Source organism: Otoolea muris (genome assembly GCF_943193115.1).
GTDB lineage: Bacteria > Bacillota > Clostridia > Lachnospirales > Lachnospiraceae > Otoolea > Otoolea muris.
In genome coordinates this window covers 115,344-173,014 of record NZ_CALPCY010000003.1, presented here as the reverse complement: position 1 = coordinate 173,014, position 57,671 = coordinate 115,344, and the positions used below count along the sequence as shown (strand labels likewise).

The 57,671-nt window shown below is 51.1% G+C and carries 51 protein-coding genes, 2 tRNA genes and 2 pseudogenes (2 of these 55 cut by a window edge); 47 read left to right on the top strand and 8 right to left on the bottom strand.

The annotated features are described in order from the left end of the window. A protein-coding gene (locus NFS31_RS03780; RefSeq protein WP_251491774.1) for a HipA domain-containing protein crosses the window boundary here: on the top strand, positions 1-228 show its 3' end. It extends 1,011 nt beyond the left edge of the window; only the last 228 of its 1,239 coding nucleotides appear in the window; its start codon lies beyond the left edge, outside the window; it ends in the stop codon at positions 226-228. 156 nt (positions 229-384) lie between these two features. Here the strand turns inward: NFS31_RS03780 and NFS31_RS03775 are convergent, their stop codons facing one another. Then, positions 385-1,356, bottom strand: coding sequence for a hypothetical protein (locus NFS31_RS03775; RefSeq protein ID WP_251491771.1), 972 nt, complete (start codon positions 1,354-1,356; stop codon positions 385-387). An 84-nt stretch (positions 1,357-1,440) separates the two neighbouring features. Then, entirely contained in the window at positions 1,441-2,421 is a 981-nt protein-coding gene (locus NFS31_RS03770) for a hypothetical protein (RefSeq protein ID WP_251491769.1), read from the bottom strand. A 485-nt stretch (positions 2,422-2,906) separates the two neighbouring features. Here NFS31_RS03770 and NFS31_RS03765 point away from each other — a divergent pair, with 485 nt between their 5' ends. From NFS31_RS03765 to NFS31_RS03740, 6 genes are all read left to right on the top strand, one after another. After that, positions 2,907-4,517, top strand: a complete 1,611-nt coding sequence (locus NFS31_RS03765; protein ID WP_251491767.1) for a C40 family peptidase — start codon at positions 2,907-2,909, stop codon at positions 4,515-4,517. 541 nt (positions 4,518-5,058) lie between these two features. Then, positions 5,059-5,613, top strand: coding sequence for a transcription termination/antitermination NusG family protein (locus NFS31_RS03760; RefSeq protein WP_251491765.1), 555 nt, complete (start codon positions 5,059-5,061; stop codon positions 5,611-5,613). A gap of 193 nt (positions 5,614-5,806) precedes the next feature. Further along, positions 5,807-6,340, top strand: coding sequence for a transcription termination/antitermination NusG family protein (locus NFS31_RS03755; RefSeq protein WP_251491763.1), 534 nt, complete (start codon positions 5,807-5,809; stop codon positions 6,338-6,340). 68 nt (positions 6,341-6,408) lie between these two features. Further along, positions 6,409-7,590 (top strand): aminotransferase class I/II-fold pyridoxal phosphate-dependent enzyme, encoded by a 1,182-nt coding sequence (locus tag NFS31_RS03750; RefSeq protein ID WP_251491761.1) that lies wholly within the window; start codon positions 6,409-6,411, stop codon positions 7,588-7,590. Then, positions 7,587-8,300: a sugar transferase gene (locus NFS31_RS03745; protein WP_331482465.1), complete on the top strand. Its 714-nt coding sequence runs from the start codon at positions 7,587-7,589 to the stop codon at positions 8,298-8,300. Before NFS31_RS03750 ends, NFS31_RS03745 begins: the two co-directional genes overlap by 4 nt. Continuing rightward, positions 8,290-9,042: an acetyltransferase gene (locus NFS31_RS03740; RefSeq protein ID WP_251491759.1), complete on the top strand. Its 753-nt coding sequence runs from the start codon at positions 8,290-8,292 to the stop codon at positions 9,040-9,042. Before NFS31_RS03745 ends, NFS31_RS03740 begins: the two co-directional genes overlap by 11 nt. Before the next feature lie 56 nt (positions 9,043-9,098). Here NFS31_RS03740 and NFS31_RS27360 read toward each other — a convergent pair. After that, a pseudogene (locus tag NFS31_RS27360) lies at positions 9,099-9,182 on the bottom strand (DUF6783 domain-containing protein); the annotation flags it as partial. 169 nt (positions 9,183-9,351) lie between these two features. Between NFS31_RS27360 and NFS31_RS03730 the strand changes: the two are divergent. The 17 genes from NFS31_RS03730 to NFS31_RS27000 all read left to right on the top strand — a co-directional run bounded on the left by NFS31_RS03730 (position 9,352) and on the right by NFS31_RS27000 (position 28,094). Further along, positions 9,352-10,467: a glycosyltransferase family 4 protein gene (locus NFS31_RS03730; protein WP_251491757.1), complete on the top strand. Its 1,116-nt coding sequence runs from the start codon at positions 9,352-9,354 to the stop codon at positions 10,465-10,467. After that, positions 10,451-11,767, top strand: a complete 1,317-nt coding sequence (locus tag NFS31_RS03725; RefSeq protein WP_251491755.1) for a nucleotide sugar dehydrogenase — start codon at positions 10,451-10,453, stop codon at positions 11,765-11,767. Before NFS31_RS03730 ends, NFS31_RS03725 begins: the two co-directional genes overlap by 17 nt. 52 nt (positions 11,768-11,819) lie before the next feature. Then, positions 11,820-12,794, top strand: coding sequence for an SDR family oxidoreductase (locus NFS31_RS03720; RefSeq protein WP_251491753.1), 975 nt, complete (start codon positions 11,820-11,822; stop codon positions 12,792-12,794). Next, entirely contained in the window at positions 12,795-13,925 is a 1,131-nt protein-coding gene (locus tag NFS31_RS03715; RefSeq protein WP_251491751.1) for a glycosyltransferase family 1 protein, read from the top strand. Between the two features lie 16 nt (positions 13,926-13,941). Next, positions 13,942-15,084 carry a glycosyltransferase gene (locus NFS31_RS03710; protein ID WP_251491749.1) on the top strand — a complete coding sequence of 381 codons (1,143 nt, stop codon included), beginning with the start codon at positions 13,942-13,944 and terminating at the stop codon, positions 15,082-15,084. Between the two features lie 2 nt (positions 15,085-15,086). Next, a complete protein-coding gene (locus NFS31_RS03705; protein WP_251491747.1) occupies positions 15,087-16,508 on the top strand; it encodes a hypothetical protein in 1,422 nt (473 codons plus the stop codon). 4 nt (positions 16,509-16,512) lie between these two features. Next, on the top strand, positions 16,513-17,796 hold the full coding sequence (locus NFS31_RS03700; RefSeq protein ID WP_251491740.1) for a glycosyltransferase family protein: 1,284 nt from the start codon (positions 16,513-16,515) through the stop codon (positions 17,794-17,796). Then, the gene (locus NFS31_RS03695) at positions 17,774-19,243 is read left to right on the top strand and encodes a lipopolysaccharide biosynthesis protein (RefSeq protein ID WP_251491738.1); all 1,470 of its coding nucleotides are present in this window, start codon (positions 17,774-17,776) and stop codon (positions 19,241-19,243) included. Before NFS31_RS03700 ends, NFS31_RS03695 begins: the two co-directional genes overlap by 23 nt. Positions 19,244-19,487: 244 nt before the next feature. Then, positions 19,488-20,189: a WbqC family protein gene (locus tag NFS31_RS03690; protein ID WP_251491736.1), complete on the top strand. Its 702-nt coding sequence runs from the start codon at positions 19,488-19,490 to the stop codon at positions 20,187-20,189. A 106-nt stretch (positions 20,190-20,295) separates the two neighbouring features. Then, on the top strand, positions 20,296-21,270 hold the full coding sequence (locus NFS31_RS03685; RefSeq protein WP_251491734.1) for a hypothetical protein: 975 nt from the start codon (positions 20,296-20,298) through the stop codon (positions 21,268-21,270). After that, positions 21,258-22,256 carry a GNAT family N-acetyltransferase gene (locus tag NFS31_RS03680; protein ID WP_251491733.1) on the top strand — a complete coding sequence of 333 codons (999 nt, stop codon included), beginning with the start codon at positions 21,258-21,260 and terminating at the stop codon, positions 22,254-22,256. Before NFS31_RS03685 ends, NFS31_RS03680 begins: the two co-directional genes overlap by 13 nt. Before the next feature lie 464 nt (positions 22,257-22,720). Beyond that, entirely contained in the window at positions 22,721-23,830 is a 1,110-nt protein-coding gene (locus NFS31_RS03675) for a DegT/DnrJ/EryC1/StrS family aminotransferase (protein WP_251491731.1), read from the top strand. Between the two features lie 292 nt (positions 23,831-24,122). Further along, positions 24,123-24,488: a hypothetical protein gene (locus tag NFS31_RS03670; RefSeq protein WP_251491729.1), complete on the top strand. Its 366-nt coding sequence runs from the start codon at positions 24,123-24,125 to the stop codon at positions 24,486-24,488. A 24-nt stretch (positions 24,489-24,512) separates the two neighbouring features. Then, complete coding sequence (locus NFS31_RS03665; RefSeq protein WP_251491727.1) at positions 24,513-25,295, top strand: hypothetical protein; 783 nt, start codon at positions 24,513-24,515, stop codon at positions 25,293-25,295. Next, a complete protein-coding gene (locus NFS31_RS03660) occupies positions 25,249-26,466 on the top strand; it encodes a DUF6020 family protein (protein ID WP_251491725.1) in 1,218 nt (405 codons plus the stop codon). Before NFS31_RS03665 ends, NFS31_RS03660 begins: the two co-directional genes overlap by 47 nt. A 21-nt stretch (positions 26,467-26,487) precedes the next feature. After that, positions 26,488-26,994, top strand: coding sequence for an ATP-binding protein (locus NFS31_RS27005; protein ID WP_331482463.1), 507 nt, complete (start codon positions 26,488-26,490; stop codon positions 26,992-26,994). Positions 26,995-27,131: 137 nt separating this feature from the next. Next, positions 27,132-28,094, top strand: coding sequence for a hypothetical protein (locus tag NFS31_RS27000; protein ID WP_331482461.1), 963 nt, complete (start codon positions 27,132-27,134; stop codon positions 28,092-28,094). Between the two features lie 210 nt (positions 28,095-28,304). Here NFS31_RS27000 and NFS31_RS03650 read toward each other — a convergent pair. Then, a tRNA-Ala gene (locus NFS31_RS03650) sits at positions 28,305-28,377 on the bottom strand. 157 nt (positions 28,378-28,534) lie between these two features. Here NFS31_RS03650 and NFS31_RS03645 point away from each other — a divergent pair. Both NFS31_RS03645 and NFS31_RS03640 read left to right on the top strand, forming a co-directional pair. Further along, positions 28,535-28,607 (top strand) — tRNA-Ala (locus NFS31_RS03645). Positions 28,608-28,693: 86 nt separating this feature from the next. After that, positions 28,694-29,242 (top strand): GNAT family N-acetyltransferase, encoded by a 549-nt coding sequence (locus NFS31_RS03640; protein ID WP_251491723.1) that lies wholly within the window; start codon positions 28,694-28,696, stop codon positions 29,240-29,242. A 176-nt stretch (positions 29,243-29,418) separates the two neighbouring features. On the opposite strand, the gene NFS31_RS03635 is transcribed toward NFS31_RS03640, so the two are convergent. Beyond that, positions 29,419-32,304 carry a transglycosylase domain-containing protein gene (locus NFS31_RS03635; protein WP_251491721.1) on the bottom strand — a complete coding sequence of 962 codons (2,886 nt, stop codon included), beginning with the start codon at positions 32,302-32,304 and terminating at the stop codon, positions 29,419-29,421. A 715-nt stretch (positions 32,305-33,019) separates the two neighbouring features. Here NFS31_RS03635 and NFS31_RS03630 point away from each other — a divergent pair. From NFS31_RS03630 to NFS31_RS03615, 4 genes are all read left to right on the top strand, one after another. Beyond that, positions 33,020-33,679: a YigZ family protein gene (locus NFS31_RS03630; RefSeq protein WP_251491719.1), complete on the top strand. Its 660-nt coding sequence runs from the start codon at positions 33,020-33,022 to the stop codon at positions 33,677-33,679. A gap of 440 nt (positions 33,680-34,119) precedes the next feature. Further along, positions 34,120-35,967 (top strand): translational GTPase TypA, encoded by a 1,848-nt coding sequence (gene typA / locus NFS31_RS03625; protein WP_251491717.1) that lies wholly within the window; start codon positions 34,120-34,122, stop codon positions 35,965-35,967. Between the two features lie 424 nt (positions 35,968-36,391). Continuing rightward, entirely contained in the window at positions 36,392-37,021 is a 630-nt protein-coding gene (locus tag NFS31_RS03620) for a single-stranded DNA-binding protein (protein WP_251491715.1), read from the top strand. 217 nt (positions 37,022-37,238) lie between these two features. Then, a complete protein-coding gene (locus NFS31_RS03615) occupies positions 37,239-37,721 on the top strand; it encodes a cob(I)yrinic acid a,c-diamide adenosyltransferase (protein WP_251491713.1) in 483 nt (160 codons plus the stop codon). Between the two features lie 124 nt (positions 37,722-37,845). Here NFS31_RS03615 and NFS31_RS03610 read toward each other — a convergent pair whose 3' ends face one another. Beyond that, complete coding sequence (locus NFS31_RS03610) at positions 37,846-38,610, bottom strand: type III pantothenate kinase (RefSeq protein WP_251491711.1); 765 nt, start codon at positions 38,608-38,610, stop codon at positions 37,846-37,848. A 264-nt stretch (positions 38,611-38,874) separates the two neighbouring features. Here NFS31_RS03610 and rhuM point away from each other — a divergent pair. Together rhuM and NFS31_RS03600 are read left to right on the top strand one after the other, a co-directional pair. Then, positions 38,875-39,051 (top strand): annotated as a pseudogene (rhuM, locus tag NFS31_RS27355) (RhuM family protein); the annotation flags it as partial. An 83-nt stretch (positions 39,052-39,134) separates the two neighbouring features. Next, entirely contained in the window at positions 39,135-40,010 is an 876-nt protein-coding gene (locus NFS31_RS03600; RefSeq protein ID WP_251491709.1) for an alpha/beta hydrolase, read from the top strand. A 3-nt stretch (positions 40,011-40,013) separates the two neighbouring features. Here NFS31_RS03600 and NFS31_RS28195 read toward each other — a convergent pair whose 3' ends face one another. Next, positions 40,014-40,175 carry a DUF6783 domain-containing protein gene (locus NFS31_RS28195; RefSeq protein ID WP_416389423.1) on the bottom strand — a complete coding sequence of 54 codons (162 nt, stop codon included), beginning with the start codon at positions 40,173-40,175 and terminating at the stop codon, positions 40,014-40,016. On the opposite strand from NFS31_RS28195, the gene NFS31_RS28190 reads away from it, so the two are divergent. The 8 genes from NFS31_RS28190 to NFS31_RS03560 all read left to right on the top strand — a co-directional run bounded on the left by NFS31_RS28190 (position 40,119) and on the right by NFS31_RS03560 (position 49,378). Then, a complete protein-coding gene (locus NFS31_RS28190; RefSeq protein WP_416389424.1) occupies positions 40,119-40,517 on the top strand; it encodes a DUF6783 domain-containing protein in 399 nt (132 codons plus the stop codon). The genes NFS31_RS28195 and NFS31_RS28190 overlap by 57 nt on opposite strands. A 928-nt stretch (positions 40,518-41,445) precedes the next feature. Next, positions 41,446-43,038: a peptide chain release factor 3 gene (locus NFS31_RS03590; RefSeq protein WP_251491705.1), complete on the top strand. Its 1,593-nt coding sequence runs from the start codon at positions 41,446-41,448 to the stop codon at positions 43,036-43,038. Positions 43,039-43,158: 120 nt separating this feature from the next. Next, positions 43,159-44,562, top strand: coding sequence for a Sapep family Mn(2+)-dependent dipeptidase (locus NFS31_RS03585; RefSeq protein WP_251491869.1), 1,404 nt, complete (start codon positions 43,159-43,161; stop codon positions 44,560-44,562). A 186-nt stretch (positions 44,563-44,748) separates the two neighbouring features. Then, positions 44,749-45,786: an FAD-binding protein gene (locus tag NFS31_RS03580; protein WP_251491703.1), complete on the top strand. Its 1,038-nt coding sequence runs from the start codon at positions 44,749-44,751 to the stop codon at positions 45,784-45,786. Between the two features lie 218 nt (positions 45,787-46,004). Next, positions 46,005-46,253, top strand: a complete 249-nt coding sequence (locus NFS31_RS03575; protein WP_251491701.1) for a YlmC/YmxH family sporulation protein — start codon at positions 46,005-46,007, stop codon at positions 46,251-46,253. Positions 46,254-46,509: 256 nt separating this feature from the next. Beyond that, positions 46,510-47,475, top strand: coding sequence for an arginase family protein (locus NFS31_RS03570; protein ID WP_251491699.1), 966 nt, complete (start codon positions 46,510-46,512; stop codon positions 47,473-47,475). 20 nt (positions 47,476-47,495) lie between these two features. Beyond that, positions 47,496-48,737, top strand: coding sequence for a sodium/glutamate symporter (gene gltS / locus NFS31_RS03565; protein WP_251491697.1), 1,242 nt, complete (start codon positions 47,496-47,498; stop codon positions 48,735-48,737). Between the two features lie 38 nt (positions 48,738-48,775). Then, complete coding sequence (locus tag NFS31_RS03560; RefSeq protein WP_251491695.1) at positions 48,776-49,378, top strand: HutD/Ves family protein; 603 nt, start codon at positions 48,776-48,778, stop codon at positions 49,376-49,378. Between the two features lie 143 nt (positions 49,379-49,521). On the opposite strand, the gene NFS31_RS03555 is transcribed toward NFS31_RS03560, so the two are convergent. Next, complete coding sequence (locus NFS31_RS03555) at positions 49,522-50,286, bottom strand: IclR family transcriptional regulator (protein WP_251491693.1); 765 nt, start codon at positions 50,284-50,286, stop codon at positions 49,522-49,524. A gap of 458 nt (positions 50,287-50,744) precedes the next feature. Here NFS31_RS03555 and NFS31_RS03550 point away from each other — a divergent pair, with 458 nt between their 5' ends. The 7 genes from NFS31_RS03550 to NFS31_RS03520 all read left to right on the top strand — a co-directional run. Continuing rightward, on the top strand, positions 50,745-51,458 hold the full coding sequence (locus NFS31_RS03550; RefSeq protein ID WP_251491690.1) for an acyl-[acyl-carrier-protein] thioesterase: 714 nt from the start codon (positions 50,745-50,747) through the stop codon (positions 51,456-51,458). Between the two features lie 29 nt (positions 51,459-51,487). Beyond that, a complete protein-coding gene (locus NFS31_RS03545; protein WP_251491687.1) occupies positions 51,488-52,324 on the top strand; it encodes a CvfB family protein in 837 nt (278 codons plus the stop codon). Between the two features lie 19 nt (positions 52,325-52,343). Beyond that, positions 52,344-52,721, top strand: a complete 378-nt coding sequence (locus NFS31_RS03540) for a RidA family protein (protein WP_251491685.1) — start codon at positions 52,344-52,346, stop codon at positions 52,719-52,721. 373 nt (positions 52,722-53,094) lie between these two features. Continuing rightward, positions 53,095-54,207 (top strand): ABC transporter ATP-binding protein, encoded by a 1,113-nt coding sequence (locus NFS31_RS03535; RefSeq protein WP_251491683.1) that lies wholly within the window; start codon positions 53,095-53,097, stop codon positions 54,205-54,207. A 315-nt stretch (positions 54,208-54,522) separates the two neighbouring features. Continuing rightward, a complete protein-coding gene (locus NFS31_RS03530) occupies positions 54,523-54,954 on the top strand; it encodes an RrF2 family transcriptional regulator (protein ID WP_251491681.1) in 432 nt (143 codons plus the stop codon). 37 nt (positions 54,955-54,991) lie between these two features. Then, positions 54,992-56,914 (top strand): acyl-CoA dehydrogenase family protein, encoded by a 1,923-nt coding sequence (locus NFS31_RS03525; protein WP_251491679.1) that lies wholly within the window; start codon positions 54,992-54,994, stop codon positions 56,912-56,914. Between the two features lie 15 nt (positions 56,915-56,929). After that, on the top strand, positions 56,930-57,671 hold the 5' portion of the coding sequence (locus tag NFS31_RS03520; RefSeq protein WP_251491677.1) for an FprA family A-type flavoprotein. The gene runs 476 nt beyond the window's last position; only the first 742 of its 1,218 coding nucleotides appear in the window; its start codon is at positions 56,930-56,932; its stop codon lies beyond the right edge, outside the window.

Genomic DNA, 57,671 nt, shown 5'->3' with positions numbered 1-57,671 from the left:
TTTTCGGCGCTTAACGGGATCGACGAAGAATTGAGGGAGATTGTAAGGGGCTCTCTGTTCATTGACGAGGCAAGGCGCGAAGCTTTGTGCCAGGGGCTTATGGACAGGCTGGGAATGCTGGAGGAGGCGGCTCTGCTTTCAACAAAACAGGCGTATGTTGAACGGACGGAATTTGACGTGGCGCAGGATGTAGCGTACAGCGGCGGTGGAGACGGGCAGAAAATATAAAGGACAGGAACCGTTTGGGCCGTGTGGGAGGCTTGGCATCCTGACATTCAGACACAGGATTTCCGGATGGGGGAAATCCTGTGTTTTTAAAAGTTTGTAGAAAACAGAACGAATTATAATCTGCAGTATAATAACAGATGTATAGCGCGCCATCCGTCAGAGGCCGAAATTAATATACATCTTTTCACAATGATCCATGATAATGCCGTCCAGAAACTCCATAATCTGATCGGTGCGGTTATTATTAAAATCCCATCCCCAGTTTCCGTAATCAAAGGTATCGCTGTGCTTTTGTGTGCTGGCTCTGTATTGGTTAAAGTTTTCGTACAGGACTTCATGGAACACATTTTCTCCCAGATTATTCTCATGGCTTTTTCTCATATTGTATACATCAAACAAAAACTCCGTGTCCCACAGCATCAGCGTATATTCATTGATTTCAAAAGCCGCGCAGTCAATTCCCATGGATCCCATTGCCCGCACAAGATTATAGTAACGATAAGGTTCGCTGGCCAGCCACATTTTATACATGAGTTCAATCTGATGCTTATCGGAGGCCAAATCAGGAAACGGGTCGTTTTCCCACTTTTGCCGTTTTGCCTTCACTGTCTGTATTATGTTTTCCACTTCCGCATCGTCAGCCTGCTTGTCCCAGAAGCGGTTGATATCCATACTCTGGGATAATTGCTCCATGCGGGTGCTGATTTGTTCAAGCATCGCTTCATTTTGTGTGTAATCGTCTATTTCATTGGACAGCTTCTCCAGGCTCTGTTCCATACTGGCCAGTTCTGTCTGATAAATGGTATGAATTTCCAGATCCTTTTTTCCATTGCTGAAAAAATCACCGATGTGCGCTATCATATCAGGAAAGGTTATATTTGCCTCATAGCTGGACAGGATCAGGATCAGGGCGGCGGCAAGCCCGCACAGGCAGGCAGTCCATTTCCGTTTTTTAGGATCCGGGAGGGTGAGGTAGGCCGTCACGCCTGCCACATAACACAAAATAAAGATGATTTTCCAAAATGGGCTGGCTATATCTTTCGAGATAAGCGTTAAGAGCATTGTGGTCAATATAGACAGAATGAATTCGAGGTTTTCGTTTTTTGTTTGCTTTTCTTCCGTATTCATAAAATTGCTTCCCCTTTTAAATAATTGCCTGTTGAATTATACACCGCTAAAAACCATGATATAAGGCATAGCAGGCAGGAATGTTTATCTGTAAGCGGCGGCATGGGCGATCGCTTTGGTCACAGACGGCTTAAAATTGATACTGAATTTATTAAAATAAGACATAATCTGTGTGTCCAGACGGGCCATGATGGAGTTTGTATCCACATCGCTTAATTTAAAGCGCCAGTTCTTATAATCAAGATCATCCTCATACCGTTCATTCCGGACTTTATAATCATTATAGTATTGCTCAAATAATTCATAAGTTGGGTTTTCGGCCAGTTTTGTTTCCATATTTTTTTTCATGTTATAATAGGCAAACAGTCGTTCCGCATCCCACATTATAAGTTTGTACTCATCAATTTCATATGCCGCACAGTCAATTCCCATAGGTTCCATTGCCTTGATGATATTGTAATAATGATAAGGAAGTATACTCAGATACAATTTATAAGCGATCTCTGTTTGATATTCATTCAGCGGCTGGGTGAGGAACGGGCTGCCTTCCTTTCTGATTTCCTTCAGAATGGCGTCTACTTCCTGCTGATCTTCCTTGTCCTCCCAAAATCGGTATGTATCGATATCAAAAATGAGTTTTTGGATATTATCGTCTAATTCATCCAGCTTTTGTTTATACGGCTCATTTTTAAAATCAGCAGTCAGCTTGTCAATACTCTGATTGATGGAACGCATCTGCTGATAATGGGATGCGTAGGTTAGCGCATCACCGTCTTTCTGGATGAAGAAATTTCGTACATGCATAATGTAATCCCTGGCTGTGATATCATTCGTCAGCGTGGATGACATGAGGAGCAGGAAGGACGCGGCCATGCACATACCTGCTGCAAGCTTCTTTTTATGGCGTCTTTCTTCGGAGGGAGCGCTGAGAACAGCCATAAGCCCTGCGACAAAGCAGATAATGAAAGCAAGCCGGATGTACAGATTTGGAATCGCATCAGATAGAATCGTTGACAGCAAAGCGGCCAGAGTGGATAAAACAATTTTTGCATTTTCATTTTTCATAAACAGATCCTCCAATAATGAATAAGATTGAATTATGGAAAACCAATACATATAGTTTACTATATAATTGGGAATTTAACAAGCGTATATGTCTGAAATTATATTCATATATCATGAACTGTTCCGGAAGATGTGTGAACAGTTACTTCTTAACAAATGCCATTGGTTCAATCCGGCGGAGGGTGTACACGGTAATATTATTGTAAGAGTTCAGACGCCGGATTTCCTGCAGTCTGAACGGTTACACATTATTTCAAGTTAAGAATATCGTAAAAATTAAACATTTGACATCTCAAAAAGATCGTTCTATTCTTTATAGAAGAAGGCGGGAAGATGGCTGCGTCAGAGTATGCATTTGCAGAGCAGGCAGACTGCCTTTCATCATTTCATTTACTAATTCCGGGAACATTCATTTTAGAGTATTTTAGGAACACGTTTTTGGGGAGCAGATAAAAATTTTGAGAAAATACGGGGAGATTTGATTTATGAATATACATAGATGGCTCTGGCAGGCCGGAGCGGTAAGTTTTTTGGCAGTTTCAATGGCATTCTGCCTGAGCGGGTGCGGGAGCGCCGGAAAGCAGAGCGGGGAGCAGACAGAGGAGTCCATTTCCGCGCAGCCTTTGGAAGAGGGTTCGGACATCATGGAAGGAGACTCTTCCCAGGAAGACTGGATTCTGGGAGGCGCCGGTATTCTGCCCGGGGAAGGCTCTGAGTATGAAACGGCGCCGGAGGAGACAGAACCAGAGCCAGACCCTGCGCCGGAGTATTACCGGCCGGGGGTGGAGCATGAATCCGTGGCAGCGTTGCAGGCGCGGCTCATGGAGCTGGGATTTATGGAAAATGACGAGCCTACCACTTATTACGGAAGCGTGACGGAAGCGGCCATCAAAACCTTTCAGCGGCAGAACGCACTGCCTGAGGACGGGATCACAGGGCCCTCCACGCGGGATGCGCTCATGGATCCCGGCGCAAAATATTATGCGGTGGGAAACGGCGATCAGGGAGAAGACATACGGCGGATTCAGAGCCGTTTGTACGAGCTTGGCTATCTGGCCACGGAAGATCTGGTGACTGGCAGTTTTGGCGACAAGACCCAGGAAGCGGTCATCAAGCTCCAGGAGGTCAATGATCTGGAACCGGATGGAAAGGTGGGGCGTCAGACCATAAATCTTCTCTACAGCGATGAGATAAAGCCCAATATGCTGGCTTTCGGCGACAAGAGCGAAGTGGTCCAGGCGGCGCAGGCGCGTTTAAGGGAGCTCGGTTACCTGACCACAGAACCGGACGGGACATACGGCACGGATACGTCCATTGCGCTGAAACAGTTTCAGTCCAAAAACGATCTGGTGGTGGACGGATATCTGGGGCCGTCTACAAGAGCTGTGTTAAACAGCGCCGATGCGGCCCCTAACGGCATGTCGCTCGGCGATCAGGGCGACAGCGTGCAGCGGGTTCAGCAGCTTTTGAGCAAATACGGCTACCTCTCTTCGTCCCACGTAACCGGGTACTTCGGAGAGGTGACAGAGAAAGCGGTTAAGAATTTCCAGACAAATAACAGCCTGGCAAGCGATGGCTCCGTAGGCATGAAGACCATGGCAAAGCTGACAGGCAGCGATGTGCGCCGCTATTCGGGCGGCTCGTCGTCCGGAGGCGGTTCGGGAAATTCAGGCGGAAAAAGCGGCGGGAGTTCTTCGGGCGGCGGATCGTCAGGCGGCAGCTCCGGAGGCGGCAGCGGGGCAGGCGCTTTGATTTCCATTGCCAGCTCCAAGATCGGATGTCCGTATGTCTACGGCTCCAAGGGGCCGAATTCCTTTGACTGTTCCGGATTTGTATACTGGTGCTTAAATCAGGCCGGAGTCAGACAGAGCTACTTAACCTCGTCAGGATGGCGCAGCGTGGGAAAATATACGAAGATCACCAGCTTTGGCAATCTGCAGGCAGGGGATATCATTGTGGTCAGCGGCCATGTGGGGATTGTGGCAGGGGGAGGCACGGTGATCGATGCGTCCTCCAGCAATGGAAAGGTGGTACACCGCTCTCTGGGATCCTGGTGGAGGAATAATTTTATCTGTGGATGGAGGATTTTCGGGTGAGGCGGATCGGGCCATGTCCGTTATGCGTCTAAGCGGTTTATTCCCGCGGGAAACGAGCCAGGTGGGCATGCTTGCATGCACATTTGGCGACTGCCGCGAGGCTCAACACCCCTGCTGCTCTGTCGCGGGGGTGTTGACTGGGAAAGCGCAGGAAATTTACATATGTTTTTCCTGCGCTTTCTTTGTTTTCTGTATCATTATCTGTTGAGATATCCGGTAGTAGTTCACATCGAATGTCATGAACTTTAGCGGGGAGGATTAAATTTTCCCTGGCTGTTTGACTGGAAATTGCCGCCGTGTTTCGTAGAATACATTAATCTAAGAAATTTTTCTCCATTATACTACGCTTCTTTCGTTATTTCAATGGGATTTTCTATCAGAAATGTTTAAAAATTTCAATAAATATCTTTGTGTATTTCTTAATTTAATTTTCCAAACAAAACAATCAGATTTTATAAAAAATTTTCACATACCGTGTTTCGTAGAATAATGTATTCTACGAAATCCATAGATGGCTGAAATGCCGGAAAGGATATATCAGATGGAACAATGGTATGTTTTAAAGACCGTTCCGGGAAGGGAACAGGAGGGCGCTGATCTTATGAAGCGGGCCGTAACGCCCGGGCTGTTTAAAGAGTGCCGCGTTCTCAGGAAGGTAAAGGTATTCCGCTCCGGCGGGGCGCTTCACTTTCCGGAGGATGTGTTGTTTCCGGGTTATTTATTTGTCAGGACAGCCTGTCCCGAAGCGCTGGAGCGGGAGCTTAAAAGGTCCGGGGATTTTCCGCAGTTTCCATCCGTCACTCCTGTGGAAGCGGCTGATCTGGCGTTTTTGAAAGATGTATGCGGGGATAATCTGGAACGGCCTATGGGCGTGACCAGACTGACCCTGGACATGGACAACCGGATCATCAGGGCAGACGGGATCCTGGGCGGATATTTGGATCGGATCATCAGGCTGAACCTACACAGGCGGTTTGCACTTGTGGAGACACCTTTGTTTAACCGGATTCAGTCCGTGCTGTTTGGGGTGACGCTGGAGCGGGATCCGCTGATGTCCGGAGGGAGCGGCCATAAACCGGGAACCGGACGATCGTGAAAAAATAAATCGAACAGGCAGTCTGTGGTCTATGCCATGGACGGTTGAACGATGGATCATAAAGCAGGACGGGTGATTTCCGAAAGGGGACGTCAGGCCGCCAGGAGGAATCCGGGGCGACAGCGGCAGGACGCGCCGGAGGGGCGAAGCATGCCCTGGAACGGACGCAGATGAAATCAGGAGGGGCGATGCCATGTGGTATGTGATACAGACAGAAACCGGCAGGGAGCAGGAACTGGTGGATGCCATAGACCGGGTTCTGTGCGGGTCAGGCTATAAGCGGTGCTTTGTGATCCGCCAGGAATGTGTCTGGCGGATTAGGGGCGGCTATAAGACGTATATAAAGCCCCTGTTTCCGTCGTATGTGTTTGCAGAAACCGACGCGCCGGAAGCATTTTTCCTGTCGCTCAAGCAGGTGAACCGACTTTCCCGCCTTCTGGGGAACGACGGCGTATTCGGAACGGTGACAGAAGAAGAGCAGGCTCTTCTCTGCCGTATGATGGGGGAAGGAAGAGGAGACGGCCAAGAATGTCTCGTCCGCCGCTCGCCCGTCCGGGTCAGCGCGGATGGGGAAATCACAGAGGCAGGCGGTTTTCTGAAGGATTATCTGGATCAGATCGTGAAAAAAAGGCTGCGAAAGCGCAGCGTGACCATAGAAATCCCCTTTTTAGGAGAACTTCGGCGGATCCAGGCCGGGATCCGGGTAGTGGGGAAGGATCCGGATTAGAATGAACATCCTGAAGAAATTGGGAAAAATTCAAAAGAAACAGCACATAAGAAGGAGGCAGCGCACACATGGAAAATGATAGGGCAACCGATATGAAAGACAAAAAAATCTATTTATCCAGCCCCACCATGAATGGGCATGAGATGAGATATATAAAGGAGGCGTTCGACGCCAATTGGGTCGCGCCACTGGGGAAAAATGTGGATGAATTTGAATCGGAAATGGCCGCCTACACCGGTTCCGGCCATGCCGCGGCCTTAAGCGCCGGGACGGCCGCCCTGCATCTGGCGGTCAAGCTGGCGGGGGTGGGGCCGGGAGATGTGGTATTTTCTTCTTCCCTGACCTTTGCGGCCACATGCAATCCGGTTACATACGAGCAGGGGAAGCTCGTCTTTATTGACTCTGAGGCGGATACCTGGAACATGTCCCCGGATGCCCTGGAGGAGGGCTTTAAAAAGTACCCGCAGGCCAAGGCGGTCATTCTGGCGCATCTCTACGGCACGCCGGCAAAGCTGGACGAAATCCTTGCCGTCTGCGGGAGACATGGGGCAGTCCTCATCGAGGACGCGGCCGAGGCGCTGGGGAGTTCCTATAAGGGGAAAAAATGCGGCAGCTTCGGCGCATACGGCATCTTGTCTTTCAACGGAAATAAGATCATCACCACCTCCGGCGGCGGAATGCTTCTGTCTGCTCAGAAGGAGGCGGTCGAAAAAGCGCGCTTCTGGGCCACCCAGGCCAGGGAGCCGGCGAGGCATTACGAGCATAAAGAGATCGGCTACAACTACCGCATGAGCAATATCGTGGCCGGGATCGGCCGGGGACAGATGCGCACGCTGGATGCGTATAAGGAGAAGAAGCAGGAGATCTATCGGCAGTATAAAGAGGCATTGGCCAATATCCCGGGGATTTCCATGAACCCGCTGAATCCGGACGGGGAGGCGAACAACTGGCTGTCCTGCCTGACGCTGAACCAGGATTTAGTCAGGGCCGGCGTGACGCCCCTGACGCTTCTGGAGGCGCTGGAAAGAGAAAATATTGAAAGCCGCCCCATATGGAAGCCCATGAACCTGCAGCCGGTGTATGGGGGCCATGATTTCATCCGGACAGAAAGCCGGAACGGAGTTTCCGTCGGGGAGGACATCTACAGGCGGGGGCTCTGCCTGCCGAGCGACATAAAAAATACGGACGGAGATATGGAGCGGATTATTGAGACAATACGGAAAACAGTGCGGGAGGCGTCCGGGAGATGAGCGGGCCTCAGAGCAGGAGCGCCGTCCGGAAACGGAACCGTATACAGAGCGCAGGGAGCGTCCGGCCCGGTCAGGGCGCATACAGCCGCCTGTCCGGGGGGCTGTACAGAGATTATTTCAAACGTTTGCTTGACGTTATCCTGTCAGCCGCGGGAATCCTGGCGCTTTGGCCGGTTATGGCGGCGACGGCGCTCCTGGTGAGAATCCAGCTTGGGACTCCGGTTGTATTCCGGCAGCAGCGGCCCGGAAAGGGGGGCAGGCTCTTTTGGATGTACAAGTTCCGCACCATGACGGATGACAGGGACGAAAGCGGCGCGCTGCTGCCGGATGAAAAGCGGCTGACGTCGTTTGGAAAGAACCTGCGCGCAAGCAGCCTGGACGAGCTGCCGGAGTTATTTAATATCCTGAAGGGGGATATGAGCGTGGTGGGGCCCAGGCCGCTTTTGGCGGACTATCTTCCGTTGTACAGCAAAAGCCAGATGCGGCGTCACGATGTAAGGCCCGGACTGACAGGGCTTGCGCAGGTAAAGGGCAGGAATGCCATAAGCTGGGAGGAAAGATTCCGCTGGGATGTTCTGTATACAGAAAAGCTTTCCTTTTGGATGGATGTGTTTATTTGTGTGGAAACCATAAAAACCGTGCTGAAAAGGGATGGGATTCAGGCAGAGGGAAGTGCGACTATGGAGGCGTTCCGGGGAAATGAAAAATGAAAAAGGGATTGTGATTATCGGGGCCGGAGGTTTTGGCCGGGAAGTAAAATGGCTGATAGAGCGGATCAATGAAGCTCAGGGCATGCAGCCGCCTGTCAGAGGAAAAAACCAAGACGCTCAGAATAACCAAGATAACCCAGACAGTCGTAATAAGCAGGATAGTCCGGATAATCAGGGCAACTGGAATCTTCTCGGCTTTGTTGATGACGGACTGGAAGCGGGAAGCCGGATCGCGGGCTGTCCGGTGCTGGGCGGGATCGAATGGCTGTGCCGGCGCGCGGAACAGGAAACGCTATACGCGGCCTGCGCGATCGGTTCCGGAAGAGTGCGCAAACGCATGATAGAGCGCCTCTTGCAGCATGGAAACTTAAGATTCCCAAACCTTGTGGATCCATCTGTATTTTATTCCGGATCGATCCGGATGGGAAAAGGGAACATCCTCTGCGCAGGAACGATTTTAACGGTCGATATCAAGCTCGGGGATTTCTGCATCGTAAACCTGGACTGTACGATCGGGCACGACGCGCGACTGGAGTCATTTGTCACGCTGTATCCCAGTGTGAACCTGTCAGGCTGTGTCCTTGTCGGAGAAGGGAGCGAGATTGGGACGGGAAGCCATGTGATACAGGGGATCACAATCGGAAAAGAGGCGGTGCTCGGGGCCGGGACAGTCGGGATCCGCGATCTACCGGAGCGGTGCGTGGCAGTAGGGAATCCGGCGAAGGTGATCAAATACAGTTGAAACGTACCGGAGCGTGTTTGAAACATCCCTTCCGCTATCTGAAATCCCCGATTTGCGCTATATTCAGGTGAAATTGGCTTAACACAGCCCGCTGCGCCGCGCTCATTTGACCAAAATCTCCCGCAAAGAGGGACGCACATCCGGGCGGGGAGGTACGGGTCGGAGACGGGAGCTGGCTGGGGATTGGAAGCTGTGTAAAACAGGGGATCGAGGTTGGAAGAGACATCATAGCGGGAGCCGGCGCGGCGGTGGTAAAGAATATAGAGGAAAAGAGAATTTATACAGGGATTCCGGCAGAGAAAACACAGGATGAGAATATTAATACTGACAAATAACGATGTGGGCTTATACCGTTTCAGGAAAGAATTTCTGCAAAAACTCCTGGATGAAAAACACACAGTTTTGATTGCCCTGCCGGAAGGCGGGATGGCGGTCAGGCTGATGAGGATGGGATGCTTCTTTGTGAAAACTGAAATAGACAGACGCGGGACAAATCCGGTAAAGGATCTCGCTTTATTAAAAAATTATATTCATTTAATCCGCACAACGGATCCGGACATGGTTCTGACGTATACGATCAAACCCAATATCTATGGAGGAATTGCATGCAGGATATTGAGAAAAAAGTATATGGCGAATATTACCGGATTAGGCAGCGCTTTGGAAAGAGGCGGGGTCATTTCAGCGATATCTGTTTTTCTGTACAGGCTGGCGTTAAAGGAGGCGTCCTGCCTGTTTTTTCAAAATAGTGCAAACCGGAAAAAAATGCATGACCTTCATATCGGGGGAAAAAGGGAAATCCAGATTCCCGGTTCAGGAGTCAATACAGAGGAGCATCTGTTTGAAACATATCCGGATAAAACAGTGCCTGTGGAGTTTCTGTTTATGGGCAGGATTATGAAAGAAAAAGGAATTGAAGAGCTGGTGGCGGCCGCAGAACGCGTTAAAAAGAAGCGCCCGGATGTGAGGTTTAAGATAGCCGGAGAATGTGAGGAAAATTATCAGAGTCTTCTGGAAAACGCACAGAAAAACGGGATTCTGACCTATCTGGGTTTTCAGGATGATGCGCATGCCCTGATAAAGGAATGCTCTGCCCTGGTGCTTCCATCGTATCATGAGGGGATGGCCAATGTCCTTCTGGAAGCATCGTCTAGCGGAAGACCGGTACTGGCGAGCCGGATTCCGGGCTGTATGGAGATTTTTGAGGAGGGAGTAACGGGACTGGGTTTTGAAGCCGGAAGCGTGGAAAGCCTCACAGAGGCTTTTTTTGCGTTTATCGGGCTTTCCTATGAGGAAAAGAAAGAAATGGGGATCCGGGCCAGAAGAAAGATGGAAAAGGAATTTGACAGGACAATCGTCATACAGGCGTATTTAAAGGAAATAAGGCGGATCAGAGAGGAGAAAAACGATGAGCCTATATCATAGACTGGTTTCCGGTGAGGAAACGCTGTCTTTAGTCGGACTTGGATATGTGGGAATGCCGATTGCAGTGGCATTTGCCAGAAAGGTTCCGGTGATCGGGTTTGATGTAAATGAAGAAAAAATAGAGCTTTACAGGCGGGGAGTGGATCCCACCCATGAGGTGGGGGATGAGGCTGTCGCGGGGAGCCGGGTCATGTTTACAAGCGATGAGACAAGGCTTCGGGAGGCAAAATTCCATATTGTGGCGGTGCCGACGCCGGTAAAGGAGGATCACACGCCGGATTTGAGCCCGGTGGAGAGCGCCAGCCGCATCCTTGGCAGGAACCTGACAAGAGGAAGCATTGTGGTCTATGAGTCCACCGTGTATCCGGGCGTTACGGAGGAAATCTGCGCCCCGATTCTGGAGCAGGAATCGGGCCTTAAGCGCGGCGTGGATTTTAAAATCGGCTATTCGCCGGAGCGGATTAACCCGGGCGATCAGGTTCACCGTCTGGAAAGCATTACAAAGATCGTGTCAGGCATGGATGCGGAGACGCTTGAAGAGGTTGCCTGCGTCTATGCGCTGGTCGTGGAGGCAGGCGTGCACCGGGCGGAGAGCATCCGGGTGGCGGAGGCGGCCAAGGTGATTGAAAACAGCCAGCGCGATATCAATATTGCCTTCATGAACGAGCTTTCCATTATTTTCAGCCGGATGGGCATTGATACGCAGGCAGTCTTAAGGGCGGCCGGGACAAAATGGAATTTTCTCAAATTTGAGCCGGGGCTGGTGGGAGGCCACTGTATCGGGGTGGATCCGTATTATCTGACGTACAAGGCCGAGCAGCTTGGCTACCACTCCCAGATTATCCTCTCCGGCCGCCGGATCAATGACGATATGGGGAAATATGTGGCGGAAAGCCTGATCAAACATTTAATCAGGGCGGATATCGCCGTAAAAAATGCCAGGGTTGCCATTCTGGGCTTTACCTTTAAGGAAAACTGCCCGGATACGCGCAACACGAAGGTGATTGACATTGTGAGAGAGCTGAAAACGTATGGGATTGAGCCGGCCATTTCCGATCCGCAGGCGGACAGAACAGAGGCTGAACGCCTGTATGGAATCCATTTTACCAGACAGGAGGAGATCCGCGGCATGGACGCCGTGCTCCTGGCGGTCCCGCACCGGGAATATAAAGCGCTTTCCCTGAAAACGCTGGACGGTTTTTATAGGGAGGAAGCGGCGGGGAAAGTCCTGTTTGATATAAAGGGAATGCTTAATAAACAGGAGCTGGAGGAAGCCGGGTATCTGTACTGGAGATTATAGGGCGAATGTATGCCGGATTACTGCAGCGGCAGGAAGGAGACGCGGTGGGATTATGGGATATAAGAATTTGAAATTTGAAAACAACGCCCTTTTTCTGGTCACCGGCGGGGCGGGGTTTATCGGTTCCAATCTGTGCGGGGCGGTATTGGACATGGGATACCGGGTGCGCTGCCTGGACAACCTCTCAACAGGAAAAAGGGAGCATGTGAGCATGTTTCAGGGACACCGGAATTATACCTTTCTGGAAGGCGATATTACGGATCCGGAGACGTGTGTGAAAGCCTGCGAGGGCGTCGATTATGTACTGCACCAGGCGGCGTGGGGGAGCGTGCCGCGCAGCATTGAGATGCCGCAGTATTATGAAAAGGTGAATATAGGCGGCACGCTGAACATGATGGAGGCGGCCAGAAAGCAGGGGGTGAAAAAGTTTGTGTACGCCTCCAGTTCTTCGGTCTACGGCGATCACCCGCAGCTCCCCAAAAGGGAAGGGCAGGAGGGGAAGGTGTTGTCGCCCTATGCCCTGACAAAGCGGGTGGACGAGGAATACGGGCGGCTGTACAAAACGCTTTACGAGCTGGATACATATGGCCTCCGGTATTTTAACGTATTTGGAAGGCGGCAGGATCCGGACGGGGCTTATGCGGCTGTGATACCGAAATTTATCCGCCAGCTACTGAATGACGAACGGCCGGTGATCAACGGGGACGGGAGGCAGAGCCGTGATTTTACGTATATTGAAAATGTGATTGAGGCTAATTTAAAAGCCTGCCTGGCGCCGCCGGAAGCGGCCGGAGAGGCTTTTAATGTGGCGTATGGAGGAAGGGAATACCTGATTGATATCTACCGCCAACTGGCAGAGGCGCTTGGAAAAGACGTGGAGCCGGTGTTCGGGCCGGAGCGGGCGGGGGATATCCGGCACAGCAATGCGGATATATCAAAGGCTAAGCGTATGCTCGGATATGAACCGGAATGGAGCTTTGAGAGAGGAATCGAGGCGGCGATTCAGTGGTATAAGGAGAATATATAGATGGAAACTCCTGTGAGAGTGCTCCAGGTATTCAATCAATTGAACCGGGCGGGAGCCGAGACGATGATTATGAATCTGTACAGAAATATGGATCAAAGCCGGATACAGTTTGACTTTATTGTATTTGAGAAGGCAGAAGGGATGTTTGACCAGGAGATAAGGGAGCTGGGGGGACATATTTATTATATTCCAAAGCTTTCTCTTAAATCGATGTGGTTATATATAAAAAGGTGGAATGATTTTTTTGATGAAAACAGAGAATATAAAATCATCCACAGCCATATAAGGAGTACGGCTTCCATTTATTTGTACATAGCAAAAAAACATGGGCTGATTACAATTGCGCACAGTCATAGTACGGTGGAAAGCAGAGATAAAAAAATACAATATATGATCAAGCGGATACTGGAGCTTCCTCTTGGAAAAATTGCGGACTATCACTTCGCATGTTCGGATGCGGCGGCAAAGTGGCTGTTTGGCCTGGGGATTCTTCAGTCTTCTTCCTATTATCTGTTAAAAAATGCGGTTGATACGGACACGTTTCGGTATAATCCTGAAAAAGAGAAACAGATGAAAAGAAAGTGGAGGATGAGCGGTAACTTTGTGATCGGGCACGTGGGACGTTTCAGCACGCCTAAGAATCATAAGAAGCTGATTGATATATTTGAAAAAGTGGTACATATAGATGATAGCAGCCGCCTTCTTTTAGTGGGAGACGGAGAACTGAGAATGGAGATTGAGAAACAGGTCAGGGCAAAGGGGCTGGAGGGCAGGGTGGTGTTTGCAGGCATGCAGAAAAATGTAGCGGACTTTCTGCAGATGATGGATGTATTTGTGATGCCCTCTTTGTATGAAGGATTGCCGGTTTCGGCGATTGAGGCTCAGGCGGCGGGTATTCCCTGTATTTTGTCAGATGCGGTTACAGAGGAAGTTATTATAAATAATTCGGCGAAACGTCTGCCAATTGGGGCCGGTACACAGATATGGGCAGAAGAAATACTGAAATATAAGTCATGGAAGAAAACAGATACTCAAAAGCTTATTGTAGAACGCGGATATGATATCAAAGAAACATCAAAATGGCTGACAGATTTTTATTTAGACCTGTCAAACCAGCGCCAGACATCATAGTGGAGTAGATAAAAAGATGGGAAACGACAGTCAGAATGGTTTAGCCCTGTGTTTTTTGACAGGCGGTATGGGTACAGGAGGCGCGGAAAGGGTAATTGCCACACTGGCCAATATATTTGCCGGACAGGGCCATCGTGTGAAGATTCTGTGCATGGGAAGAGACAAAAAGCAGGCGGGATATGAACTTGACAGGAAAATTGAGGTTGTTTATACCGGAGTAGGAAGAGGATGCTTTTTGGCACGGAAGGTCAGGCAGCTTCGGCGCATCCTTGTGCTTCTGAAATCATATCGCCCGGATATTCTGATAAGTTTTCAAAACTATATTAATATTCAGGCCGTTTTTCTGGGAAAAGCGGCAGGGATTCCGGTCATCGCTTCGGAGCGTTCCTTTCCGGGAAAGAACATGGAGGGGACAGTTGGGTTGAACCGGCTGTGCAAATGGGCGTATTCCAGGGCAGACGCGGTTGTCTGCCAGACAAAAGAACAAAGGGAGTATTTTGGGCTCCGGAATAAAGGGAATTCGTATATTATCATGAATCCATTTCGGATTCCGGTGGATGAGATCCCTGAGTATACGATTCGGGATGAGGTATTGCTCCTTGGATCGACGGGAAGGCTGGAGGAATCCAAAAATTTTTCGATGCTAATCAGGCTTATGGCGAATTTAAAGGATGATTTTCCCGAATTACGGCTTGTTATATGGGGAGAGGGGAGCCAGAAGGAGGCGCTGATAAAATTATCAGAGGAGTTGGGCGTAAGAGACAGGGTGGAGTTTCCGGGAGTAAGCCGGGATATCTTAAACGAGATGGGAAAAATGGACATATTTCTTTTTTCGAGCAGATATGAGGGGATTCCAAACGCCCTTATAGAAGCCATGTGCATGGGAATCCCGTGCATCAGCACACGTTTTGAAGGCGGGGGAGCAGAATTGCTGATTCGGAATGGAGAGAATGGACTGCTGGTGGATACTGACAATGAGCCGAAATTGGAAGAAAAGACAACCGCCCTGATTTCTGATGAAGACTTAAGGAGAAAAATCAGTTTTGAGGCAAAAAAGCTGAGAAGTGAGGTAGAGCCGGAAATGATTGCGGGGAAGTGGATGGAGGTTATCCAAAGAACAATTGACAGAACGAAACCGAAGAAGGATGAAAGCAGATAAAAATGAGAAGAACCATACAGATATACTATTTGTTTTTTGCGGCGCTGCTGTCTGTGGCTGGCCTGATTATTGCAATGATCTTATATATAGACAGGAACGCGGAACATTATATTTCACATTTGTATCTCCTTCCCCTTTTGTATACATGTTATACAATGGGAACGATGGTATTGGTGAAAAGGATGTCCGGCAGTATCAGCATATTTGGGATCGTGGGAATGTATTTTTTAAAGGATGTGCTGAATCCGTTTTTTTTAATGCTGGGAAACTATCAGATTATGACAAAAAATACAGAGATTTTTTTATACTTTGATAAAGCGATTCTGCTGATGATTTATGAGACGACCTGCGTATACACTCTGTTAATTATGTCGTCAGCTTCAGAGAGGCGAATGAAAAAAAGAGAGAGTTCTGTTAAGCCAGGAGTTTTGTTCAGAATCACAATCTCTCTGATGATTTTACTGATTGGGGGGATACTTGCAGTTTATCCAAGTTTATCAGGACGCTTCCATACAATTCTGGAAATTGGAAAACCAGAAACTTATATCCCGGTGCGTTCATGGAGAGTATCAGGCCGTGAACCGCTTGGATTAGTCGATACCTTAATGAGAGCGATTTTTACACTTGTACAGATTATTTTTCCTGCGTATTTCGTGGTAAAAATTCACAATAAATATGGGAGGAAGCATGAGGCAAGGGCGATTGCTTACATGTTATTAGTGGATGGATGCCTGTTTTTTGTCATGACAGGAGAAAATGCGAATACGGTTTTTGCGGCCGTGGCTGTTTTAATAATGATTTGCGCTCTTTATTTTGAGCGAGTCAGAAAATATATTCCAATGATCGCTGCAGGAGGGATTTTATTTGTGATCGTTGCATTACTGGGAAAAGGAGGAGCTTTCGCCGGAGAAAACAGAAATTTGTTATATGAACTGTCGCAGATATTTAATGCTTATTTTGGGGGTGTAGCGAATGTCGCAGCAGCCTGCTTGCTGAAGGAAACGTCCGATCAAATCTATCTGGCAGCCGATTTTTTTCGCTCAGTGCCGTTTATCTCCTCATTTTTTTCCGGAATGGCTGGTGTGTCGTCAGTTGTGGCTTTTAACGATGTTTTCTGGGGATTTACGGGCCGCAGCGACCAACTGCTGCCTTCTGTAGGTCAGGGAGCGCTGTATTTTGGCTATATATGCGCTCCTGTCATTCCCTGTTTTTTTGCCATGCTTACAATGAAGCTGGAGAAAATGGCGAAAGGAACTGCCAATTACTATTTAAAATATTTTTTTTATTACGTTACATTTGTAATGATGCTCTTGTTGGGGGGAAATAATCTGACTCATTTTTACAGATATGCCATTCGGTTTGGGATGGTATTTCTGATAATGCAAACGATGTCTGTTAAGATGCCGCGGGAACGGAGTGTATGAGGAGATGGCTGAGAGAAGGAACAGGAAACCTGTATTTTTATTTATCAAGTGTAATATGGGAGTCGGCGGGATCGAGGTATATTTGGATCGTCTCGTAAAATGGCTGAAGGAGGGAGGTTATCGAATAATCTTTTTAAAACTTTATGGGACGGTGATCTGCGATGATTTTAAACCTGACTTTTTGGATGGATATGTGACGGTGAGAGAAATCGATATTCATCGCTGGGGGTGGCATAAGGGATTAAGCGGCTTATTTCATGCTGATGAAGAGATCATAGCATATGCGTTTGACCTGTATCAATATGCGATGTTGGAAAAGATAAAGATGCATTATCATCTTTGCCATATGAATACATTTTATTGGATCCCACATTTTGAAGAAGTATTTCCGGAAAAGAAGATTCCACGTGTTCTGGGAAAGATGGCGAAGAGGTATATTGGAAGAACCATTCAGACAATGGATCGCAACCGGAATATCATATATGTAAACGAGAGCCATATGAAAGCGTTTGAAAAGAGATATGGATATAAAAGCATTTACGGGAAAGAAATGCTGGTAAAAAGCCTGCGCTCCACTCCCTCCGCGTTTGACGAAGAGAAGGCCAGAGAGCGCAGCATAAGAAAGCCGTTTTGCATTTTATCAGTAGGCCGTTTTGTCTTTCCGCATAAGGCATATTTGCTTGGGCTGATAGACAGTTTTTGCGCGTTAAAGAGCGAGACGCCGGACTTAAAGTTAATTATAATCGGGTACGGAAGAGATGAGGCAGCCGTAAGAAAAAAGGTTTCAGAGTTACCGGAAGAGATCCGGGCGGATATAGAATTGGCGGGAGAGGTTGCCCCGTCCAGACTGGCGACATATTTTGCTCAGGCGTCCGTCCATGTAGGCGTGGCCGGAGCTATTATGGACAGCGCATACAGCGGTCTGATATCAATTCCGGTCAGGCATTACTCTTATCAATGTGAGGGATACGGATATTTTACAGATATGACTCAGAGGGAACGCCTCGTATCTGACATGCCGGGAGAACCCATAGAGATGTTTTTGAGAGAACTGATACATATGGACGCAGACGCCTATGTGGACTTATGCAGACAGACACAGCGTTGCTTTGAAAATAATGAAGATTACAGGAACTTTGGGCTCCGTGAGATGAGCCAGAGAAATGTAAACAGCAGGCAGCATCTGGCCAGAGGTTTTATCGCAGCGGCTCAGCTTCGGTATGTAACGGCTGGGATATGGCATAGTGCAGGTTATAGAATGAAAGATGGATGGAGAAAAGAAAAGTAGGATTATAAGTTCCCTTATATGGAAATTTTGCGAGCGTATCGGAGTTCAGGGAATCCAGTTTGTTATTCAAATCTGTCTGGCCAGGCTTCTGACGCCGGATGATTATGGAATGCTTGCGCTTGTGTTGGTTTTTATTAATATTGCAGCCGTATTTGTTCAGGGAGGATTTGGCTCGGCGCTGATTCAGAAAAATAAGGTGGATGAAAAGGATATGACATCGGCATTTTTTATCTGTTTTGCGATGGCCTGTTTATTTTACAGCATATTGTTCATTCTGGCTCCCGGTATCGCATTGTTTTATCATCAGGAACGCTTAAGCCTTTATTTAAGGACAGCAGGCGTTATATTGTTTCCAGGCGCATATAATGCGATTCAAAATGCATATATACAGCGGAACCTGCTTTTTCGCCAGTTGTTCAAAGTGAGCCTGAATACGATTGTAATTTCAGGGGCAGTCGGTATTATTCTGGCGGCGTCCGGATTGGGAACCTGGGCGCTTATTTTTCAGCAGATAGTGTATAATGTTGTTATCTGCATTTTTTTAATGAAAATTGTTCCATGGAAACCGCGTCTGTGTTTTTCCAGAGAGAAGGCTGGCGGGCTGTTCCGCTTTGGAAGCAGGCTGCTTCTGGCGTCCCTGCTCAACTCAATTTACAGAAACTTAAGAAATCTGGTGGTCGGAAGAAACTTTTCGGCAGAAACACTGGGCTATTTAAACCGTGCAGAACAATTGCCGGGTTTAATTGTGAATAATGTGGACGGAGCGATGCAGTCGGTTCTGTTCCCTGTATATTCATCTGAGCAGGAGAATAAAAGCGTTTTAAAAGATCTTATGCGAAAGTCAGTCAAGATGAGTTCATTTGTATTATTTCCGATGATGATTGGATTAATAGCGGTTTCAAAGGAATGTATCCTGATTTTATTTGGGGCAGCGTGGCTGCCCTGTGTGCCGCTGATGAGGATCATATGTCTGGAGTTTGTTTTGTATCCGATTCATACAGCAAATCTGCAGGCAATTAATTCCGTAGGAAGAAGCGATATATATCTGAAATTAGAGGTTTTGAAAAAAATATTCGGTATAATGATATTGTTTGGTTCCATACAGTATGGAATATATGGAATTGTAACAGGTTCAGTTTTGATATCCATTGGCTCTGCTTTTATGAATGCATATCCCAATCAGACGATTTTAAATTACAGCTATGTTCAGCAGATAAGGGATATCCTGCCAGGGTTTTGTATCGCAGCGGTTATGGGAGTGACAGTCCACATGGTATCATATATAGAAATGAATCTGTTTTTTATGCTTATTATTAAGATAATAACAGGTATTGTAGTATATGCAGGGCTGGCGCTCATTTTCAGGACGGATGAAATGAAATTTTTTAAACAGCTTTTGTTTCATGTGTATAACAGGCATAAAAAAAGAAAGTATGAGGGATTGTAGATATTAGTCAGGATAGGTAATATATGCCAGACAGGGATGTATAGAATTTTTCCGGGAGTGGTAACGGGGCGCTTTTCAGGAGTGAATCAGCCATTAGGAAGATTGTTTCTGCAGATTCAATCAGGAAATAAAAGGAGAGAGTAATGAACCGTATTAATTGGGATATGAAAACAAGAATTCGGGAGGAAGGACATTTAGAGAGTGATATGCCGGCTTTTTGTACGCGGGAAGAGAGGCGCGCGGCATGAAGCTTGGGATTATGCAGCCATATTTTTTCCCTTATATAGGCTACTGGCAATTGCTGAATGCCGTGGATACGTATGTGATTTATGATGATGTGAATTATATCAAGGGCGGATGGATTAACCGGAACCGGATTCTTGCGGGCGGCGCTCCCCATTATCTGAATCTGCCGCTGACAGGCGCGAGTCCAAACAAAAAGATTAATGAGATAGAAGTAAACAAAAATGACCGGCTTCTGGGAAAAGGATTGCAGACGCTTTGGTATAATTACGGGAAAGCTCCGTATTTTAAGGACGTATATCCTGTGCTTGAAGCGGCGTTTTCATGCGGGGAGACGAATCTGGCCGGATTTATCACAGAGTCCCTTAAGCTCGTGTGCGGCTATCTTGGGATTGGGACAAGGATGGCCGTTTCATCGGAGATTCATAAAAATAACGAGTTAAAGGGACAGGAAAAGGTTCTGGAAATTTGCCGGATTCTTGGGGCGGATACGTACCTGAATGCGATCGGCGGAAAAGAACTGTACAGCGGGGACGAATTCAAAAGGTACGGAATTACATTGTATTTTTTAGAGACAGGCGATATTTGGTATGAGCAGTTTGGCCATCCGTTTCAGGGAAATCTCTCCATCATTGATGTGATGATGTTCAATCCGGTTGAGAGAATCCGGGAAATGCTGACACAGTACGACCTTGTTGAGTGAATATGAAAGGACTGGCGCATGCGTCATAAATGCGCTCCCGGAATCCCTATGCGCCTGATCTTGTGAGATTCCGGCAGTACATCATAACAGAAAAGGGGGAATGTCCATGCGGGAAATGGGAGGCTATATTGAGTGGGAAGAGTCCCGGGGCAGCGCGTACCATACGGGCTGCCTTTCACTGAACTGCGGGCGCGGTGCGCTGGCGTGCCTGATACAGCTTAAGGATATCAGACAGATAGCGCTTCCATATTTTTTGTGCGGATCGATTTATGAGGTGTGCAGAAAATATGGAGTTTCCGTTCGGTTTTATCATATTAATAAAAACTTCAGGGCGGATACGGTTATGCCGCTAAAAGACGAGTATTTTTATCTCGTCAATTATTACGGGCAGACAGAGCGGGAATATATCGAACATATGAGTGATATTTATTCCGGAAAGGTGATTGTGGATAATGCCCAGGCTTTTTTTGAAAAGCCGCTGGACGGCGTGGATACGCTGTACACATGCCGGAAGTTCTTTGGCGTGCCGGATGGCGCGTATCTGTATACGGACGCCCCGGCGTCGGGGCTGGATATGCCGGCGGACGAGTCCTTTGACAGGATGCGGTTTCTGCTTGGGAGATATGAGAGGGCGGCAGAGGAATTTTATCCGGAGTATGTAAAAAATAACGAATTCTTTTCGGATGAGCCTGCGAAACGGATGTCCAGGCTGACCGGGAATCTTTTAAGGGGCATTGATTATGCGTTTGTAAAGCGGCGCAGAACCGAAAACTTTTCTTATCTGCATGAGCGCCTAAAGAGGCTGAACCGCCTGTCCTTAAAGATTCCGCAGGGGGCGTTTATGTATCCGCTTTGGATTGCGGACGGGGACAGGGTGCGAAAACGTCTGCTGGAGCAGAAAATCTATATCCCTGCGCTGTGGCCGGATGTATCAGAACAGTGCAGAAAGCCGGATCCGGAGTATGGGATGGCAAAGGATATCCTTCCTCTTCCGGTGGATCAGAGATACGGCAGGGGAGATATGGAATATATGGCAGAAAAGCTGTTTCAGGTATTGGAGGAGATAAAATGTACCGTTTAAGGGAATTGGAACGGACGGATTTGGCTGAGATCAACCGTTGGAGAAATGATCCGGAATTGATCTGTTGCCTGGGAGCGCCGTTCCGCTACATCAGCCCGGATGTGGATATGAAATGGTATGACGATTATATGGCCCGCCGGGGGAATGCCATACGGTGCGCCGTTACGCGGGCTGAAAATCAGGACATTTTATGCCTCGTCAGCCTGACAGATATTGATTATATCAGTCAGTCGGCGCAGTTTCATATCATGGTCGGCAGCGAAATAAACCGCGGAAAGGGAATCGGGACATTTGCAGTACATACTATGCTGCGCCATGCGTTTGCCAATATGAACCTGCGGCGGGTTGAACTTTCTGTCCTGGAGGACAACCAGCGCGCACGGGCTTTATATGAGAAGGCAGGTTTTGTATATGAAGGGACGAAGCGGGAGGCGGTTTATAAAAACGGGGGCTTTCAGAATCTGCGTATCTATTCTCTGTTAAAGGATGAATTTGAAAAAACAGAATGGGGGGGGGTAACAGGGGAGCAGCCCGGCAGCCGGATTCCGGATTACTGCATTAGCCGGGTATCGGATGTAAACAGCAAAAAGTGGATTATACGGGAGTGTGATGCTGTATTTCATCCCTCTGTGGTGCAGAGAAACGATTTTAATTCTCTGTTCCGCAAAATCGATGCGTTTGGAGAATTCATGGCCGCGTACGATTCTCAGATATTGGGTTTTATTGTTTTTTACGCAAATGATCAGAGGGATGGGATCGCATATATCACGCTTTTGGCCGTAAAGACGGCTTATCAGGGCCGGCATATCGGACAGAGGTTGTTAAATGAGTGCAGAGCCCTTTCGCGTCGAAGGGGAATGAGGCTTCTTAAGCTGGAAGTGAACCGGGATAATGCGCAGGCGATCCGTTTTTATGAGAGGAACGGGTTTCATTTTGCAAAACGATATACGGATAGCGGCGTCTATATGGAAATGGAGCTGTGGTAACCGTGCAGAGATTATCTGAGCGGCTATCATGTTGTTGCGACAGATATGCAAATATTTTTTGGGGCATATTGCAAATAAAAACTGCATATGCTATAATGCCAACAGGCAAAGAGATTGAAGTGCTCATGTAGTACAGAGAGAACGAACCCCCGAATGTATTTGCGGTACAGTCGGGGGTTCTTCTTCTTTTGCGGAGAAGCAAACCGTTTGGGTCAGGTTACCGTTCATTTATCTCCGTCTAACCACTTGCACAGGTAGTAGGCGGCTACACTGGCCAATACGGAGTGAATAAGAGATTGAAGCGCGCTCACATAGTACACCCCCTTTCCTTACCGGTATAGGGGCGGTAACGGGATCATTATATCATGAAGTTTAAAGATGTTCTATACGAAATGAATTGATTTATAAAAAGCTCTGGCTTGCGCCGGGGCTTTTTTGAATGAGAATTTTTAAGGAGAGAGTCCATGAACAAACCAATTTTAGTCACCCGCTCTTCCATGCCTTCGCTGGAGGAATACATAGAGGAAATCCGCGATATCTGGGAATCGCATCAGCTAACTAACATGGGGGAAAAGCATCAAAAGCTGCAAAAGGAATTATGCTCCTATCTGGATGTGGATCAGATTGAGCTTTTCACAAACGGGCACATGGCGCTGGAGCTTTCCATGCAGGCCATGCATTTACAGGGCGAGGTGATTACCACGCCCTTTACGTTTGCCTCCACTACGCATGCCATTGTGCGGAACGGGCTGGAGCCGGTTTTCTGCGATATTAATCCAGAGGATTTTACGATCGATGTGTCAAAAATCGAGGACTTAATTACGGATCGCACCTGCGCGATTGCGCCGGTTCATGTGTACGGAAATATCTGTGACGTGGAAGAGATAGAAAGGATTGCCGGGAAATACGGCTTAAAGGTCATCTATGACGCGGCCCATACCTTTGGCGTGACGTATAAGGGACGCGGGATCGGATCCTTTGGAGACGCGTCCTGCTTCAGCTTCCATGCGACCAAGGTGTTCAATTCCATCGAGGGCGGCGCGGTGAGCTACACGGATGCGGATTTCGGCCTGGAGCTGTACCGCCTGAAGAATTTCGGGATCCGCGGCCCGGAGGTGGTGGACGGGATCGGGGCAAACGCGAAGATGAATGAATTCTGCGCGGCGATGGGACTTTGCAACCTAAAGCATGTGGATAAGGAGATCGAAAAGCGCGCGGCCGTCGCCGGGATTTACAGAAAGCTCTTGGAGGGAGTGGACGGGCTTACCCTGAACCCGGAGCAGGACGGAGTGAAACCCAATTACGCCTATTTTCCGGTGGTGTTTGACGAGAAGCGGTTCGGGGCAAGCCGCAACGAAGTGTTCGCCCGACTGGCTGATGAAGGGATTTTTGCTAGAAAATATTTCTATCCGCTGACAAACAGCTTTAGCTGCTTCCATGGAAAATACGATGTAAATGAGACGCCAAAGGCTCTGTATGTGAGCAAGCGTGTTCTGACGCTGCCGATGTATGCGGAACTGGCGCCGGAAGAGGCGGAACGGATCGGAAGGATCGTTTTGGCGTGCGGGAAATAGGAGGAGGGACAGGGAAGGGCGTATAAATCAGGCTTTAATTATTACCTGTCTGAGATGGCCAGGGAGGGTATTCGGAGACAATTGGAGTGATCCAATGTGACTGTGACGGGCGGCATGATATAGAAGATATTGACCGCTGCTCTAAGCTGCTCCGGCAAAATCCACAAAAGTTTATCTTAGGTGTCCGGGATTTTTCAGATAAGTCCATTCCTCTGCGCAGCCGTTTTGGAAATCATTGCACTTCGTTTGTATACAGGTGGGTATTCAGCCGTAAGGGCAGATAAGGAGCTAAATGGCGGGAACAAGGCGGAATACGGGAGGTTTTGATCATGAAAGCAGGAGAATATACAGGCAGGGAATACTGGGATCAGTATTGGGAAAAGGAGAAGCGGGAGGGAGATTTGTATTATGGGGTATAAGCGCTGTGGTGTTAATGCTGATAAAACGCAGTAAATACCTGTTGATTATTTTGCCTGCATTTGCCAATATGGCTGGTTTATTTTTAGGGTGCTGTTTTTCGGACAGCCGGTATTTTTATCCGATGTTTTTGCTGACGGTTCCATATTTGGCAGTTCTGTATCTGGTATTTTCAAATGATGAAATTGTGCCTGGAAAAATGTTACGAAACAGAGCTGCGGAGATAAAGGGTGGCGATTGACAGGATTGTTGAAAGGTACGGAAGATGATAACAAATGTTTATTGTAAGGATAAAAAGAAAGTAAAATCGTTCCTGGCAGCAGCAGTATTTTCCTATGCCGGAGTCTGCTTCTTTCCAGCTCTGTTGCCAGAGGGAGTTGGCGGATTCAGCCACAGCGCCCTGCATCTGGCTGTGTTTGCTGTTTTTATGATGGTTTATTTAAGAGGAAGCTCTTTTTCGATCAGCCCATTTTCCTATGCGCTCGGAGCGGCGTATTCATTTTGTCTTCTTGCTGGGAAAGTGATTTCAGACACGGGCATTCTGCCCATGCGTACCTGGAAATTTTGGGGAGCGTGGGCAGTCTTTGGTATTTTGGCAGCCCGTGGGCTTGAGTGGGGGTACCGATGTATTCCGGACGCCTGCCCGGGAACCGTGGGATCGGGGAGCAGGCGTCTGAAGATAAAGCGCAGATGGATATGGGCCGGGATATTTCTGGCATGGCTTCCGGTCTGGCTCGCCCTGTACCCAGGGGCATTTGCTTATGATGCGGAATTTGCATATGAACAGATCCGTACAGGAGCGCTTACATCGCATCATCCTGTTCTGCACACGCTGATACTGGGAAATACAGTCAGGCTTGGAAATCTGAGCGGGGGAGACTGTCCGAAAACTCAAAAGTCAATTTTGAAAGTGGAGGATAACATCCTAAATATGGTAGTAAATAAAAATAAAGTGAATGCATCAAATGATTTTGATATTAGTTTAGCTGTAAAAGTGGAGAATGACGGACGATCAGATACAGTTTTCGGACAGCCTGGGGGGGTATAATCTTGGAATTGCAGGGTATTGCCTGCTGCAGATGGCGTTTGTATCGTTTGTATTCAGCTATGTGACGGAGTGGATTGGAAAGCTTACCGAAAAGCCGTGGATGATGTGCCTGGCCTTTATCTGGTATGCATGTTTTCCGGTCGTGTCAGTTACGGCAGGCTGTACGACAAAGGATGTTCTTTTCACGACGTTTGCCCTGCTTGAGGCTATTTTGATTTACCGGATGATGAAAAACAGGGAGATTGCGAAAACGGAGTATATATTGTGGGCGGTTGTCAGTTGGTTTGCGGTGGTGCTGCGCAGTACAGGTATCTATATTTTTGTTGTTTTTTCGTTGATTCTTTATCTGAATTTGGACAAATATAAGAAAAGACCGTTTGTGATAAGCTGTTTTTGCGTTGTATTATTCTGGTGCTTTTATGCCTGGCCGTTTTACCAGTTGCTTGGTGTACAGCCAGTGAATAAACGGGAGATGCTCAGCATTCCGGTGCAGCAACTGGCTAGAGCCTATAACCGCGGCGGGGATATCCGTCCGGACGAGAAGGAGACGTTGTTTGAAATTCTTCCAAAAGAACGTCTGGAACAATTCTATGAGCCGCGCCTCTCGGATCCGATGAAAGGGAGCCTGAAGATGGAAGAGATAGAGAAGGAGCCTCTTAAATATGCAGCGCTCTGGCTGAAAATCGGGATTAGAAATGCAGGAGTCTATATCAGTTCATTTCTGGACAATACGCTTGCCTACTGGTATCCGGACGGTTTCGTGGACGGATATACGCAGTATTACAGCAAATATCATCTGCCGGGCTATGAATTGTACCGGGAAAGCAGCTTTTTTGCGCCTATTACCGAGCCTCCGGGAGAGCGCGACAGCCGCCTGCCTTTTCTGGAATCAGCGATTATGAAGCTGATGCTGACAAAGCTTCCTCAGAGAGTGCCTCTTATATCTATGCTGTTTTCACCAGGGATGCTGTTCTGGCTTCTTCTTGGGAGCCTGGCCTGCTGTATGAGGGAGAGGAGACGGGAGGAGAGCGTGACGCTTCTTTTCATGCTTTTGATTGTGCTGGCCTGCTTTGTCGGGCCGATTGCCCTGGTACGGTATTGCCTGATTTTATTTTACGGGCTTCCTGTGATGCTTACATTGCCAGTGGAGGCGTTTTATGCTAAACTGTAGCCATGGCAGGAGGAGCATACAATGGCGAAGTTTTTTAATATAACAGCAGACTGCAAACCGAATCTGCACTATATGGTCGATATCAGCCCCCGGTTAGCCGCGATGAAGGAATATGTGGAACGGGGCGAATACTTCACGATAAACAGGGCCCGACAGTACGGCAAGACGACGACGCTCCGCGCTTTGAAGGAATATTTAAGAAACGAATATTATGTGATCAGCATGGACTTTCAGATGCAGATGAGCTATGCGAAATACCGCAGTGAAAATGCATTTTCCGTTGCATTTGCAAAAGCATTTGTCCGCCTGGCAAAGGATCTTAATCCCGTGATGAACAGTGAGATGGAGCGGGCGGTTTGGAGCCTTTGCCGGGCGGTGCGGGAGGCCCGGGAGGAATTAGAGCTCGTGGAATTATTTCAGTATCTGAGCGATATCTGTAAAGAGGCGGACAGGCCGCTGGTTCTGATGATCGATGAGATTGACAGCGCGGCTAATAATAGGTGTTTCTTGATTTCTTATCACAGTTAAGAGGATATTATATTAACAGGGATACGGCGTCCACGTTCCGGTGCGTGATTCTGGCAGGCGTGTACGATATAAAAAATTTGAAGAAACGCTTTCGGGCAGAGGAAGATCACAGGCTCAACAGCCCGTGGAATATTGCTGTGGATTTTAAAGCAGATATGAGTTTTTCATCCGAAGAGATCGCGGGCATGTTAAAAGAGTATGAAGCGGATCACAATACAGGAATGGATATAAAAGAAATGGCCGGGCTCATTTATGAGCATACATCCGGTTATCCGTTTTTAGTTTCCAAGCTTTGCAGGCTTATAGATGAGGAAGTTGCCGGCAGCCGGCATTTTCCGGATAAAAAAACGGCGTGGACATACGCCGGATTTTTGGAGGCGGACAGGATCCTTCTGGGAGAAAAGAATACGCTGTTTGAGTCTATGGTAAACAAGCTCTGCGATTTTCCTGAATTAAATGAGGTCATTTATTCCATGTTGTTTACGGGCAGGGAGATTTCCTATAATGCGCTGGATCAGACGATTGGGGCGGCGGAAATGTTCGGCTTTGTAAAAAATGTGAACGGAGCGGCCGTTATTGCGAACAGGACGTTTGAGACGGTATTTTATAACCTGTTTTTAGCGTCTGCCAGGAATCAGAATACGGGTATTTATAAGGCGGCGCTCCGGGACCGAAATCAGTTTATTTGCGCGGGACGTTTGAACATGGAGCTTTTATTAGAGAGGTTTGTGACACATTTTGATGATTTGTATGGGGATCGTCCGGATCAGTTTAAAGAGGAGGACGGCAGGCGGTATTTTCTTCTGTATTTAAGACCGGTAATCAATGGAGCGGGCAATTACTATATTGAATCCAGAACCCGAAATATGGAACGAACCGATGTGATTGTAGATTATCAGGGGGAACAGAGCGTGATCGAGTTAAAGATCTGGAGGGGGAATGCGTATAATGAGCGCGGGGAGGAACAACTGCTTGCTTATCTGGATCACTATCATTTGAAGAAGGGATATATGCTCAGCTTTAACTTTAATAAGAATAAAAAAATTGGCGTAAATCGTCTGGTTTTCGGAGATAAGGTGTTAATCGAGGCGGTGGTGTAAATGGCCGCGGCTTTGCTGAAATGACGGATGTTAATTATGATTGTCAGGATTGCAGAAAGTATATATACAAACAGAATATATAAAATCAATCAGGGGAAGATGCGGCTTCCCCTGATCGCATATCGGTGCTCTGTGAACACAAAAAAATGGAAATCTCTTTTGAGATTTCCATTTTGGGTTAGAGCATCCATCGCTTAACCGCTCTGTTCATGGAGACAACGGGATTCGAACCCGCGGTCTCTGCGTTGCGAACGCAGCGCTCTCCCAGCTGAGCTATGTCCCCTTACCGACTTCTCTATTATAACACAACTTCAGAAAATTTCAACATAATTTTTGCAGAACATGCAAATTTTTTTCTCACAAAAATGATATAAAAATTTAAAATTCCCCCTTCCCTTTTTCAGGATTCTGTGCTATAATAACACACGTTGAAGAACAGAGGGGCATTAGCGCAGCTGGGAGCGCGTTTGAATGGCATTCAAAAGGCCACGGGTTCGAATCCCGTATGCTCCATATGAAAGCTGTTCCGGTTTGTAAAATGTACAGATCGGGGCAGCTTTTTCATATCTGTGACGATTGCCGGAATATAGGAGAATGTGATGGAAAAAGAAATACGGAAACAGGAAGCGGAACAAACGATGCTGGATGAGCGATTTGAATTTCGCAGCATCCGTCCGGAGGAGGGGGAAGAAGCCGCGGAGATTGAGAGGATCTGTTTTCCCCCAAACGAGGCGTGTTCGGAAAAGATGATGCTGGAGCGCGCGGCGAAAGCGCCGGAATTATTTCTGGTGGCGGTTGACAGGCAGACGGGCCGGATAGCCGGTTTTCTGAACGGGCTTTCAACAAATGAGGAGTCGTTCCGGGATGAATTTTTTACGGATGCGGGGCTTTATGATCCGGAGGGGAGAAATGTGATGCTGCTGGGCCTGGATGTCCTGCCGGATTACCGGCTGCAGGGCCTGGGACGGGAGATTGTGCGGCGGTATGTGCGCAGGGAGCGCGGGAATGGAAGAAAGCGGCTTCTGCTGACATGCCTGCCGCCGAAGGTAGAGATGTACAGAAAGATGGGATTTTGCGATGAGGGCATTGCGAATTCTTCCTGGGGCGGGAGCCAGTGGCATGAGATGAGCTATACGGTTCCTGATTAATTCGGAAAATTTGTGGATACAACAGAACCATAAAGAAACCGATGGCTCTGACGGGAAATCGTCGCTGCCATCGGTTTTTTGCTCAGGCTGAAACAGCACATATCTGCTGCAGGTCATCCTTCCGGCTAAACTGTGCCAAAATCTTTACATATTTTCCCTGCATCTTCCCTGCATCCTTACCAGTCCCACCAGCTATCCCAGTATTTCCAGTCGTGCCAGCGCTCCGGCACGGTGGGGACTATGGACGGGGCGCTGCTCTCGTCTGAGGACGGCTGGGAGAAGGCCGACACGGTAGTGGGCGGTTCGGATCCGCGCGCCGTCGTGTCAGGCGCTGTGGTCTGAATAGAGGCCGTGTAGGGGGCCGTGGTCCCCGGCGCGGCGGAATAGGGCGATGTCGTAAAGGGAGACGGCACGGTGGGCAGGTATGGGCTGCCCGGCGCTGTCTGCTCCGGGATATAGCCGGGGCCGAAGATATCGCCCGATCCCTGGGACGGGTCGATGATGGTGGAGGAACCGTTGTGGACCGTGCAGAAGTCGGGCGCTGCATAGACCGTGTCATCTGTGCCGCCTTCGCTGTCCTCCGGCACGGACATGACCGTTTTGGATTCAAGCTGCTCGGCAGGGCAGAACGCGGTGGGCTTTCCCCCGGAGGCGGCGCATACGGTGATCCGTACATGGTGATCGCATGCCTCTGCCGGGATAGTTCCCTTTGCGAAATATTCGGTATAAACAGCATTGCTGCCCCTGGGATCGCCGGTACACACGCCGGAGATGGGGAGCTTTCCTGATTTCCGGCAGACCTGAGCCGTCTCGATGCTGTCCGGAACCGGGAAGCCCGGATCGGAGAGGCCCTCGTGGATCCTTGTCATGATGGAGCGCCAGATCCGTTTGTGGAAGCTTGTTCCGCCGTTGCGCGCGCCGGCGCTGTCCTTTAAGCTCTGGTTGGCGTCGCAGCCGCCCCAGATCCCGGCGGTGTAGTAGGGGGTAAAGCCCACAAACCAGATATCCACATTGTTTGTGGTGGTGCCGCTCTTTCCGGCGCAGCTCATGCCCGGAATGGCGGCCGCCGTACCGGTGGAATTGACGCCTGCGCCGGGACGGGAGTAGAGGCTGTTGCTCTGCATGGCGTCGCTTAAGGCGTCGGTCAGAAGAAAAGCCGTGGAGTCCTTGAGCGCCGGCCGCGTCTCCGGCACATTTTCAATGAGCACCTTGCCGTTGTGGTCAAGGATTTTCGTAAAAAAGACCGGTTTTGTGTAGGTTCCCCCATTTGCGATCGTGGCAAAGGAGTTCGTCAGATCCAGGTTTGTGACGCCTTTGCTTAAGCCGCCGAGGGCGGTCGCCAGGTTTAAATCCGCGGCGCTTAAGGTGGTAATGCCCATTTTTTCCGCATATTCCACGCCGAGCTGCGGGGTGACGGTATCATTCATGCACCGCAGGGCGACGATGTTCATGGAATAGATGATTCCCTCGCGGATGGTGTGGTAGCCCTTGTAATCCGCGCCCCACCAGTTGCGGAAGGTTTTCTCCCCCACTGTGTAGGGCCCGTCGTAGTAGACCGTGGCCAGCGTCGCGCCGCAGGTGTCGATCGCCGGGGCGAAGGAGGTAACCACTTTGAAGGTGGAGCCGGGCTGGCGGACAGAGTCTGTGGCGCGGTTTAAGGTCCGGTTTGCCTTTTTTTCCCCTCGCCCGCCGCTTAACGCCTTCACGTACCCGGTGGACTGCTCGATGAGCACAAAGGAGGTCTGAGGCTGTAAAACGATGTTGGCGGACTCGCCGATCACCGTGTCGCCCTCATGGATCAGCCATGCCTTGTAATCCTCAATGGCGGCCGTGACCTCCTCCTCGCTGTCAAAGAGTCCTTCAAAGGAGGTCTGCCCTTTGACCTGGCGGATATAGCTCTCCATGGTCTGCTGGGAGTAGTGCTTTGTCTCCCCGTCCGCATGCGCGACGGACAGGCGGTACTCAACCGAGTAGCGGGCGGCGTCATAATTTTCAGGGTTATTGATCTCCTCGTCCACAATGGCCTGCAGGCGCGGATCCTGCGGGGTGAAGATCTGGAGGCCGCCGCTGAACAAGAGGTTAGAAGCCTGGGTGTCCGTATACCCGAGCTGTTCCTTGAGCGCCTCTGTAATCTGGTTGATGAGCTCGTCCGTATAGTAAGAATAGGGCGTTGTATTGCCGCGGATGGCCAGATCCACGTTCTGGATGCGGGAATAGACGTCGTCGGCCAGCGCTTCCTCCTGCTGCTCCTTGGAAATATAGCCCTGCTCGTACATTTCCTTTAAAATAACCTCGCGCCGCTCTGCGTTGTCGTCCGGCCCCGTAATGGGATTGAGCTTGCCCGGGTTCTTGGTGATGCCCGCGATAACGGCGCATTCCGACAGTGTGAGCTCGGAGATATCCTTATTAAAATATCGGAGCGCGGCGGCCTTTACGCCAAGGGTGTTATTGCCCAGATTGATCGTGTTTAAGTAATTCGTGAGAATGATCCTGCGATCCACGTTTTTTGTAAGCTGCAGCGCCAGGTACTGCTCCTGTATTTTCCGCTCCAGCTTCGCGCCCTTGCTGGTCTCCATACCGCCGTTGAAGACCGTGTTTTTGATGAGCTGCTGGGTCAGGGTGCTGGCTCCGCCGCTGTAATTATTGGTCAGGACGCCGACCGCGGCGCGCGTGATGGAACGGAAATCGATTCCGTTGTGCTGCCAGAAGCGGGTGTCCTCAATCGAGACAAACGCGTCGATCAGATCCTGCGGGAATTCCTCATAGGACGCCTCGATCCGGTTGGCATTGCTTCCCACCAGGGTGTCCGTCACTTCGCCGGCGCTGTTGTAGATGGTGGAAAAATAGCCGCTGGGAGCAAAGCTGTCAGGATTAAAGCCCGGAGAACTGTCAAGAATCCCCCGGAACATCCCGATCCCCATGCTGATTCCTGTCACGGCGACGAACAGGAACAGGACTAAAACCGTTTTAAAGAATGAAAGGAATACCCAGTTGGCGTATTTCTTCTTTCTGGAGCTGGCTGCCTTTATTTTCTGTTTCGTTTCTTTTCTGCCATAATTCATAGGAGCCTCCTTATAACTTGTCATTATAGCAAAATTTGGGTTATAAATAAATAGTTATTGTCATGAAGTTTTTTTTACGTTATTATGAAAGGTGTTATTTGCGGTTTGTTTGGCGGTTGCGGGGAGGCCGCCAGGGACGGGTTCTATATCCAACGGAACCCCGCTTCCGCTCGGAGAAAAGCGCAGCGGTACTAAGCTCGAAAAGACCTCGCTAAGTACCGGCGGTTTTCTACGGGTTCCTTATGGATATAGAACCCGTCCCTGGCTACGTTACTGGCGGGCCGTTCATTTATTTGCGCCATTGCTGCGTTGGCTTCAATGGACGATGCCGCCTCGCCTCATTCAGCCGCGTTGCATTGATACAAATATCAGGCGCTTAGTATCCGGGTATCTACGAAACTCTGTATTAGCACAATGTCATAAACTTAAAGAATTTCTGCTAAAAAGCACACCTGAAAGACCGCAGATATCAGTTACATAATACATCCTTCTAAGGCTTAAGTTAATGACACTGTGTATTAGCAGGGCTTTAAATTTATTCTTTGTCAGTAATTCTTACAAAAGTTAATTATAGTTTATTTCCATTATTCCCTGTTTGGGGATGGATTAATACAAATGTTTTGCCAGATGGTATGCAGTTTAGGTATGTAACGCAGGCTTTCCGCTTATAACCGGGGAGGCGCAGACAAGTCAGACAGAAGGGCAGGGGGACAAGATGAAAGAACGGTATAAAATTTTGTATAAGGGCGGGGAAGGCGAAATCACGGAGAAAAAATCGCGCTTTATCGCAACCGTCCGTCCGGTGGAGACGGAAGAGGAAGCGGCCGCTTTTATTGCGGAGATGAAGAAACGGTACTGGGATGCGAGCCATAACTGCTCAGCCTTTGTGATCGGGGAAGAGAATCCGCTGACGCGCTGCAGCGACGACGGGGAGCCGGCGCAGACGGCGGGCCGGCCGATGCTGGACGTGCTTCTGGGCGCGGAGGTGTATAATGTCTGCGCGGTGGTCACGCGTTATTTTGGAGGCACGCTTCTCGGAACCGGGGGACTGGTGCGCGCATATTCAAAGGCCGTCCGCGAGGGCCTTCTAAACTGTGTGATCCTGGAAAAATGCCTGGCGGACCGTCTGCGCCTTTCTACCGATTACAGCGGCCTCGGAAAGCTGCAGTACATCCTCTCAGAAGCCGGGATTGCGGTGCTTGACAGCCAGTACGGCGAGGCGGTGGAGATGACAATCCTCGCTCCGGCAGCCCAGTCGAGCCAGATCCGGAAAAAGATCACAGAAGGCACAAACGGCCGCTGCGGGATAGAACTGCAGGGACAGGTATACTACGGAATGGACGCAGGGGAGATTGTGCTTCTGGGTGAAGGCTGATGCTGCGGCGCGCGGCCGATACGTGAAACAGGTATTAATATGGGATACTTGTTTTGTTTATCGAAATAGGCATCAGTAATGCCTCTCTGAAAACATGGCAGGTTTTTAGCTGACATACAGCCCGCCGGTAACGTAGCCGGGGATCGCTGCTATATCCATAAGGAACCCGTAGAAAACCGCCGGCGCTTAGCGAGGTATTTTCGAGCTTAGCGTCCGCTGCGCTTTTCTCCGAGCGGAAGCGGGGTTCCGTTGGATATAGCAGCGATCCCTGGCGGCCTTCCGGGATACTATTTTACAAATAAAATTTCCCTTGAACTCTGTTCCAAACGATGCTACAATAATTTCCTGTAAAATCAACCCAAACACAGCTTACGCCTCACACAGAACCGCCAGCCGGCCCTGTGAAGCGTAACGGGAATAATGCGAGGTACAAGACGAGTATGAAAATGAACCGTGAGGATATCAGAAATATTGCGATTATTGCGCATGTCGATCATGGAAAGACGACGCTGGTGGATCAGCTCCTGCGCCAGAGCGGCGTGTTCCGGGCGAATCAGGAGGTAGTGGACCGTGTGATGGATTCAAATGCCATCGAGCGGGAGCGCGGCATCACGATCCTGTCAAAGAATACGGCCATCAACTATAAAGGAACCAAGATCAACATTATCGACACCCCGGGCCATGCGGATTTCGGCGGGGAGGTGGAGCGCGTCTTAAAGATGGTGAACGGCGTGATCCTGGTGGTGGACGCCTACGAGGGCGCGATGCCGCAGACGAAGTTTGTGCTCAGGAAGGCGCTTGATCTGGCGCTTCCGGTGATTGTGTGCGTGAACAAGATTGACCGCCCGGAGGCCAGGCCGGACGAGGTGGTGGACGAGATTCTGGAGCTTTTCATGGATTTGGACGCTTCGGACGAGCAGCTTGACTGCCCGTTTATCTATGCCTCCGCCAGGGCGGGCTTTGCAAAGCGCGATGTAAATGATCCGGAGACGGATATGACGCCGCTGTTTGAAACAATTCTGGAGTACATTCCCGCGCCAGAGGGGGATCCGGACGCGGAGACGCAGGTGCTTATCAGCACGATTGACTACAATGAATATGTGGGCCGGATTGGGGTCGGAAAGGTGGACAACGGCTCTGTGAAGTCCGGCCAGGAGTGTGTGATCGTGAACCACCACGAGCCGGATAAGTTCCGCAAGGTGCGGATCGGAAAGCTCTATGAGTTTGAGGGCCTTAATAAGGTGGAGGTAAGCGAGGCCGGGATCGGCTCGATCGTGGCCATTTCCGGCATCACAGACATCCATATTGGAGATACCTTATGTTCCCCGGAAAAACCGGAGGCGATTCCGTTCCAGAAGATTTCCGAGCCGACGATTGCCATGGATTTTATGGTAAATGACAGCCCGCTGGCCGGGCAGGAGGGGAAGTATATCACGTCCCGCCATATTCGGGAGAGGCTGTTTAGCGAGCTGAATACGGATGTAAGCCTCCGGGTGGAGGAGACGCAGTCTCCGGACTGCTTTAAGGTATCGGGCCGCGGCGAGCTGCATTTGTCCGTGCTGATTGAAAATATGAGGCGCGAGGGCTATGAGTTCGCTGTCAGCAAGGCGGAGGTGCTCTATAAGTACGATGAGAGAAATAAAAAGCTTGAGCCCATGGAGATCGCCTATGTGGACGTGCCGGAGGAGTTTACAGGCGCGGTGATCCAGAAGCTGACCAGCCGCAAGGGCGAGCTGCAGGGCATGAGCCCCATCGGGGGAGGCTATACGAGGCTGGAGTTTTCGATCCCCTCCAGAGGGCTTATCGGCTACCGAGGGGAGTTTATGACCGATACCAAGGGAAACGGGATCCTGAATACCAGCTTTGACGGCTACGGCGTGTTCAAGGGCGAGCTGAATTACCGCAAGCAGGGGTCGCTGATCGCCTTTGAGGCCGGGGAGTCCATTACCTATGGCCTGTTCAATGCACAGGAGCGGGGCGTGCTCTTTATCGGGCCCGGCGTGCGGGTGTATTCGGGCATGATCGTGGGGCAGAGCGCGAAAAGCGAGGATATTGAGCTGAATGTCTGCAAGACCAAAAAGCTTACAAACACGCGTTCTTCAAGCTCTGACGAGGCGCTGCGCTTAACGCCGCCCAGGGAGATGAGCCTGGAGCAGTGCCTTGATTTCATAGATTCGGATGAGCTTTTGGAGGTGACGCCAACAAGCCTGCGCATCCGCAAAAAAATCCTTGATCCGACGCTCCGCAAGAGAGCCATGATCAGCCGTAAGGATAAAGAAAACCAGTAACCCCGTTCTTTTTAAACCGATGGGGGTAATGCTGTACGAAGGGGCCGCTGCGGCCGGAAACACGTTGAAATTCCGGCTGCAGCGGTCTTTTTACGTGTCAGGGCATACCGCTGTCCGCGGGCCCCTGTCTTTTAAGCCGGCCATAACCGGACGCGGGAGAGGCGCTGTACGCTGTCGAATGCGCCTGATTTCGCCCGCCCGTCCTGTCGCTTTCCGTAGAAATGTTTGAACCGATTTTTCTTCTAATTTCCATATCACAGCATAAATATAATATTAGCAATTGGCTTAAAGCGCCTTCCGGGGAAAGGTTTTGGGGAAGGCGCGCAGTAAATCTGGTAAGTGTGAAAAATAAAGGGTTACTGCGCACAGCCCGCCGGGGATTGGGCCGGTAACAATAAAAATGGAAAGAAAGAGGAGATGTACTATGTCAGAAAAAATGATTGAAAACAATAAGGTAAGCGTAATTGGAGAGGTAGTTTCCGAATTCCGCTTCAGCCATGAGGTATTTGGAGAGGGATTCTATGTGGTGGATTTGGCGGTGAACCGGCTGAGCGATCAGGTTGACCGGATTCCCCTGATGGTATCGGAACGGCTGATGGACGTGTCCGGCGATTATAAGGGATGCACCATGGAAGCGATCGGACAATTTCGCTCCTATAACCGTCATGAGGGAACAAAAAACAGGCTTGTGCTTTCCATTTTTGTGAGAGAGGTCAATTTTCTGGAGGAATTTACGGATTATACAAAGACAAACCAGATTTTCCTGGACGGCTATATCTGTAAGGAACCGATTTACCGGAAAACGCCGCTGGGACGGGAGATCGCGGATCTTTTGCTGGCGGTAAACCGCCCGTATGGAAAATCGGATTACATACCCTGCATCGCCTGGGGGAGAAACGCGAGATACGCCTCCGGTTTTCAGGTGGGGAGCCGCGTCTGCGTCTGGGGGCGCGTGCAGAGCCGGGAATATACGAAACGGTTAAGCGAGACGGAATGCGAGAAACGGGTGGCGTATGAGGTGTCGGTCAGCAAACTGGAGTGCGTGGAGGAGTAGAAGCGGCTGAAAATCAGCGTATACTTGCAAATTGAGACAAAATATGCTAAAATAACTCCGTTTTTAAAGATCCGTCAGGCAGAGGGATACAACAGGGCAGGCGCACGGGCGGCTGTCCCCCGCCGCAGACCGCAATACGGCGGCAAGGCAACAGTATAGGTAAAGGGATCCGGGCTGTTATGGGAGAACGGTATGCCATGTGGAATGAGGTGCTGATATGGATAAAGGGATTGTTCACGTGATCTTCGGAGAAGGGCGCGGAAAGACATCCATGGCTCTGGGCAGGGGCATCGGAGCGGTGGCCAGAGGCCAGAGAGTCATCATGGTACAGTTTTTAAAGGGGGCGCTGAGCCCTGAGCTTTCAGAATGGATGAAGAGACTGGAGCCGGATATGAAGATATTCCGGTTTGAAAAGCAGGGGTGCTATTTTGAGAGCCTGAGTGAAAATGAGAAAAAGGAAGAAGAGTACAATATCCAGAACGGGATTAATTTTGCCAGGAAGGTGCTTTCCACCGGGGAGTGTGATCTGCTGATTCTGGATGAGTTTCTGGGGATCCTGGATCAGAATATGATTTCCCTGGAGGCGGCGGCCGCTCTGTTCGCTCTCCGGGAGGGCACGGATCTGCTTTTAACCGGAACGGTATGCCCGCCCGGGCTTAAGGAGCTGGCTGATGAGACTACAAGGATAGAGGACAATTAGGGTTTGCCTGTCTTACGATCTATACGTCAGACCGCCGGGAGAGTATTTTTCCCGGCGGATACGTATATCCGGACGGCAGATGGCAGCGTTTTATGTTCCGGTGAATACGCCGGCAGGCGCAGTCTTATCTGTTTTTTTCGTAGAGAGCCAAAAGCCCTTTGAGAAGCAGAGTTCCGTCATATGTTATAACATGGCTGCACAGGGGCAGTATGATTTTCGCGATTCCGCCTGTCGCAATCACCGTCGCTTTTTCTCCGAGTTCCTGTTCGATGCGCGTGAGCATTCCGTCAATCATCGAGGCATTTCCGTATATGACGCCGCTTCTCATACAGTCAACCGTATTTTTCCCTATAATTTTTTTGGGCGTGTCAAGGCTGATCCGGGGGAGCTGCGCCGTGCTGGAGGACATGCTGTCAAGAGAAACCCGCAGTCCCGGCAGGATAGCCCCGCCGATATAGCGCCCTTTCTGGTCAATGACGGACATCGTGGTGGCGGTGCTCATCTCTATGATGATCAGGGGCGGCTCATGCTCGGACAGCGCGCCGACTGAGTTGACAATCATGTCGCTGCCTACGGATTTCGGATTGTCCATGAGGATATTAAGGCCGGTTTTCATGCCGGATCCGACCTGCATGGCGTTGATGCCCGTGATTTTTTTAACGGCTGCATGGATGGTGCGGTTTAACGGCGGGACGACGGAGGAGATGATGGCGCCTTCAATCTGAGAGGGGCTGATGTGGTAAATCTCCAGGATGCTTTTGAGAGTGATGGCATATTCCAGATTTGTTTTGCCGATCGTGGTGGTGATGCGCTCCATAAAATACGTTTTTGCCGTGTCTATGCCTCCGATGAAGGTGTTGGTGTTTCCGATATCAATTGCTAAAATCATTTGGTGCTCCTTTTTCAGACGGTTTAAGATTAGTAATGCGGAAGCGGCGGTACTTGGGGAATGATTGATCTTAGTATACAATATTTTTGGGGTAAAAGCAAGATGGGGGATCGTGAGAGGGACGCCGTAAGCAGGCGGTTTTAGTGGCTGGCCTGCTTTGCGATGTCTCTGCGCCTTAATATGAGCCTATAGCATTACAACAGATGAATATAACCAGATAAGGATAACATCAAAAATTGAATGGAAGGAGACAAAGTATACGCAGGATACAGAATAACTGCCGCTGCCGGAAAAAAGTATAAAACAAATCACTACAATCTTCAAGCCATTATTGCTGTTGGGTTTAAAGTAGACAATGACTGTGCAGCGCGGTTCCGCAAATGGGCAGGGCAGATTGTGAAAGACTATACAATTCAAGGCTGGACAATGGATGTCGAGCGCAAGTACAGCGAGGATCGGATTGTGTTAGCCTGTAATCCGATTTTATCCTTATCTGGTTTCACCCACGGAGGAATTATAATTTTATGACAATCAAATGTTTACGCCTCAATACAGATAAAAACGAAGAACAGGGAGGATGTAAGGAGGGCGGCGCGCTCCTTACATGCTATCTGAAGGATAACACTGAGGGCAGGCCGCATGCCAGGCGCAGGGCGGTTGTGATTTGTCCGGGCGGCGGTTATGAGTTCTGCTCGACCAGGGAGGCGGAGCCGGTAGCGATGCAGTTTTTGGCCATGGACTGCCAGGCTTTTGTCCTTACGTACAGCACGGCGCCGGCTGTGTTTCCGGATGCGCTGCGGGAACTGGCGATGTCGGTGGCAATGATTCGGGCGCATGCAGAGGAGTGGCATGTGGATGAGAACCGCGTGATTGTGTGCGGTTTTTCGGCAGGAGGGCATCTGTCGGCTTCTCTGGGCGTGTTTTGGGACAGGGAATTTGTGTGGGAGGCTCTGGGCCTTACAGGGGAAAAGGTGCGGCCGGACGGCCTGATTCTTGCGTATCCCGTCATTTCTTCCGGGGAGTTTGCGCACAGGGGCTCGTTTGAACATCTGACGGGCCGGAGCGGGGAGACAAAGGGGGAGGAGCTTTTGTCCCTTGAACGCCAGGCAGGGCCTCAGACGCCTCCTGTTTTTATGTGGCATACCGCCGCGGACGGGACGGTTCCGGTAGAAAACTCTCTTTTATTTGCGATGGCATTGAGAAAGGCCGGAGTGAGCCTGGAACTGCATATTTTCCCGGAGGGACGCCATGGGCTGGCTCTGGCGTCAGAGGAGACGGCCAAAGATATGGACGACGGCCGGGGGACGTATGTGGTTCCTGCATGTCAGCAGTGGATCAGGCTGGCCGGGGTCTGGCTGGCCGGACAATTTCCGGAAAACATTTCTGAAAAACAGTTTTAAAACTCACGGCCTAGAGCGTGTTTGAAAATTGCTTTCTGGTAGCTGTGCGTGCCACTTTGTGGGAGATTTGTGCCAAATGAACGCGGCGTAGTGGGCTGCGTTAAGTGAATTTGGCACAAATATACCGCGAAGTGGGGCGTGCAGATGCCAGGAATGAATTTTCAAACACGCTCTAGCAGTAAAGTAGCCGGAAACGGGCGGTACAGGCGTCCGCTGCGCTTTTCTCTGAGCGAGAGCGCAGTTTCGCCGGATATACCGTCCGCTTCCGGCGGCCCCTTTGCGTCTGCCGCCTATGCACAGGACATTTTTGGAAGATTCATCACCATTCTATACAGATATGTCAAGGGAAACCTCGGGCATGGAGAAATCCATGGCGGCGGATACGGCTTCCGCCGCCGCGTCCACGCCGCCCCCTGCGTCGGTTCCGCCCTGCGGGACGGGCGAGGAGGCCATGCCGGCCATGCTCTCGAACATCTCCTCCATGGCGATCTTTTGATCCTCATTTAACTCTTCTTTGGCGTACTTTTGTTCCTCTCTGCGGCGCTTTGTCCGTTTGCGGCGCAGCTCTTCACCGATCTCTTTGGCCTCATCCATGTCCATCTTGTGTTCCGCGGCTTTTTTTCGCATCTCCATCTGCTCTTCCTGATTTAAGCAGCGCAGTTTTTTGTTGATGCGTTTGACAAGCTTTTCCATACGGCGGATCATCTGCTGGATCTTCTGTTTGTCTTTTCCGTCGGAAAATGCGGCCGCTATTTTTAAGTTGGACAGGGCGCGCGTGGCCTTGGAGGAAACCTGGAGGACGTCCGCCTTTGTCTCCGCCTTGGCGAGCAGGGACGCGAGCTGGCCCACGGAATCCTCGGGCATGGAGCTTTTCATTTTGCCATTTTTATTATTGGAACCAGAGGCTTTGGAGGCGGACGCCTGTTCCGCCATCTTTTTTATGGACGACAGGAGGAGATCCATCTCCTTATCCTTTTCGCCGCGGTCTTTGTTTTTATCGGCCGGGGATGCGGATCCGGCTTTGGGCTCCTCGGGAGCCGGGGATACCGGGACGGCTTCCTGAACTGTTTCGGAAATCTTATCAGCCGCCGTCGGTCCGGGCGCTGCGGTTTCCTGGTTTTTGTAAAGGGACGAATAAGAGCCGGCTGCATCCGTCTGCCAGTTTCTAAGCGTTACATTCATATATACACCTCCCTGGTGATATAATAACGGATATCCGGAAAACGAACGTATTTCCGGAACCGCTGCAAACTGCGTATATAATCTATATCGGCTCATCTTGCGAAAAGAAAACGCTGGTTTGCACATTTTCACGGAAATATTGACTTTCCATTTAATTCATACTAGAATGGGGATACTGAAAAGGCGTCCTGCGGGCGCCCGGACGGCTGCCGTGCGATGCGGCGGGTAAATATCGAGTGTGGAGGAGAAACCTTTGGAGAATATAGCAGAACAGATAAAGCGGCGGCGCACCTTTGCCATTATCTCGCACCCCGACGCGGGAAAGACGACTCTGACGGAGAAGTTCCTGCTGTACGGAGGGGCGATTAACCTGGCGGGTACCGTAAAGGGGCGCAAAGCGGCGAAGCATGCGGTGTCGGACTGGATGGAGATTGAAAAGGAGAGGGGAATTTCGGTTACCTCATCCGTGCTTCAGTTTCAGTACGATGGCTGCTGCATTAATATTTTGGACACCCCGGGGCATCAGGATTTCTCGGAGGATACGTACCGGACGCTGATGGCGGCCGATTCGGCGGTGATGGTGATTGATGCGTCAAAGGGCGTGGAGGCGCAGACGATCAAGCTTTTTAAGGTCTGCCTGCTCCGCAATATCCCGATTTTTACATTTATCAATAAGATGGACCGGGAGGCGAGGGATCCGTTTGAGCTGATGGATGAGATTGAGAGCGTGCTGGGGATCCGGACGTGCCCGGTCAACTGGCCGATCGGCTGCGGCAAGGGCTTTAAGGGGGTCTATGACCGCAATACAAAGAAGATCACGACTTTTACAGCGGCCATGGGCGGGCAAAAGGCTGTGGCCTCGCAGGAGTTTTCCCTGGAGGGGACGGATGTGGAGGCGGTGATCGGCGCAGACTACCATCAGCAGCTTTTGGAGGATATTGAGCTTTTGGACGGCGCGAGCAATGAATTTGACATGGAGCGCGTCAGCCAGGGAAAGCTGTCCCCGGTTTTCTTTGGCTCAGCGCTTACGAATTTTGGGGTGGAAACATTCCTGGAGCATTTCCTGACCATGACGACCCCGCCGCTTCCAAGGAAGACGACGACCGGGATCGTGGATCCGTTTGATGCGAATTTCAGCGCCTTTGTCTTTAAGATCCAGGCTAATATGAACCGGGCGCACAGGGACCGCATTGCTTTTATGCGCATCTGCTCCGGGAAATTTGAGGCGGGTATGGAGGTTTCCCATGTACAAGGGGGCAGGCGGCTCCGGCTTTCCCAGCCGCAGCAGATGATGGCCCAGGATCGGAAGATCGTGGAGGAGGCGTATGCGGGCGATATCATCGGCGTGTTCGATCCCGGTATTTTTTCGATTGGAGATACGCTGTGCGGATCCGGGGACAAGATTGAATTTGAGGGGATCCCGACCTTTGCGCCGGAACATTTTGCCAGGGTGCGCCAGATCGATACCATGAAGCGCAAGCAGTTTATCAAGGGGATTTCCCAGATTGCCCAGGAGGGCGCGATCCAGATCTTCCAGGAGTTTAACACAGGAATGGAGGAGATCATTGTGGGCGTGGTGGGGGAGCTTCAGTTCGAGGTGCTGACCTACCGCCTCCAGAGCGAGTATAATGTGGAGGTGAAGCTCGATAAGCTGCCCTACGAGTATATCCGCTGGATTGAAAACAAGGATGAGACGGATCCCGCGGCGATCCAGGGCACGTCGGATATGAAGCGTATCCGGGATCTGAAGGGCAATCCGCTCCTTTTGTTTGTCAATAGCTGGAGCGTGGGGATGGTCCTGGAGCGAAACCCAGGGCTTAAGCTGAGCGAGTTCGGACGGAATTAACGCGGCTGCGCGGGGGGATCGTGCGGAGCCCGCGCTGTATGAGATTGAATTGAGGAAAGGAGGAACGCCGCCTGCGCGCTGCTGTGTGTGGGAGCAGGCGCCATGGCGGCGGAAAACGATATGTACCAGAAGAAAATTGAGGAGTTTATTGACGCGCACCGCCAGGAGATGGTGGATGATATCTGCCGGCTGTGCCGTATAAACAGCGAGCGGTCCGGTTATCAGGAGGGCATGCCGTACGGAAAGGGGGCCAGCATGGCCCTGTCCGAGGCGCTGGGCCTGGCGGAGCGGTATGGGTTTGCGATCCACAATTATGATAATTATGTGGGAACCGCGGACTTGAACGATAAGGAGAAGCAGCTCGATATCCTGGCCCATCTGGACGTGGTTCCGGCCGGGGACGGATGGAGTGTGACAGGGCCGTTTGAGCCCCTGGAAAAGGACGGGAAGATCTACGGCCGGGGGACGGCTGACGACAAGGGGCCGGCGGTTGCGGCTCTTTACGCCATGCGCGCCGTGAAGGAGCTGGGGCTTCCGGTGAGTAAAAACGCGCGCCTCGTGCTGGGGACGGATGAGGAGTGCGGAAGCTCGGATCTGCGCCATTACTATAAAGTGGAGGAGGAAGCGCCGATGTCATTTTCACCGGACGCCGAATTTCCGGTGGTGAATGTAGAAAAGGGAAGGCTGCAGGGCCATTTTACCGCCGAATTCGAGGCGTCGGAATCGCTTCCCAGAGTCTGCTCCGTAAAGGGAGGGACAAAGATCAATGTGGTTCCCGGAAAGGCGATGGCTGTGATTGAGGGACTGGATGATGATCTCGTGCGCGGAGAGGGGAAAAAGGTAGAGAGTGAGACCGGCGTTTCCTTTGCGATCAAAGGGATGAATGAGACGCTGGAGATCACGGCCGAGGGGGCCGGATCCCATGCGTGCGAGCCTCAGGAGGGCAAAAACGCTGTCACGGCTCTGCTTTTGCTTCTGACACGCCTTCCGTTTGCGGATTGCGGCCAGATCCGCGCGATCCGCAGCCTGACAGAGCTGTTCCCGTATGATGACACAGCAGGCAGGGCCCTGGGCATTGCGATGGAGGATGAGATATCCGGAACCCTGACGCTGGCCTTTTCCATGCTGGAGATCACAGGGGACAGCCTGGATGCGAACTTTGACAGCCGCTGCCCGGTCTGCGCCAATGAGGAGAATGTATTAAAGCCGGTGCGGGAGCGTCTTAGCGCACATGGCTTTACGCTCGTCACCCCGGCCATGGAGCCGCCGCATCATGTGGATGGGGAATCGCATTTTGTGAAGACGCTGTTAAAGGCATATGAGCGGTATACGGGAAGGAAGGGGAGCTGCGGATATATGGGCGGGGGAACGTATGTCCACAACCTGAAAAACGGCGTTGCGTTCGGAGCCGCCATGCCGGGAACGGATAACCGGATGCACGGGGCGGATGAGTTTGCCGTGGTGGAGGATTTGCTGACAAGCGCGAAGATTTTTGCGCAGGTGATTGTGGATCTGTGTAAATAGGCAGCGGCTGTCTGTCCTAGACTTAACAAAAATTTCAGAAAATTTTTTGTATTTCATTCGATTATTAAAGAAAGTTCCATTGATTTGCCGGGGATTCTGTGCTAGACTTTGAGCGTGTCTGAATATTGCTTATCGATGTCCCGCGCAGGGCGCGCGGGAGCGGCAGGTCAAAGGAGCGATTGGTTTATGAAGAAAAAATTAATGGTTTTACTCGCATCCGCCATGGTCCTGGCATCACTTGCGGGATGTGGCAATAACAATGCGGAAGAGGCGTCCGGCGCTTCATCAGAGGCAGAGGAGACGGCCGGCGCGGCAGACCCGGCCATGGAGTCCACAGACGGGACGGCCGGCGAAGAAGAAGTGGAAAAGCCGGGAGAGGAAAAGACGGAGCTGGTGATCGCCGGAGGGGACGCGGCGGGTGTCGCGGCCGCGATCCAGGCTGTCTCCGAGGGCATGGATCCGTCTGCGATCCTGATCGTGGAGTCAGGAGATGAGCTGGCTGCGGATGCGGCGGGAAAGGGAAGCTTTTTTAATGAGTCCGATTCGGATCAGCAGTTCGAGGCCGGGATAGAGGACAGTTACGACAGCTTCCTGGCCGATACGCGCAAGGCCGGAGGCGATGAAAATGATACGGCTATGGCGGAGTTCCTGGTGGAAAGCGCGTCTGAGGCCAGAGTGTGGCTGGAGGGCCTGGGCGTGAAGTTTGGCGCGCCGGAGCAAAGAGAGGGCTCATCTGCCGCGAGAAGCCTGCCCGGGGCGGGTGAAGAGCTGGGCGTCCAGGTGGAAAAGGCGCTTAAGGCCAAGGCAGAGGAGCTTAAGATTCCGGTTCGTTATAATACATCCGTTGTTAAACTTCTGTACGGCGATGACGGGGCTGTATCCGGCATTGTCCTCAGCGCGGACGGGAAAGAGGAAACCATTGACTGCCTGGCCGTGGTGGCGACGGATCCGGAGCTTTTGCCCCTGTTTGAGGAGTTAAAGACCGTGAACGGCGCGGACGGAAACGCGGCGGGCGTTGTTGTGACATCCTGCGCGGAAGCGATCATGCCGGGCAGCGAGGAGGAGGAGAAAGCGGTTCCCGGGCTCTATGCCGCCGGGCGGATCATCGAGGCCGCCGCGCATGGCGCAGGCGCGCTTGAGGGAAATGAGATGGTTTCCATGGCCGTGTACGGCATGACGGCGGGCACGGAGGCTGCGATTTATATCGGGGACGCAAGCAGATAGAGGACGGGAGCGGTAACAACTGCGATCCATATTATAACGGTAATGTGACGTTTAAACCGTTTTTTCTGTGAGGAGGCGGCGCGGGATCTGTACGGCGATGCGCAAATAACGGCGGATATCAGGTGTGGAATTTGCCGGAATGTTTGCATGGATGTACAGGCTCCCGGCCGTTTTTTCTGCATATAATAGGAATAAGGAACGGTCCGGAGGGACTTGATTTGAGGATCTGCGATCTGAAGCAAAAGGAAGTAATCAATGTAAAGGACTGCCGGCGGCTGGGCTTTGTGGGCGATGTGGATTTTGATATCCAGACCGGAAAGATCACGGCCATCATTGTACCGGGGCCTGGCTGTATATGGGGCTTTCTGGGCCGTGAAAAAGAATATGTCATTCCCTTCTGCGATATCTGCCAGATAGGGGATGACATTATTTTAGTGGAATTGAAGGAGAAGAAGGAGAAGGAGTAGACGGGCCGAATGCGCGCTGTATAACCGGAAAATTGTGGTTTGCCGGTTTTACAGCGTTTTTTTATGCCGTCCCGCAGTTATACAGGTTTCCTGTGAGTCAGTTTATAGCAACATAATTTTATTATAGTGTCTATTTTTCAAAATAGATAACAAAATATCCAAAATATATTGACATACTGTTTTTTATATCGTATACTATGCGCATCAAAACACAATATTGAACTTAATTTCTAAATAGTGTCTAAAGGAGGAAAACATGAACAATTTTAGTCTCAGTAAACCGCTCAATATGGCTCCAACCGGTATTGCAACCTTTGCCAAAACGCAGATGTGCCAGGACATCCGCAATATAGATGCGGATATCGCGATTTTGGGAGCGCCTTCTGATCTGGCGATCCAGGGAAGAACCGGATGCCGCCTGGGGCCGAGAGGGATCCGCATTGCATCCACCCGTTTTTCATATAAGCCGGGAGGAACCTATGATTCGGAAAGAGGGAAATTTTATATGGACAGCGACCGCTGGACAGTGGCGGACTGCGGCGATGTAGATTATGTGCCCGGGGATTGGGTGCAGACATCGGACAATATTGAGGCGGCGGTGCGGATTCTCGCCGAAAAGGGTGTGATGCCGGTTGTCCTGGGGGGTGACTGTGCGATCGGATATCCGGTGATCAAGGGGATGGAAGCGGCGGGAAGCTTTGATATCATTCACTTTGACGCGCATCTGGACTGGACGAAGCCGGTCGGCGGGCAGAAATATTTTAACGGGGCGCCGATGCGCAACGCAGCCGGCCTTCGCTATGTCGGCCGGATTCTTCACCTGGGAGTGCGCGGGGCGGGCAGCAGCGGGCCGGATGATTTTGCGGATGCAAAGGCTCATGGCGATATGATATATTCCGTTAAGCAGACGCGGGCAGCCGGGATTCAGGCGATCCTGAATGAATTTAAGCCGGATAAAAAGGTGTTTATTGCGATTGATATTGATGTTATGGACGCTTCGTGCGCAAGGGCCACTGCCTCTCCGATGTTCGGCGGCTTCTGGTATGAGGAGATGGCGGATATGTTTGAGGCAATTGCAGGATCGGCGGAAATTATCGGCATTACTTTAACCGAGGTGGCTCCCCCGTATGATGACGGCGTGGATACAACCGCATATCTGGCGGCGCGTATGATTTCGGATATTTTGAATTTTGCAACAAAAGCGAAAGAGGAAAAGGAGTAAAAGGCGCGGAGGGACGTAAGATGACATTTGAAACATTGGATCATGTTTTTACTATCAATGTAAACGCCATTATGACAGTTGCTATGGCTTCGATATTGCTGCTGCTCGGGTATTTCGTGAAAAGTAAGGTAAAGCCGCTGGAAAAGTATTGCATCCCGGCCCCGGTAATCGGCGGATTCCTGTTTATGTTTGTCACCTTTGCCGGACATATGACAAACACGTTTTCCTTTACCTTTGACTCGTATTTTCAGTCGCCGTTTATGCTGGCGTTTTTTACGACAGTGGGGCTTGGGGCCAGCCTTGAGCTTCTGAAAAAAGGCGGCGTCATGCTTTTTGTATACTGGTTTATAGCCGGCGTTGTCTCCCTCTGCCAGAATATTATTGGTATTTCGGTTGGCAGGCTGGTCGGGCTGGACGCGCCGTACGCGCTGCTTTCGAGCGCTATTTCCATGGTGGGCGGGCACGGGGCCGCGGCGGCGTACGGCAGTACATTTGAGGAGATGGGCTTTGCCTCGGCGCAGCTAGTCGGCGCGGCGGCGGCCACGTTTGGCCTGATCAGCGCCGTGATGGTCGGCGGTCCGGTGGGACGCCGTCTGATTGTTAAGCACAGCTTAAAAGCAGATCAGGAACAGAATTTTGATATGGATGTCAGCAGGATTAACGCGGCCTCGGATGATAAGCTGAGCGGCCTTGATGTTATGAAGAATGTGGCTGCTATTCTCTTATGCATGGCAGCCGGGATGATGGTTTCGGAATGGATCGGCAAATGGATTGGCATGAGCTTTCCGACATATGTAGGCGCGATGTTTGTGGCCGTGCTTGTGCGCAACATGAACGAGAAGCTGCGGTTTTACAGGTTTGATTTTTCACTTGTTGACGGGATCGGCGACGTAATGCTGTCCCTGTATCTCTCCATTGCGCTGATGACGCTCAAGCTGTGGGAGTTATCCGGCCTGATCGGCGGCGTTCTGGCGGTTCTGGTATGCCAGGTGGTATTCATGGTGCTGGCGAGCTACTTTATCGTATTCCGCATCCTTGGAAAGAATTACGATGCGGCTGTTATGTGCTCAGGGCTCTGCGGGCACAGCCTGGGGGCGACCCCCTCTGCAATTGTAAACATGACGGCAGTCAATGAGCAGTACGGCATGTCCAGGAGGGCAATGATGATCGTCCCCATAGTAGGGGCCTTCCTGGTGGATATCATTTATCAGCCGCAGACGATCTGGTTTATCAAGACGTTTGTTCAGGGATATATTGGATAGCGTATTGGAAAAATGTTTTGGCCAGCCGAAAGGGGGAGATGGATCACATGCTTATCCGGATCAGGGGAACTGATTTGCGCGTCAGCGAATGGAGCGGCGGCATTACAAGGCAGCTCGCTATCTTTCCGGACGGCGCGGACTATGAAAAACGGGATTTTCTTTGGCGCGTCAGCTCTGCTGTCGTGTTTCTGGATGAGAGCGGCTTTACAGCGCTCCCGGATTATAAGCGGTTTATTTCAGTCATTGACGGGGAGATGCTTCTGGAACACGGAGACGGAGGGAGAATCCGATTAACGCCCGGCTTTGTCTATTGCTTTGACGGCGGGGTATCCACGCATTCTTATGGAAAATGCACAGATTTTAACCTGATGCTCCGCAAAGGGCGATGCGGGGGCGGGCTGTCATTCCTGTCTCTTGAAAAAGGGGAGCAGGGAGAGGTACGCGCGGCACAGGAAAGCAGGGGGCGGAGCCGCTCGGTGATACTTTACTGCATCAGGGGCTCCGGACGGATACGCTCCGGGGCGGATGAAGAGCCGTTTGCCGCGGGCGATGCGTTTGCCGCGGCGGGCGGGGGAACGATCCAAATCGAATGCGGGGAAGATGCGGCGCTCATGGCAGCGGAAGCATATGAAATCGGATAATGCGCTGTCAGGATCTCGCTGCGCCTGATTTTGTGAGATGATTTTTTGTTAGATGCAGAGAGGCCCGGCGGCGTGGCAAGAACACGCCCCGGGCCTCTTTACGTCCTTCCCGCGCCGCCGCGCGAATGTGCGCCGGCCGTTTTTCAGGCGCGGTCCAGATACGTGCTTTTTTGTATGATACTGTTAGCAGTCTGCATAAGCGATTCCTTAAGGACATGGTAGCCTAACTGCTTCAGCCGTTCCATGGGCCCTGAAATCGTGAGTGTGTATGTACAGTCGTTTAACGGGAGCGGAACCGCAATTGCGGCCACGCCCATATCGACTTCGCTTTCGGAAATACAGTAGCCGTCCCTCTGTATGCCGCGGAGCTGGCGTTCCAGCGCGGCCGCCTCATCGGACGGGTAGGTTCCGAGGATCATATGGATGACATCCTGCGGCTGGGAGGCCAGCAGGGTCTTTCCGGTGGCCCCGCGCTCCAGAGGGACAATATAGCCGTTTTCCGGGGAGATCGAAAGGCTGTGGCGTGATTTTACCATGTCAACACAGATCCCGATATTTCCGCGAAGCGCGGAGAGAACGACGGTTTCGTTGTGAAGCTCCGACAATTTGCGCATTTCCTCCGCAATGAGGCTTCGGGTCGTCCGGTGGACCGATACGGCGGAGGCAACAAGCAGGATGCCGGTCCCGAGGCGGTAGCGGCCGTTGGCGCTGGACTGCTCGATCCAGCCGACGGACTGCAGTGTCCGCAAAATGCGGTATACGGTGGTTTTATGCATATGCAGCGCTTTGCTGATTTCTGTCAGACTTAAATATTCTTCACGCTGGGCGGCATAAAACTCCAGAATTTTTGTGGCGTGAATTACGGAGCTGACCTGCGGCGTGGTTGATGATACGGTTTCTTTGTCCATTTCCTGTTGAATCTCCTGTTTCAAATTTGGCGGGATGCAGTTTCATTGTAAAATGCTGGCGCGGGTTTGTCAATGCCTGTTATAATTATTGCAACAGTTCAGATGACTGCCAGTTACTGTTCACGGGTAGTATTCCGCGAGGTGTTTTTTGTGAGCGAAGGTCACAGAAAACCCGGGGGCAGCAGGCGCGAAAATGGGCAGTCTGCCCATTTTGTGTGCATCATGTTGCTGTGAACGGCGGAGCCGTGAACAGTAACGACTGCCATTTAGAATCGCTACGCGATGGACGTATGCCCGCGGCCGCTCCGCTCTATACTTTCGTACGGTCGCAGATCTGTCTGAACTGTTACGACGGCCATACCGGTGATAGACAACCCTCTCCAAATACGCTATAATAGGAAGGACGCTGCCGCAGCAAACGATCGTTACGGCTGAATCTACAGTCACAGAGGTGAAGCATGTATACATTTGAGAGCAGAGTGCGCTACAGTGAATCGGATGAATCGGGAAGGCTTTCCCTGGAGGGGGCTTTGAATTATTTTCAGGACTGTTCGACGTTTCAGTCCGAGGATCTGGGGATGGGGTTTTCGTCCCTGAGAGAGAAGCGGCGGGCCTGGTGGCTGAGCTCCTGGCAGGTTGTATTTCACCGCCGTCCGTCTTTTGGGGAGCGGATACGCATCAGCACCTGGCCCCACGGCTTTAGGGGAATTTACGGATACCGGAATTTTACGATTGCCGATGAGGCGGGGGAGTATCTGGCGCAGGCGGATTCCTGCTGGTTTTTCTATGATTTGGAGCGCCGCCGCCCGGCGAGGGTGACAGAGGATGAGATACGCGGATACGGGCCGGGAGAGGAGGCGCTAAACCTGCCTCCCGCGCCGCGCCGGATCATTCTTCCGCCGGAATACGAGGCAGGAGAGCCCGTGGCCGTGGAACGGCGTCATCTGGATACGAACCGGCATGTGAACAATGCGCAGTATGTGTCCATTGCCAGGGAACTTCTGCCGGAGAGTTTTTTTGTCCGGGAGCTTAGGGCAGAGTATAAAAAGGCAGCGGCGCAGGGGGATCGGCTGTATCCGAAGATTGCCAGAATACAGGAGGGATATGTAGTCTCCCTTCAGGATGAAAGCGGGACGCCGTATGCGAATATCTGGATGGCAAAAGACGGCTGAGCGGTTACAAAAAAGAGAGGACGAATGACATGATTGAGCTTGGTAAAAGACAGGAGCTTAAGGTGCTCAGGGAGAAGGAGTTTGGCGTATATCTGGGGGAAAAAGAGGATGACAGCGCCGCTGTCCTGCTTCCCAAAAAACAGGTTCCGGAGGGAACAAAGGCGGGAGACGCGCTTTGGGTGTTTATCTACAAGGATTCGGAGGATCGCCTGATCGCAACGACGGCCGAGCCGAAGCTTGAGGTGGGGGAGACGGCGGTCCTCACGGTAAAGGACACGTCAAAGATCGGGGCGTTTCTGGATATGGGCCTTGAAAAGGATCTGCTGCTTCCCTTTAAGGAGCAGAACCACAGGGTCCGGGCCGGGGAGGAGTGCCTGGTGGCGCTCTATGTGGATAAGAGCGGGCGGCTTGCCGCAACGATGCGGGTTTATCCTTATCTGAGCAATGAGTCTCCGTGTAAAAAGGACGACTGGGTTGAGGCGCGCGTGTATGAAAACAATGAGAACCTGGGGGCGTTTGTGGCCGTACAGGACAGATATTTTGGCCTGATCCCAAAGAAGGAGCTGTACGGGAGCATCCATCCGGGCGAGGTGGTCAAAGCCCGGGTGACTAAGATCCGGGAGGACGGGAAGCTGGATTTGAGCCTGCGCGATAAGGCGCATCTGCAGATCGGGACGGACGCCGAACAGATCCTGTCAGCCATCGATCGCTATGACGGCGCGCTGCCCTTTAATGACAGAGTCAGCCCTGAGATCATCCGCCGGGAATTCAGCCTCAGCAAGAATGCATTTAAGCGGGCCGTGGGGCATCTCTTAAAGGAAGGGAAGATCGAGATTACAAAGACCGGTATCCGCCGGATCGGTTAATGAAAGGAGAACAGTGGATATGAAACAGATTATAAGCACAGAGAAAGCGCCGGCCGCTATAGGCCCTTATTCACAGGCAGTGGAAGCCTGCGGCATGATTTACACATCCGGGCAGATTCCGGTGGATCCTGCGACGGGCGTGATTCCGGAGGGGATTGAGGCGCAGGCGGAGCAGGTTCTCAAAAATGTTAAGAATCTTCTGGAGGCGGCGGGAACCTCTCTGGAGAATGTGGTTAAAACCACGGTTTTTATCAAAAATATGGAGGATTTCGGCACAATCAACGGAATCTACGCGAAGTATTTCGCGGATCGCTGCCCGGCCCGCTCCTGCGTGGAGGTTGCCCGGCTGCCAAAGGATGTGCTGATGGAGATGGAAGCCATTGCGGTGAAACCGTAACCGTTCAGACAACCGGAACAAAGCGCCTGTCCCAAATTTGTATAAAATACACAAACAAAAGAAATAATCAAGAGTATTGCACAGATTCAGACAGGGAAGTTTGTACGTTTTTGACAAAGTTTGTTTGGCATTACACAATTGTTACAAATTCAAATGGGATTTTAGAAATTAAATCCAATTAATTCAGCATTTTGAGCAATATTTATTTCCTCCTGTACAAAGTCACGAAAAGTCAGAGCGGATTTTGGTGATTTGAAACATGGCCGGAAAAGCCGGGGCATGGTAAAGTATAGTCAGTGATGAACAACAAACAGCGCATGCGGGGCCGGCAGGGCTTCCGGCATGGGACGGTGAAACAGGAGGAATCATATATATGGCAAGCTTATCGTTAAAGAATGTGTGCAAAAAGTACCCCAATGGATTTGAAGCGGTAAAGGATTTTAATCTGGAGATTGAGGATAAGGAGTTCGTTATCTTTGTAGGCCCGTCGGGCTGCGGCAAATCCACGACGCTGCGTATGGTAGCCGGCCTTGAGGATATCAGTTCAGGGGAATTATATATAGATGGCAAGCTGGTGAATGATGTGGAGTCCAAGGACAGGGATATCGCGATGGTATTCCAGAACTACGCCCTGTATCCGCATATGACGGTATTTGACAACATGGCGTTCGGCTTAAAGCTGCGCAAGGTGCCGAAGGATGAGATCAAGCGCCTGGTGGAGGATGCGGCGAGGATCCTTGACTTGTCCCATCTTCTGGACCGCAAGCCCAAGGCTCTGTCCGGCGGCCAGAGACAGCGCGTGGCCATGGGGCGCGCGATTGTGCGTAATCCCAAGGTGTTCCTGATGGACGAGCCGCTGTCCAACTTAGACGCCAAGTTAAGAGGCCAGATGCGTATCGAGATTTCCAAGCTCCATCAGAGACTGGGCACGACGATTATCTATGTAACCCATGATCAGACAGAGGCCATGACGCTGGGAACCCGTATCGTGGTAATGAAGGACGGCGTGGTGCAGCAGGTGGATACGCCGCAGAACCTGTACGATCATCCGGTGAATAAATTTGTGGCCGGCTTTATCGGAGCGCCGCAGATGAACCTGGTGGACGCAAAGGTGCAGAAGGCCGGATCCGACGTGACCTTAAGCTTTGGCGGCTGCGTGATCACCCTGCCGCAGGCAAAGGCGAAGAAGCTGGAAGAGGGCGGCTACATCGGCAAGGAAGTGACCATGGGCATCCGTCCGGAGGATCTCCACGACGAGACGGAGGTTGTGGCGGCAGCGGGCAGCAATGTGCTGACAGCCTCGATCCGCGTATATGAGATGCTGGGCGCCGAGGTATTCCTGTACTTTGACGTGGAGGGAACAAACTGCACTGCAAGAGTGAATCCGCGGACCACAGCCAGACCGGGAGATACCGTGAAATTTGCCCTTGATCTGGAAAAAATCCATCTTTTCGACAAGGATACAGAAAGAATTATCACAAATTAAAAATTTGAACCATATATAAGAGATACAAAACAGGAGCCTGAAGCCAACAGCCGGGCTCCTGTTTTTATGCGCAGTCCCGTATGCCGCCATGCAGGGCCGCGCGGCAGAACAGGCATGGAATCGCAGGAAAAAAAACGGTTCGACAAAATGCAATTCGGTATTTTTTGAATTAAATAATAATTTGTAAATATATAAACAATTTAAAATAAATATTTTTTGAAATTTCTGACGAATAAACTTGACAAATTTTCTCCAGATTGGTATAGTAGTAATCAGGAAACCCGGATAGCTGTGTGAAATTAGGAGGAGAAGGACATGCTGATTACAAAAGAGACAGATTATGCGCTTCGCATCCTGAGGACGCTGTCAGAGGGCGGCTGTCATACGGTGGGCGCTTTGGCCGCGCGCGAGGCGCTGCCGCGGAATTTTGCGTATAAGATCGTGAAAAAGCTGGAACGGGCCGGGCTCATCGGCATTTCGAGGGGGAATGGCGGAGGCTGTTACCTGGCCTGCGATCTGGGTGAGCGCAATCTCAGCGAGCTGATCGGCGCGATCGAGCAGAATGCCAGGCTTTCTTCCTGCATGGAGCCCGGATATGACTGCGAGTGGCAGAGGGCGAACGGGCCCTGCGGGATCCATGCGCAGCTATGCAGGGTGCAGAAGCAGATAGACGGGGAGCTGCGTTCCAGGAGCCTTAGCTGGGTTTTATCAGGGGACGGCGGGCATACGGCCCGCAGACCTGTTTGAAATGATACTCTTATTATAAGGAGAAGGAGGAAGACGAATGTTATTTACAACCACACAGGAACATGAAGAGCTTCGTAAACGCATCAGGAAGTTTGCGGAGGAGGAGATTAAGCCCCAGGCGTTTGAGCTTGATCAGACGAATGGCTTCCCGGGCGAGGCGGTGGCTAAGCTCGGACAGATGGGGCTCATGGGCATTCCCTATCCGAAAGAGTACGGCGGGGCCGGCATGGATGTGCTGAGCTATGCCATCGCGGTCGAAGAGCTGGCGCGCGTGGACGGCGGGGCCGGGGTTATCCTTTCCGCCCATGTGTCTCTCGGCACCTGGCCGATCGCGGCATTCGGAAATGAGGAGCAGAAGCAGAAATACCTTGTGCCCCTTGCCAAAGGCGAGAAGATCGGCGCGTTTGGCTTAACGGAGCCGAACGCGGGCTCTGATGCGGGCGGCACGGAGACGACGGCGGTGTTAAAGGGCGATTACTACCTGTTAAATGGCGGCAAGATCTTTATCACCAACGCGCCCAAGGCGGATACATATGTCGTATTTGCCGTGACCACGCCGGATATCGGAACCAGGGGGATCTCGGCCTTTATCGTGGAAAAGGGCTGGGATGGCTTTGAGTTCGGCGATCATTATGATAAGATGGGAATCCGTTCCTCCTCCACGGCGGAGCTGATTTTCAATGACGTAAAGGTTCCGAAGGAGAATCTCTTAGGCAAGGAGGGCGAGGGCTTTAAGATCGCCATGGCGACGCTGGACGGCGGGCGTATCGGTATCGCCGCGCAGGCGCTGGGCATCGCGCAGGGCGCCTATGAGCACGCGCTGGAATACTCCAAGGAGCGGATCCAGTTCGGAAAGCCCATCTGCCAGCAGCAGAGCATTGCCTTTAAGCTGGCTGATATGGCGACCAAGCTGCGCTGCGCGCGCTTCCTGGTATACAGCGCCGCGGAGCTCAAAGAAGAGCATGCGCCGTATAGCATGGAGGCCGCGATGGCCAAGATGTACGCGTCGGATATCGCGCTGGAGGTGGCGAACGACGCCCTGCAGATCTTCGGCGGCAGCGGCTTCTTAAAGGGTATGGAGGTGGAGCGCGCTTACCGCGACGCGAAGATCACCACCATTTACGAGGGCACGAACGAGATCCAGCGGGTGGTTATCGCCTCCTGCATCATCGGGCGCATGCCCAAATCCTCCGGGGGCGGCGGCGGATCCTCCAAGTCGGTGAAAAAGGCGGCTCCCATCACAGGGCTGCGCAAAAAGATGATCTTAAAGGAAGGCCAGGCCCAGGAGAAGGTGGAGACCCTGGTAGCGGCGCTTAAGAAGGACGGGTATGATTTCACGGTGGGAATCCCCTTAGACACGCCCATCGCCCAGGCGGAGCGCGTGGTATCCGCCGGAAAAGGAATCGGCAGTAAGGAAAACATGAAGCTCATCGAGGATCTGGCGGTTCAGGCCGGCGCGGCCATCGGCTCTTCCAGGCCGGTTGCGGAAACCTTAAAATATGTGCCGTTAAACCGCTACGTGGGTATGTCAGGCCAGAAATTTAAAGGCAACCTCTATATCGCCTGCGGCATTTCCGGCGCGACCCAGCACTTAAAGGGCATCAAGGACGCCTCCACGATTGTGGCCATCAACAAGAACGCCAACGCGCCCATTTTCAAGAACTGCGACTACGGCATTGTGGGCGATGTGAATGAGATCCTCCCGCTTCTGACAGCCGCGCTTGACAACGGCGAGGAGAAGCAGCCCGCGCCGCCCATGATTAAGATGAAACGTCCGCTTCCTCCCAAGGAGAAGCCGATCGGAAAGACGTATGTGTGCGGCGGCTGCGGCTATGAGTATGACCCGGCGATCGGGGACGAGGACAGCGAGATAGCGCCGGGAACGCTGTTTGAGAAGCTTCCGGACGAGTGGGTATGCCCGGAGTGCGCGGAGTCCAAAGAGATGTTTATTGAGGGATAAAAGGAGGTCTGATCTATGTATTGTGTGAGAAACGTAACCGAAGATTTATACTGGGTAGGGGCCAATGATCACCGCCTGCACCTGTTTGAAAATATACACCCCATCTCCAGAGGGGTATCCTACAATGCCTATCTGCTCCTGGATGAGAAGAGCGTGCTGTTCGACACCGTAGACTGGTCCGCCTGCCGCCAGCTCCTGGAAAATGTCGAGCATCTGCTGGACGGAAAGGCCCTGGACTATCTGGTGATCAACCACATGGAGCCGGATCACGGCGCATCCATTGAGGAGGTTCTCCTGCGCTATCCGCAGGTGAAGATCGTCAGCACGGAAAAGGCGTTTATGCTGATGCGCCAGTTTGGCTTCCACGTGGACGGCCACGAGCTGATCGAGGCCCATGAGGGGGATACCTTAAGCTTTGGCGCCCACACCGTTACCTTTGTTTACGCCCCCATGGTTCACTGGCCGGAAGCGATGGTGACCTTTGACACCACGAACGGCGTGCTCTTCGCGGCCGACGCCTTTGGTTCCTTCGGCGCGCTCGACGGCAAGCTCTTTAATGACGAGGTGAACTTTGAACGCGACTGGCTCGACGACGCAAGGCGCTATTTCACCAACATCGTGGGGAAATACGGCCCGCACGTACAGGCCCTTCTCAAGAAAGCGTCCACGGTTGACATCAAGCTCGTATGCCCGCTGCACGGGCCCGTATGGCGCAGCAACTTAGGCTGGTTCATTGACAAATACGATCACTGGAGCC

Excerpts from the sequence above, each read along its gene's own strand:
- NFS31_RS03725 (WP_251491755.1), top strand. The coding sequence starts at position 10,451 with ATGAGCCTATATCATAGACTGGTTTCCGGTGAGGAAACGCTGTCTTTA.
- NFS31_RS03555 (WP_251491693.1), bottom strand. The coding sequence starts at position 50,286 with ATGGACAAAGAAACCGTATCATCAACCACGCCGCAGGTCAGCTCCGTA.
- NFS31_RS03695 (WP_251491738.1), top strand. The coding sequence starts at position 17,774 with ATGGATGGAGAAAAGAAAAGTAGGATTATAAGTTCCCTTATATGGAAA.
- NFS31_RS03620 (WP_251491715.1), top strand. The coding sequence starts at position 36,392 with ATGTCAGAAAAAATGATTGAAAACAATAAGGTAAGCGTAATTGGAGAG.
- NFS31_RS03570 (WP_251491699.1), top strand. The coding sequence starts at position 46,510 with ATGAACAATTTTAGTCTCAGTAAACCGCTCAATATGGCTCCAACCGGT.
- NFS31_RS03600 (WP_251491709.1), top strand. The coding sequence starts at position 39,135 with ATGACAATCAAATGTTTACGCCTCAATACAGATAAAAACGAAGAACAG.
- NFS31_RS03665 (WP_251491727.1), top strand. The coding sequence starts at position 24,513 with ATGATAACAAATGTTTATTGTAAGGATAAAAAGAAAGTAAAATCGTTC.
- NFS31_RS03710 (WP_251491749.1), top strand. The coding sequence starts at position 13,942 with ATGGGAAACGACAGTCAGAATGGTTTAGCCCTGTGTTTTTTGACAGGC.
- NFS31_RS03640 (WP_251491723.1), top strand. The coding sequence starts at position 28,694 with ATGGAAAAAGAAATACGGAAACAGGAAGCGGAACAAACGATGCTGGAT.
- NFS31_RS03700 (WP_251491740.1), top strand. The coding sequence starts at position 16,513 with ATGGCTGAGAGAAGGAACAGGAAACCTGTATTTTTATTTATCAAGTGT.
- NFS31_RS03635 (WP_251491721.1), bottom strand. The coding sequence starts at position 32,304 with ATGAATTATGGCAGAAAAGAAACGAAACAGAAAATAAAGGCAGCCAGC.
- NFS31_RS03750 (WP_251491761.1), top strand. The coding sequence starts at position 6,409 with ATGGAAAATGATAGGGCAACCGATATGAAAGACAAAAAAATCTATTTA.
- NFS31_RS03670 (WP_251491729.1), top strand. The coding sequence starts at position 24,123 with ATGGCGGGAACAAGGCGGAATACGGGAGGTTTTGATCATGAAAGCAGG.
- NFS31_RS03740 (WP_251491759.1), top strand. The coding sequence starts at position 8,290 with ATGAAAAATGAAAAAGGGATTGTGATTATCGGGGCCGGAGGTTTTGGC.
- NFS31_RS03615 (WP_251491713.1), top strand. The coding sequence starts at position 37,239 with ATGGATAAAGGGATTGTTCACGTGATCTTCGGAGAAGGGCGCGGAAAG.
- NFS31_RS03690 (WP_251491736.1), top strand. The coding sequence starts at position 19,488 with ATGAAGCTTGGGATTATGCAGCCATATTTTTTCCCTTATATAGGCTAC.
- NFS31_RS27005 (WP_331482463.1), top strand. The coding sequence starts at position 26,488 with ATGGCGAAGTTTTTTAATATAACAGCAGACTGCAAACCGAATCTGCAC.
- NFS31_RS03630 (WP_251491719.1), top strand. The coding sequence starts at position 33,020 with ATGAAAGAACGGTATAAAATTTTGTATAAGGGCGGGGAAGGCGAAATC.
- NFS31_RS03675 (WP_251491731.1), top strand. The coding sequence starts at position 22,721 with ATGAACAAACCAATTTTAGTCACCCGCTCTTCCATGCCTTCGCTGGAG.
- NFS31_RS03685 (WP_251491734.1), top strand. The coding sequence starts at position 20,296 with ATGCGGGAAATGGGAGGCTATATTGAGTGGGAAGAGTCCCGGGGCAGC.
- NFS31_RS03720 (WP_251491753.1), top strand. The coding sequence starts at position 11,820 with ATGGGATATAAGAATTTGAAATTTGAAAACAACGCCCTTTTTCTGGTC.
- typA (WP_251491717.1), top strand. The coding sequence starts at position 34,120 with ATGAAAATGAACCGTGAGGATATCAGAAATATTGCGATTATTGCGCAT.
- NFS31_RS03775 (WP_251491771.1), bottom strand. The coding sequence starts at position 1,356 with ATGAATACGGAAGAAAAGCAAACAAAAAACGAAAACCTCGAATTCATT.
- NFS31_RS03580 (WP_251491703.1), top strand. The coding sequence starts at position 44,749 with ATGAAGAAAAAATTAATGGTTTTACTCGCATCCGCCATGGTCCTGGCA.
- gltS (WP_251491697.1), top strand. The coding sequence starts at position 47,496 with ATGACATTTGAAACATTGGATCATGTTTTTACTATCAATGTAAACGCC.
- NFS31_RS03755 (WP_251491763.1), top strand. The coding sequence starts at position 5,807 with ATGTGGTATGTGATACAGACAGAAACCGGCAGGGAGCAGGAACTGGTG.
- NFS31_RS03560 (WP_251491695.1), top strand. The coding sequence starts at position 48,776 with ATGGATCACATGCTTATCCGGATCAGGGGAACTGATTTGCGCGTCAGC.
- NFS31_RS03545 (WP_251491687.1), top strand. The coding sequence starts at position 51,488 with ATGATTGAGCTTGGTAAAAGACAGGAGCTTAAGGTGCTCAGGGAGAAG.
- NFS31_RS03705 (WP_251491747.1), top strand. The coding sequence starts at position 15,087 with ATGAGAAGAACCATACAGATATACTATTTGTTTTTTGCGGCGCTGCTG.
- NFS31_RS03660 (WP_251491725.1), top strand. The coding sequence starts at position 25,249 with ATGACGGACGATCAGATACAGTTTTCGGACAGCCTGGGGGGGTATAAT.
- NFS31_RS03730 (WP_251491757.1), top strand. The coding sequence starts at position 9,352 with ATGAGAATATTAATACTGACAAATAACGATGTGGGCTTATACCGTTTC.
- NFS31_RS03715 (WP_251491751.1), top strand. The coding sequence starts at position 12,795 with ATGGAAACTCCTGTGAGAGTGCTCCAGGTATTCAATCAATTGAACCGG.
- NFS31_RS03765 (WP_251491767.1), top strand. The coding sequence starts at position 2,907 with ATGAATATACATAGATGGCTCTGGCAGGCCGGAGCGGTAAGTTTTTTG.
- NFS31_RS03610 (WP_251491711.1), bottom strand. The coding sequence starts at position 38,610 with ATGATTTTAGCAATTGATATCGGAAACACCAACACCTTCATCGGAGGC.
- NFS31_RS03540 (WP_251491685.1), top strand. The coding sequence starts at position 52,344 with ATGAAACAGATTATAAGCACAGAGAAAGCGCCGGCCGCTATAGGCCCT.
- NFS31_RS03525 (WP_251491679.1), top strand. The coding sequence starts at position 54,992 with ATGTTATTTACAACCACACAGGAACATGAAGAGCTTCGTAAACGCATC.
- NFS31_RS03585 (WP_251491869.1), top strand. The coding sequence starts at position 43,159 with ATGTACCAGAAGAAAATTGAGGAGTTTATTGACGCGCACCGCCAGGAG.
- NFS31_RS03745 (WP_331482465.1), top strand. The coding sequence starts at position 7,587 with ATGAGCGGGCCTCAGAGCAGGAGCGCCGTCCGGAAACGGAACCGTATA.
- NFS31_RS03680 (WP_251491733.1), top strand. The coding sequence starts at position 21,258 with ATGTACCGTTTAAGGGAATTGGAACGGACGGATTTGGCTGAGATCAAC.
- NFS31_RS03550 (WP_251491690.1), top strand. The coding sequence starts at position 50,745 with ATGTATACATTTGAGAGCAGAGTGCGCTACAGTGAATCGGATGAATCG.
- NFS31_RS03535 (WP_251491683.1), top strand. The coding sequence starts at position 53,095 with ATGGCAAGCTTATCGTTAAAGAATGTGTGCAAAAAGTACCCCAATGGA.
- NFS31_RS03530 (WP_251491681.1), top strand. The coding sequence starts at position 54,523 with ATGCTGATTACAAAAGAGACAGATTATGCGCTTCGCATCCTGAGGACG.
- NFS31_RS03760 (WP_251491765.1), top strand. The coding sequence starts at position 5,059 with ATGGAACAATGGTATGTTTTAAAGACCGTTCCGGGAAGGGAACAGGAG.
- NFS31_RS03770 (WP_251491769.1), bottom strand. The coding sequence starts at position 2,421 with ATGAAAAATGAAAATGCAAAAATTGTTTTATCCACTCTGGCCGCTTTG.